General features: G+C 66.9%; 51 protein-coding genes and 3 pseudogenes (1 of these 54 only partly in view). 26 read left to right on the top strand and 28 right to left on the bottom strand.

What is annotated here, in order from left to right; translation table 11 throughout:
* Nucleotides 1–228, bottom strand: a 228-nt coding sequence (locus ACNQQL_RS16325) for a LysR family transcriptional regulator (RefSeq protein WP_347064730.1), incomplete at its 3' end; no start/stop codon positions are given.
* A gap of 99 nt (nucleotides 229–327) precedes the next feature.
* Between ACNQQL_RS16325 and ACNQQL_RS16330 the strand changes: the two genes are divergently transcribed.
* Nucleotides 328–1308, top strand: coding sequence for an NAD-dependent epimerase/dehydratase family protein (locus tag ACNQQL_RS16330; protein WP_347064731.1), 981 nt, complete (start codon nucleotides 328–330; stop codon nucleotides 1306–1308).
* A 97-nt stretch (nucleotides 1309–1405) separates the two neighbouring features.
* Here the strand turns inward: ACNQQL_RS16330 and ACNQQL_RS16335 are convergent, their stop codons facing one another.
* The 5 genes from ACNQQL_RS16335 to ACNQQL_RS16355 all read right to left on the bottom strand — a co-directional run bounded on the left by ACNQQL_RS16335 (nucleotide 1406) and on the right by ACNQQL_RS16355 (nucleotide 6335).
* Entirely contained in the window at nucleotides 1406–2107 is a 702-nt protein-coding gene (locus tag ACNQQL_RS16335) for a DUF2848 domain-containing protein (protein WP_347064732.1), read from the bottom strand.
* Between the two features lie 49 nt (nucleotides 2108–2156).
* Entirely contained in the window at nucleotides 2157–3464 is a 1308-nt protein-coding gene (locus tag ACNQQL_RS16340) for an MFS transporter (protein WP_072442408.1), read from the bottom strand.
* Nucleotides 3465–3553: 89 nt separating this feature from the next.
* Entirely contained in the window at nucleotides 3554–4246 is a 693-nt protein-coding gene (locus ACNQQL_RS16345; RefSeq protein ID WP_347064733.1) for a hypothetical protein, read from the bottom strand.
* A 101-nt stretch (nucleotides 4247–4347) separates the two neighbouring features.
* Complete coding sequence (locus tag ACNQQL_RS16350) at nucleotides 4348–5358, bottom strand: LysR family transcriptional regulator (protein ID WP_347064734.1); 1011 nt, start codon at nucleotides 5356–5358, stop codon at nucleotides 4348–4350.
* Nucleotides 5359–5543: 185 nt separating this feature from the next.
* Complete coding sequence (locus ACNQQL_RS16355; protein WP_347064735.1) at nucleotides 5544–6335, bottom strand: SDR family oxidoreductase; 792 nt, start codon at nucleotides 6333–6335, stop codon at nucleotides 5544–5546.
* Between the two features lie 403 nt (nucleotides 6336–6738).
* On the opposite strand from ACNQQL_RS16355, the gene ACNQQL_RS16360 reads away from it, so the two are divergent.
* The 11 genes and pseudogenes from ACNQQL_RS16360 (at nucleotide 6739) to ACNQQL_RS16410 (ending at nucleotide 19412) form a co-directional block, all read left to right on the top strand.
* Nucleotides 6739–7620, top strand: coding sequence for a neutral zinc metallopeptidase (locus tag ACNQQL_RS16360; protein ID WP_034180453.1), 882 nt, complete (start codon nucleotides 6739–6741; stop codon nucleotides 7618–7620).
* 141 nt (nucleotides 7621–7761) lie between these two features.
* On the top strand, nucleotides 7762–8502 hold the full coding sequence (locus ACNQQL_RS16365) for a helix-turn-helix transcriptional regulator (RefSeq protein ID WP_347064736.1): 741 nt from the start codon (nucleotides 7762–7764) through the stop codon (nucleotides 8500–8502).
* A gap of 162 nt (nucleotides 8503–8664) precedes the next feature.
* Entirely contained in the window at nucleotides 8665–10167 is a 1503-nt protein-coding gene (locus ACNQQL_RS16370) for an aldehyde dehydrogenase family protein (protein ID WP_347064737.1), read from the top strand.
* A 63-nt stretch (nucleotides 10168–10230) separates the two neighbouring features.
* Nucleotides 10231–11571 (top strand): aspartate aminotransferase family protein, encoded by a 1341-nt coding sequence (locus ACNQQL_RS16375; protein WP_347064738.1) that lies wholly within the window; start codon nucleotides 10231–10233, stop codon nucleotides 11569–11571.
* 186 nt (nucleotides 11572–11757) lie between these two features.
* Nucleotides 11758–13260 carry an APC family permease gene (locus ACNQQL_RS16380; RefSeq protein ID WP_347064739.1) on the top strand — a complete coding sequence of 501 codons (1503 nt, stop codon included), beginning with the start codon at nucleotides 11758–11760 and terminating at the stop codon, nucleotides 13258–13260.
* Complete coding sequence (locus tag ACNQQL_RS16385) at nucleotides 13257–13844, top strand: DUF3156 family protein (protein WP_347064740.1); 588 nt, start codon at nucleotides 13257–13259, stop codon at nucleotides 13842–13844. Before ACNQQL_RS16380 ends, ACNQQL_RS16385 begins: the two co-directional genes overlap by 4 nt.
* Before the next feature lie 68 nt (nucleotides 13845–13912).
* Nucleotides 13913–14851: a helix-turn-helix domain-containing protein gene (locus tag ACNQQL_RS16390; protein WP_347064741.1), complete on the top strand. Its 939-nt coding sequence runs from the start codon at nucleotides 13913–13915 to the stop codon at nucleotides 14849–14851.
* 166 nt (nucleotides 14852–15017) lie between these two features.
* Nucleotides 15018–16226: a porin gene (locus ACNQQL_RS16395; RefSeq protein ID WP_347064742.1), complete on the top strand. Its 1209-nt coding sequence runs from the start codon at nucleotides 15018–15020 to the stop codon at nucleotides 16224–16226.
* Between the two features lie 187 nt (nucleotides 16227–16413).
* A pseudogene (locus tag ACNQQL_RS16400) lies at nucleotides 16414–17651 on the top strand (ABC transporter substrate-binding protein).
* Between the two features lie 34 nt (nucleotides 17652–17685).
* Complete coding sequence (locus ACNQQL_RS16405; RefSeq protein WP_152865218.1) at nucleotides 17686–18555, top strand: carbohydrate ABC transporter permease; 870 nt, start codon at nucleotides 17686–17688, stop codon at nucleotides 18553–18555.
* A complete protein-coding gene (locus ACNQQL_RS16410; RefSeq protein WP_347064743.1) occupies nucleotides 18552–19412 on the top strand; it encodes a carbohydrate ABC transporter permease in 861 nt (286 codons plus the stop codon). The genes ACNQQL_RS16405 and ACNQQL_RS16410 overlap by 4 nt, the downstream gene beginning before the upstream one ends.
* Nucleotides 19413–19444: 32 nt before the next feature.
* On the opposite strand, the gene ACNQQL_RS16415 is transcribed toward ACNQQL_RS16410, so the two are convergent.
* Entirely contained in the window at nucleotides 19445–20467 is a 1023-nt protein-coding gene (locus ACNQQL_RS16415; RefSeq protein ID WP_347064744.1) for a LacI family DNA-binding transcriptional regulator, read from the bottom strand.
* Nucleotides 20468–20473: 6 nt separating this feature from the next.
* Between ACNQQL_RS16415 and ACNQQL_RS16420 the strand changes: the two genes are divergently transcribed.
* Entirely contained in the window at nucleotides 20474–21394 is a 921-nt protein-coding gene (locus tag ACNQQL_RS16420; RefSeq protein ID WP_347064745.1) for a phosphatidylinositol-specific phospholipase C, read from the top strand.
* Here ACNQQL_RS16420 and ACNQQL_RS16425 read toward each other — a convergent pair.
* Nucleotides 21391–21927, bottom strand: a pseudogene (locus tag ACNQQL_RS16425) (alpha/beta hydrolase family protein); the annotation flags it as partial. The gene ACNQQL_RS16420 and the pseudogene ACNQQL_RS16425 overlap by 4 nt on opposite strands.
* Nucleotides 21928–22277: 350 nt before the next feature.
* Between ACNQQL_RS16425 and ACNQQL_RS16430 the strand changes: the two are divergent.
* A complete protein-coding gene (locus tag ACNQQL_RS16430) occupies nucleotides 22278–22721 on the top strand; it encodes a hypothetical protein (protein ID WP_072442521.1) in 444 nt (147 codons plus the stop codon).
* Nucleotides 22722–22928: 207 nt separating this feature from the next.
* Here ACNQQL_RS16430 and ACNQQL_RS16435 read toward each other — a convergent pair whose 3' ends face one another.
* Nucleotides 22929–23540, bottom strand: coding sequence for a LysE family translocator (locus tag ACNQQL_RS16435; RefSeq protein WP_347064746.1), 612 nt, complete (start codon nucleotides 23538–23540; stop codon nucleotides 22929–22931).
* 87 nt (nucleotides 23541–23627) lie between these two features.
* On the opposite strand from ACNQQL_RS16435, the gene ACNQQL_RS16440 reads away from it, so the two are divergent.
* Nucleotides 23628–24155: a GNAT family N-acetyltransferase gene (locus ACNQQL_RS16440; protein ID WP_347064747.1), complete on the top strand. Its 528-nt coding sequence runs from the start codon at nucleotides 23628–23630 to the stop codon at nucleotides 24153–24155.
* An 18-nt stretch (nucleotides 24156–24173) separates the two neighbouring features.
* Here ACNQQL_RS16440 and ACNQQL_RS16445 read toward each other — a convergent pair whose 3' ends face one another.
* The 6 genes from ACNQQL_RS16445 to ACNQQL_RS16470 all read right to left on the bottom strand — a co-directional run bounded on the left by ACNQQL_RS16445 (nucleotide 24174) and on the right by ACNQQL_RS16470 (nucleotide 29715).
* A complete protein-coding gene (locus tag ACNQQL_RS16445) occupies nucleotides 24174–25235 on the bottom strand; it encodes an alkene reductase (protein ID WP_347064748.1) in 1062 nt (353 codons plus the stop codon).
* Nucleotides 25236–25317: 82 nt separating this feature from the next.
* The gene (locus tag ACNQQL_RS16450) at nucleotides 25318–25626 is read right to left on the bottom strand and encodes an ArsR/SmtB family transcription factor (protein WP_034180436.1); all 309 of its coding nucleotides are present in this window, start codon (nucleotides 25624–25626) and stop codon (nucleotides 25318–25320) included.
* A gap of 204 nt (nucleotides 25627–25830) precedes the next feature.
* Nucleotides 25831–27072 (bottom strand): citrate/2-methylcitrate synthase, encoded by a 1242-nt coding sequence (locus ACNQQL_RS16455; RefSeq protein ID WP_347064749.1) that lies wholly within the window; start codon nucleotides 27070–27072, stop codon nucleotides 25831–25833.
* A 64-nt stretch (nucleotides 27073–27136) separates the two neighbouring features.
* Nucleotides 27137–27529 carry a VOC family protein gene (locus ACNQQL_RS16460; RefSeq protein WP_347064750.1) on the bottom strand — a complete coding sequence of 131 codons (393 nt, stop codon included), beginning with the start codon at nucleotides 27527–27529 and terminating at the stop codon, nucleotides 27137–27139.
* Nucleotides 27530–27580: 51 nt separating this feature from the next.
* Complete coding sequence (locus tag ACNQQL_RS16465; protein WP_347064815.1) at nucleotides 27581–28867, bottom strand: MFS transporter; 1287 nt, start codon at nucleotides 28865–28867, stop codon at nucleotides 27581–27583.
* A gap of 89 nt (nucleotides 28868–28956) precedes the next feature.
* Nucleotides 28957–29715 carry an SDR family oxidoreductase gene (locus ACNQQL_RS16470; RefSeq protein ID WP_347064816.1) on the bottom strand — a complete coding sequence of 253 codons (759 nt, stop codon included), beginning with the start codon at nucleotides 29713–29715 and terminating at the stop codon, nucleotides 28957–28959.
* Nucleotides 29716–30028: 313 nt separating this feature from the next.
* Between ACNQQL_RS16470 and ACNQQL_RS16475 the strand changes: the two genes are divergently transcribed.
* Complete coding sequence (locus tag ACNQQL_RS16475; protein ID WP_347064751.1) at nucleotides 30029–30991, top strand: D-glycerate dehydrogenase; 963 nt, start codon at nucleotides 30029–30031, stop codon at nucleotides 30989–30991.
* A gap of 225 nt (nucleotides 30992–31216) precedes the next feature.
* On the opposite strand, the gene ACNQQL_RS16480 is transcribed toward ACNQQL_RS16475, so the two are convergent.
* The 5 genes from ACNQQL_RS16480 to ACNQQL_RS16500 form a co-directional block, all read right to left on the bottom strand.
* On the bottom strand, nucleotides 31217–31675 hold the full coding sequence (locus ACNQQL_RS16480) for an MEKHLA domain-containing protein (protein WP_347064752.1): 459 nt from the start codon (nucleotides 31673–31675) through the stop codon (nucleotides 31217–31219).
* Nucleotides 31676–31934: 259 nt separating this feature from the next.
* The gene (locus tag ACNQQL_RS16485; RefSeq protein WP_347064753.1) at nucleotides 31935–33449 is read right to left on the bottom strand and encodes an NAD(P)/FAD-dependent oxidoreductase; all 1515 of its coding nucleotides are present in this window, start codon (nucleotides 33447–33449) and stop codon (nucleotides 31935–31937) included.
* A 143-nt stretch (nucleotides 33450–33592) separates the two neighbouring features.
* Complete coding sequence (locus tag ACNQQL_RS16490; RefSeq protein ID WP_347064754.1) at nucleotides 33593–34102, bottom strand: pyridoxamine 5'-phosphate oxidase family protein; 510 nt, start codon at nucleotides 34100–34102, stop codon at nucleotides 33593–33595.
* Complete coding sequence (locus tag ACNQQL_RS16495) at nucleotides 34099–34482, bottom strand: hypothetical protein (RefSeq protein ID WP_347064755.1); 384 nt, start codon at nucleotides 34480–34482, stop codon at nucleotides 34099–34101. The genes ACNQQL_RS16490 and ACNQQL_RS16495 overlap by 4 nt, the downstream gene beginning before the upstream one ends.
* A 240-nt stretch (nucleotides 34483–34722) precedes the next feature.
* Nucleotides 34723–35100, bottom strand: coding sequence for a hypothetical protein (locus tag ACNQQL_RS16500; RefSeq protein WP_347064756.1), 378 nt, complete (start codon nucleotides 35098–35100; stop codon nucleotides 34723–34725).
* Between ACNQQL_RS16500 and ACNQQL_RS16505 the strand changes: the two genes are divergently transcribed.
* Both ACNQQL_RS16505 and ACNQQL_RS16510 read left to right on the top strand, forming a co-directional pair.
* Nucleotides 35099–36262 (top strand): alpha/beta fold hydrolase, encoded by a 1164-nt coding sequence (locus ACNQQL_RS16505; protein WP_347064757.1) that lies wholly within the window; start codon nucleotides 35099–35101, stop codon nucleotides 36260–36262. The two genes, ACNQQL_RS16500 and ACNQQL_RS16505, sit on opposite strands and share 2 nt — an antisense overlap.
* Nucleotides 36263–36384: 122 nt before the next feature.
* On the top strand, nucleotides 36385–36750 hold the full coding sequence (locus tag ACNQQL_RS16510; RefSeq protein ID WP_347064758.1) for a 3-phosphoglycerate dehydrogenase: 366 nt from the start codon (nucleotides 36385–36387) through the stop codon (nucleotides 36748–36750).
* 40 nt (nucleotides 36751–36790) lie between these two features.
* On the opposite strand, the gene ACNQQL_RS16515 is transcribed toward ACNQQL_RS16510, so the two are convergent.
* From ACNQQL_RS16515 to ACNQQL_RS16530, 4 genes are all read right to left on the bottom strand, one after another.
* Nucleotides 36791–37930 (bottom strand): patatin-like phospholipase family protein, encoded by a 1140-nt coding sequence (locus tag ACNQQL_RS16515; protein WP_072442446.1) that lies wholly within the window; start codon nucleotides 37928–37930, stop codon nucleotides 36791–36793.
* A gap of 124 nt (nucleotides 37931–38054) precedes the next feature.
* A complete protein-coding gene (locus ACNQQL_RS16520; RefSeq protein ID WP_347064759.1) occupies nucleotides 38055–38516 on the bottom strand; it encodes a cupin domain-containing protein in 462 nt (153 codons plus the stop codon).
* Between the two features lie 94 nt (nucleotides 38517–38610).
* Nucleotides 38611–38952 (bottom strand): cupredoxin family copper-binding protein, encoded by a 342-nt coding sequence (locus tag ACNQQL_RS16525; protein WP_347064760.1) that lies wholly within the window; start codon nucleotides 38950–38952, stop codon nucleotides 38611–38613.
* A 19-nt stretch (nucleotides 38953–38971) separates the two neighbouring features.
* Nucleotides 38972–39916 (bottom strand): metallophosphoesterase family protein, encoded by a 945-nt coding sequence (locus ACNQQL_RS16530; protein WP_175959490.1) that lies wholly within the window; start codon nucleotides 39914–39916, stop codon nucleotides 38972–38974.
* A 432-nt stretch (nucleotides 39917–40348) separates the two neighbouring features.
* On the opposite strand from ACNQQL_RS16530, the pseudogene ACNQQL_RS16535 reads away from it, so the two are divergent.
* The 3 genes and pseudogenes from ACNQQL_RS16535 to ACNQQL_RS16545 all read left to right on the top strand — a co-directional run.
* Nucleotides 40349–40615 (top strand): annotated as a pseudogene (locus ACNQQL_RS16535) (inorganic phosphate transporter); the annotation flags it as partial.
* Nucleotides 40616–40696: 81 nt separating this feature from the next.
* A complete protein-coding gene (locus ACNQQL_RS16540; protein ID WP_347064761.1) occupies nucleotides 40697–42448 on the top strand; it encodes an ABC transporter permease subunit in 1752 nt (583 codons plus the stop codon).
* 11 nt (nucleotides 42449–42459) lie between these two features.
* Nucleotides 42460–43806 (top strand): nitrate/sulfonate/bicarbonate ABC transporter ATP-binding protein, encoded by a 1347-nt coding sequence (locus ACNQQL_RS16545; protein ID WP_310133067.1) that lies wholly within the window; start codon nucleotides 42460–42462, stop codon nucleotides 43804–43806.
* Nucleotides 43807–43833: 27 nt separating this feature from the next.
* Here the strand turns inward: ACNQQL_RS16545 and ACNQQL_RS16550 are convergent, their stop codons facing one another.
* Nucleotides 43834–44712, bottom strand: coding sequence for a MurR/RpiR family transcriptional regulator (locus ACNQQL_RS16550; protein ID WP_347064762.1), 879 nt, complete (start codon nucleotides 44710–44712; stop codon nucleotides 43834–43836).
* 358 nt (nucleotides 44713–45070) lie between these two features.
* Between ACNQQL_RS16550 and ggt the strand changes: the two genes are divergently transcribed.
* On the top strand, nucleotides 45071–46822 hold the full coding sequence (gene ggt / locus ACNQQL_RS16555) for a gamma-glutamyltransferase (RefSeq protein ID WP_347064763.1): 1752 nt from the start codon (nucleotides 45071–45073) through the stop codon (nucleotides 46820–46822).
* A 215-nt stretch (nucleotides 46823–47037) separates the two neighbouring features.
* Complete coding sequence (locus ACNQQL_RS16560) at nucleotides 47038–48366, top strand: dicarboxylate/amino acid:cation symporter (protein ID WP_204421434.1); 1329 nt, start codon at nucleotides 47038–47040, stop codon at nucleotides 48364–48366.
* On the opposite strand, the gene ACNQQL_RS16565 is transcribed toward ACNQQL_RS16560, so the two are convergent.
* Both ACNQQL_RS16565 and ACNQQL_RS16570 read right to left on the bottom strand, forming a co-directional pair.
* Nucleotides 48348–48758, bottom strand: coding sequence for a DUF3331 domain-containing protein (locus ACNQQL_RS16565; RefSeq protein WP_347064764.1), 411 nt, complete (start codon nucleotides 48756–48758; stop codon nucleotides 48348–48350). The genes ACNQQL_RS16560 and ACNQQL_RS16565 overlap by 19 nt on opposite strands.
* Before the next feature lie 44 nt (nucleotides 48759–48802).
* A complete protein-coding gene (locus ACNQQL_RS16570) occupies nucleotides 48803–50095 on the bottom strand; it encodes an NAD(P)/FAD-dependent oxidoreductase (RefSeq protein WP_347064765.1) in 1293 nt (430 codons plus the stop codon).
* A gap of 147 nt (nucleotides 50096–50242) precedes the next feature.
* Here ACNQQL_RS16570 and ACNQQL_RS16575 point away from each other — a divergent pair, with 147 nt between their 5' ends.
* Nucleotides 50243–50896: a helix-turn-helix domain-containing protein gene (locus tag ACNQQL_RS16575; protein ID WP_347064766.1), complete on the top strand. Its 654-nt coding sequence runs from the start codon at nucleotides 50243–50245 to the stop codon at nucleotides 50894–50896.
* A gap of 98 nt (nucleotides 50897–50994) precedes the next feature.
* Here ACNQQL_RS16575 and soxR read toward each other — a convergent pair whose 3' ends face one another.
* Nucleotides 50995–51474: a redox-sensitive transcriptional activator SoxR gene (gene soxR, locus ACNQQL_RS16580; protein WP_034180419.1), complete on the bottom strand. Its 480-nt coding sequence runs from the start codon at nucleotides 51472–51474 to the stop codon at nucleotides 50995–50997.
* 80 nt (nucleotides 51475–51554) lie between these two features.
* Here soxR and ACNQQL_RS16585 point away from each other — a divergent pair, with 80 nt between their 5' ends.
* Both ACNQQL_RS16585 and ACNQQL_RS16590 read left to right on the top strand, forming a co-directional pair.
* Nucleotides 51555–52775 (top strand): efflux RND transporter periplasmic adaptor subunit, encoded by a 1221-nt coding sequence (locus ACNQQL_RS16585; RefSeq protein WP_347064767.1) that lies wholly within the window; start codon nucleotides 51555–51557, stop codon nucleotides 52773–52775.
* A gap of 13 nt (nucleotides 52776–52788) precedes the next feature.
* Nucleotides 52789–55701, top strand: partial view of a multidrug efflux RND transporter permease subunit gene (locus tag ACNQQL_RS16590; RefSeq protein WP_347064768.1) — the 5' portion only. The gene runs 261 nt beyond the window's last position; the window shows 2913 of its 3174 coding nt (coding positions 1–2913); the start codon lies at nucleotides 52789–52791; its stop codon lies off the right edge, out of view.

Consider the following 55701-nt stretch of genomic DNA (forward strand, 5'->3'; position numbering starts at 1 on the left):
GCGCAGCGCCTCCGCATGGCCGCGCAGCGCGAGCGCTGCCTCGGTCGGCAGCAGGCCCGACGGCGAGCGCGTGAACAGTGTCTGGCCGAAGGCGGCCTCGAGCGCCGCGACGTGGCGGCCGGCCGTCGGCTGCGTGATGCCGAGCGCGCGTGCCGCGCCGGACAGCGAGCCTTCCGTCAGCACCGCGAGGAAGGTGCGGTAGCGTTCCCAGTTCAGATCGGTGGTCATACATAAATGTATAGCTGATATCCGATACTAGGCAATTCCTTATTAGCCTTCCGCCCGCCAGAATGCATCTCACGACGGTTTCATTCAAGGAGAACGGCAATGACGACGAACGCAGGTGCGACGCAACGACAGGCACTCGTACTCGGCGCGAGCGGCGGGATCGGCGGGGAAGTCGCGCGGCAGTTGCGCGATGCCGGCTGGCAGGTGCGCGCGCTCAAGCGCGGGCTCGACGCCGATGTCGTGGAGCGCGACGGCATCACATGGATGAGCGGCGACGCGCTGGATCGCGAGGCGGTGGTGCGGGCCGCGCGCGGCTGCAGCGTGATCGTGCACGCGGTGAACCCGCCCGGATACCGGAACTGGCCGACGCAGGTGCTGCCGATGATCGACAACACGATCGCGGCGGCGACGGTGGCGCAGGCGACCGTCGTGCTGCCCGGCACGGTCTACAACTACGGCGCCGACGCGTTTCCGGTGCTGCGCGAAGACGCACCGCAGCATCCGACGACCCGCAAGGGCGCGATCCGCGTCGAACTCGAGCGGCGGCTGCAGGAAGCGACCGCGCAGGGCGTCCGCACGATCGTCGTGCGCGCGGGCGATTTCTTCGGGGCGCGTGCCGGCAACAACTGGTTTGCGCAGGGGCTGATCAAGCCGGGGCGACCTGTCTCGACCATCAGCGTGCCGGGGCGACCTGGCGTTGGCCATCAGTGGGCGTATCTGCCGGACGTCGCGCGCACGATGGTCGAGCTGATCGAGCGGCGCGACACGCTGGAGCCGTTTGCGCGCTTCCATCTCGGCGGGCATTGGGACGCGGACGGCACGCAGATGGCCGAGGCCATCAGTCGCGTGGCGCAGCGGCACGGAATGCGGCCTGCCGTGCGGCGCTTTCCGTGGTGGCTCGTGTGGGCCGCGGCGCCGTTCGTCACGACGCTGCGCGAGATGCTGGAGATGCGCTATCTGTGGCGCGAGCCGCTCAGGATGGACAACGCGCGGGTGACGGCGGTGCTCGGCCGCGAGCCGTTGACGCCGCTCGATACGGCGGTGGAGGCGACGCTGGCGGGGTTGGGGTGCTTGCGGTGAACGGCGGCGCGAGAGGCTGAGGCGAACGAAACGTGCGGGCATGAAAGCATGCGTGCACGCCTTTCACTTCGGCATCCGTCAGGCCCGCTGTTCCCCGTCACGCCACGACCGGCAACACCTCGACCGCATACCGGTGCCGAAGGCTGCGCCCGAGCACCGGGTCGTGCAGTTCCATCTCGAACGCGTCGCCGTCGCCCATCGCCGCGATCGAGCCATGCACGGCGACTGTGCCGCCATACATCGCGCAGCGCGCGGGCATCGTGCGGCGGTCGTCGAAGCGTTGCCACAGCGCGTCCGGCGCGAGCAGGCCGCTAACCGTGCCGTGCTGATATGCAATCCGCTCGCCGTCACGCGCGACCAACCACGAGCGCATCTCGATCGCATCCCAGTGATCGGCGACATCCGCGTAAAGCCACGCATCGCACCCGAGCGGCTTCGCGCACACCTGCTTCGACACCGCGACGCCATACGCCTCGACTTCGCGATCCGTATGATCGGAGCCGACCGTGACCAGCGTGCCGGCTGGACTGTCGAGCAGCACGCATTCGATCTCGCCGCCCGAGCGTGCGCCGAGTACGCCGATCGACGGCGCCTGCGTAAGCAGCGCGGACGACACGCGATAGAAGCACGGCGTGGTCGAAGGCGGCGCGACGCCGAGCGCCGCGAGTTCGTCGATGTGCGCGCGGATCGCCGCCGGATCGCGGCCGGCCCAGCCGGCAATCACGACGCGCTCGATCTCGACGTCGACGGCGGCAGGCGCGCGTTGCCGGGAAATCACGTTGAACGACAGGGCTTGCATGCGGATATCCGTTTGAAGTGCGAAGGAATGAATCGGCTTGCGGCGGCGCTCATTCCGCGAGCGGCCGGTGCGCGGTTTCGCGCGCGGCGAGGAGTGCGATCGACGTGACGACGAGCGCTGCGGTGACGTACAGCGACACGGCCGTCGTCGTACCCGTCTGCCGGAACAGCGTGGCGATCACGAGCGGCGCGAAGCCGCCGCCGACGATGCCGGCGAGCGTGTACGCGAGCGACGAGCCCGCATAGCGCACGCGCGTCGGGAACTGTTCGGTCACGAACGCACCCTGCGGGCCGTACATCACCGCATGGATCACGAGGCCGATCGCGACGGCCGCGACGATCGCACCGGGGCGCGCCGAATCGAGCATCACGAAGAATACGAACGCCCACACGACACCGGCGATCGCGCCGGCGAGATACACGGGCCGGCGGCCGAAGCGGTCCGACAGCGCGCCGAAGAACGGCACCGCGAGCGCGTTGCAGGCCGTGCCGACCATCACGGCCGTCAGCGCGACGGGGCGCGACAGGTGCAGCACGGTCGTCACGTAGGTCAGCGTGAACACGACGATCAGCGCATACAGCACGTCCGAGCCGATCCGCGCGCCGCCCGCGATCAGCAGGCGCCGCCAGTGGTACTTCAGCACGTCGGCGACGGGCACCTCGGCGGTCGCATGCGATTCGGCGAGCTGCTCGAACTGCGGCGTTTCGTCGACGCCGCGCCGCAGCCAGAAACCGAACACGACGAGCAGCGCGCTGGCCGCGAACGGTACGCGCCAGCCCCACGACAGGAAGTTCGCGGACGTGGTCGACAGCGTCACGAGCGCGATGCAGCCGGTGCCGAGCAGCGTGCCGAACGACGGGCCCATCTGCGTCCATGACGCGGACAGCCCGCGCCGGTTCTGGTCGCCATGCTCGACCGACAGCAGCACCGCGCCGGCCCATTCGCCGCCGAGCGCGACGCCCTGCACGAAGCGCAGCGCGACGAGCAGGATCGGGCTCAGGATGCCGGCCTGCGCATAGGTCGGCAGCGCACCCATCAGCGCGGTCGTCACGCCCATCAGCACGAGCGTGAGCATCAGCACCGCGCGACGGCCGATGCGGTCGCCGAGATTGCCGAACACGAAGCCGCCGAGCGGGCGCGACACGTAGCCGACCGCATAGGTCGAGAACGCGAGGATCGTGCCGGCCAGCGGATCGACCGACGGGAAGAACAGGTGGTTGAAGACGAGTGCGGCGAGCGTGTTGTAGATCGTGAAGTCGTACCACTCGAGCGACGTGCCGATCATGCTCGCGGTCGCGAGTCGGCTGTTGCGGACGCGGCGGGGCGCGTGGGCGGCGGGCTGGGCGAGAGTGCTCATGGGTTCGGGCCTGTCGTGACGGAGAACGGGATCAAGCGCGGGGCCGACGCGTCGGCCGCGTGCGGAAGCGGCGCGGCCGGCGTCGGCGTTCAGGCAGGCAGCGCGGCGGCGGCCGGTTCCGCTTCGGCTTCCGCGTCGCGGCGCGCAACCGGCAGCGGCGCGGCGGCGCGCCACAGCAGGTCGAAGGTGCGTACGTCGTCGTGCCCGGCGAGTGCGGCGGCCACGCGGCGTGTCGCGGCCGCGTCGCTGCCTTCGATCAGCACGAGCGCGTCGGCGGCCGGGCGGGCGGCCGCATCGGCGCCGATCGGCGCGGACAGCTCGGGCGCGGTGCGGAAGAGCCGCGCCGCGTGAATGCCTGGTTCCTGCAGCGCGGCGTCGAAGCGCTCGCGCAGTTGCAGCACGTCGATGCGTTCCGGCGGCAGCACGAACAGCGCGAGATGCGCGCCTTCGCCGTCGCCGGCCTCGATCGTCAGTTCGCCGACGCGCCGTTGCGTGCCCGTCATCCGTTCGAAGTTCGCGAGCGACCACGCGGTCTGCTGCGTGAATGCGCGCCGGTACGCGTCGCTACGGAACACGTCGAGCGTGTCCGTCACGTACAGCGCGAGATACTGGCGCGGGCCGCCGTCGGTCGCGCGAAAGCGCCGTGCGTGCGTGAAGCCGGGAATCGCGACACGTTCCTGCATGTGCTCGCGGTCGTACCACGCGTTGAAATCGGCTTCGTGCGCGGGGTCGATATCCGTCCAGACGCAAAGCTGGCCGTGCGGAAGGGAAAGGCGGGTCATCGCGGGGTTCCTCGTGACGGGGGTGTGTCAGGAACCGCAGTTTCCCGAAGACGGGCCGCGCCCGTCCAACAAGAAAACAAATTCGCGGTGAACAGGTTTTCTTATGAGCGGCGCGGGCGGCGTTTGGCCGGCGTAGCCGCGGGGGGCGCGGATTTCGCCGGCCGCTTCGCTGTTGTCTTTATTTTGTTCGCCGTACGGGCGGCCGATGCTTCGACTGTTTCGGGGCTGGCCGGTGCGGCCGGCTTCGCGCGCGCGATCTCGCTCGCCAGTTCCGCGATGCGTGCGGCGACCGGCAGGCCCTGGCTGCGGTATGTCGCGACGAGCGGCAGCGCGGGGAATTCGGGTTCGACGTCGAGCAGTTCGAGCGCGCCTTCGTGCAGCTCGCGCCCGATGATCGCGGGCGGCAGCGCAGCCACGCCGAGGCCGTCGGCGACGAGGCGGATCATCGCGGCGACCGACGTGATGCAGTTGATGCTGGCCGGCCGCTCGACGGCAGCGAACAGCCGCTCGATCGTCGCGTGCGGCCCCGAGTGGCGCGAGAAGCTGATGATCGGAAATTCCGCGAGGCGTGCGACGTCGAGCGGCTGGCCGCCGAGCCCGAGGCGCGGGCTTGCCGCCCAGCGCACGGGGAATTCGCACAGCGGCAGGTTCGTGAAATCGGGGCCCGGCACCGGATCGGTCTGCAGGATCAGGTCGACGCCGTCGGTGCTGAGCAGGCGGATCAGGTGCAGTGTCGTGTCGCTCGTGATCTCGACGTCGAGCCGCGGATAGCGCTCGCGCAGTTGCGCCATCAGCGCTGGAAACCAGCTGTGCACGATCGACTCGATCACGCCGATCCGGATCAGGCCGGCATCGCTCGCTGCGTCGATGTCGCGCCGCATTTCGCCGTCGAGCCGCACGATTCGCTCGGCATAGGCCAGCATGCGCCGGCCCGCGGGCGTGAGCGTGGCCGAGCGCGTGTTGCGGTCGAACAGGCGCACGTCGAACGCCTCTTCGAGCGATGCGATGCGGCTCGACACGGCGGCTTGCGTCGTGTGCAGTTTTTCGGCGGTCAGCCGGAAGTTTTCCAGCTTCGCGAGCCAGACGAAGGTTTCAAGAAACCGGATGTTCATCGAAGTCCGAGCGGTGAGGCGGCGCCGGGCGGGGCGGCGGGATCGGTCGATGGTAGCGGATTTTTGGAGCGGGAAACGAGTGGGCGGCGCGGTGAGCGTGCCGTAGCGGGCGTCGGAGTGCCGGAGGACGTCGCACGGAACGCCGTCCGCAGCGACGCATCACGCGGGCGGCGTGCCCTCGCGCATCAAAGCTTGTCGAACGCGAGCGTCGGCACGTCGACGACCGTCGCACCGCCGTCCGCGACGAGCGTCGCGCCGGTCACGAACGATGCATCGGGCGACGCGAGAAACGCGCACACGGCCGCGATTTCGTCCGGATCGGCTGCGCGCCGCAGCGGCACGTCGGCGCTGACGCGTGCATACGCATCGTCGAGCGTGTCGCCGTGCGCGGCCATCAGCGGTTCCATTTCCGCGTCGGCCATCGGCGTGCGGACCCAGCCCGGGCACACGGCGTTCGCACGCACGCCGTGCGGGCCGTAGTCGCGGGCGAGCGACCGCGCGAGCCCGAGCAGCGCGTGCTTGCCGACCGTATAGCCGCACACACCGGGCCCGGCCGCGAGCGCCGCGATCGACGCGACCAGCACGATGCTGCCGCGCTGCGCGATCAGGTCCGGCAGGCACGCACGCGCGCTGACGAACGCGGTATCGAGGTTCGCGTGCATCGCGTCGCGCCACTGCGCGTCGCCGGTTGCGTCCGCGCGGCCGACGCCGTGGCCGCCTGCGCACGCGATGAGCGCGTCGACGCGGCCGAAGCGTTCGGCGATCCGCGGCAGGAAGCCGGCCCAGTCGGCGGTGCTCGCGGCGTCGCCGGCTAGCGCGAGGCCGCCCGTTTCGGCGGCCAGCGCGTCGAGCGGCGCCTGACGCCGCCCGATCAGCACGACGCGGTCGCCGCGGCCGGCGAAGCGGCGCGCGCATGCTGCGCCGATGCCGGTGCCCGCACCGGTGATCGCGATCGTGCGGGGTTGCTGGTGCGTCATGTCGTTCTCCGGAAGGGGGGCGTTGCCGGTCACTTTAGGCGGCGCGGGCGAGCGCCGGTATCAGCCGAAAGGATGAATGCGGACGGCGTCCGGCCCGCCGCTACGGCCGTGGTCCATTTTGCAAAAGCTGACGATGTCCGGCGCCGAATCGCTCTATCCTCCACATTTTTGGGATAAGTCACGAAAGCCCGGCAAAATAGCGCGGGCGAGCGCGCGCATCGACGCGCGGCGCGTCGGCCGGCCGATTCCGTCGTGCGTGCGGAGCGGCAGGCCGGCGGGATCGGCGCGAGCATGCGCCCGATGCGCAGGCATCGCGTCTGCCGATGGATCGTGTCACCACGGGGTATCGCCCGGTTGCGCGCTGGCGCGGCCGGACCATCGACAAGGAAGGGAGGGGCCGGCAATGAGGCTGGATGACGAAAGAGAAAGCATGAACGTCGAGGACCGCCGCGGCGCCGGCGGTTTCGGCGGCGGGCGCGGCGCGACGATCGGCATCGGCACGATCGTGGTTGCGCTGGCCGCGTCGTATTTCTTCGGGATCGACCCGCGCGTGGTGCTCGAAGGCGCATCGGCGCTGCAGGGCCGCCAGCAGCAGGCGCAGCCCGCACCGGCACAGCGCCAGGGCGCGCCGGCGAACGATCCGGGCTCGGTGTTTACGCGCAAGGTGCTCGGCAATATCGAGCGCACGTGGACGGGCGTGTTCAACACCCAGCTGCATGGGCAGTACGAGCCGCCGAAGCTCGTGATGTTCACGAACTCGACGCCGACCGCATGCGGCACGGGCCAGACGGCGATGGGGCCGTTCTACTGTCCGGCCGACCGCAAGGTCTATATCGATCTCGGTTTCTACGACGAACTGCGCAAGCGTTTCGGCGCGGGCGGCGATTTCGCGCAGGCTTACGTGATCGCGCACGAAGTCGGCCATCACGTGCAGAACCTGCTCGGCATTTCCGACAAGGTCGACGCCGCGCGCAGGCGTTCGAGCCAGGCGCGCGCGAACGCGCTGTCGGTGCGGATGGAGCTGCAGGCCGATTGCTTCGCCGGCGTGTGGGCGAACAACGCACAGCGTGCGAACCAGCGGCTGATGGAACCCGGCGATTTCGAGCAGGGGCTGAAGGCGGCCGCCGCGATCGGCGACGATCGGCTGCAGCAGCAAGGGCAGGGTTATGTCGTGCCGGAAAGCTTCACGCACGGCAGCAGCGACCAGCGCGTGTACTGGCTGCGACGCGGGATGGAGGCGGGCGAGGTGAGCGCCTGCGACACGTTCGCCGCGAACGCGCGCTGACAGAAGGCGCCCGCATCGTCCCGGCCACACCGGCCGAATCCGCCAGACCGGGACGATTTGCCGATTTGTGCTCACCGGCGCTTTTCGGCGCCGGTAGGCTGGCCCGAACTTCGACGCCTTCGCCCGCCAGCCGATTCCTCCGTGCCGACCCCATCCGTTCCCGCCGATCAGGACGCCGCCGACTGGCAACGTGCGCTGCGCGCGTGCGTGGACGCGTTCGACGCGTTCGCGAGCCCGTCCGCGATCGTGTTCTACCGGCTCGACCAGAGCGGCGAACCGGCCGATTTCGAGCTGTTCGGGATGCCGGAGTCGATGCATCGCACCTATGTCGCGCGCTACCGGATGCTCGATCCGCTGCATCCATCGCGTTGCGCGGCGGGTGAGCGCGCGGTCGTCACGCTCGCTTCCCAATTGCCTGACGAAAGACGCGAGGCGTCCGCGTACTGGACCCGCTTCCTGCGGCGGCACGACGTGGCCGACGTCATTGAAATCTGGCTGCGCGATGCCAGCCGCACGGTCGGCGCGTTCTCGTTGCTGCGCTTCGGAATGGGTGAAGCGGGCGGAGGTGCGGCAGGGAACAGCACGGCGGGCCGGTTCGCGCCGGGCGAGATCGATGCGCTCGTGCGGCTGCAGCCTGTCGCCGAAGTCGCGTTGAGCCCGCTGCTGCGCACGCGGCGCGGGATTCACCGGATCGGTTGCGAGGAACGGTTGACCTACCGCGAGGAACAGATCGCGCGCCTCGTGCGCGACGGCCGTTCGAACAAGGAGATCGCGCGCGATCTCGCGCTCGGCCAGCCGACCGTCAAGACGCACCTGATGCGCATGTATCGCAAGCTCGGCGTGTCGAACCGCACCGAGCTGGTCGGGGCGCTGTTCCTGTAACGCCTTTCGTTGCCGATTACGCGGTCCGTTGTTTGCAACTGCAAGCGCACCCCACGCGCTGCCAATTTGCGCTCACCGAGCGCGATCCGTCGTCGATACAGTGGTCCGACGCCCGCGTGCCCACGCGCACGCGGTCCAGCCACGACAATCATCGAGACGCCTATGAGCACCACGAACTTCGTCGCCGTCAGCGACACCGTGCGCACCTTCGTTGCGCGCGATTTCGGCCTCTTCATCGACGGTGAAATGCAGCCCGCGCACGCGGCAGCGCGGCTCGACGTGTACGACCCCGCGACGGGCGAGCGGCTCGCAACGGTCGCTGATGCGGACGAGCACGACGTCGACCGCGCGGTCGCCAGCGCGAAGTACGCGTTCGACACGCGCGTGTGGAGCGGGCTGCGTCCGGCCGACCGCGAACGCATCCTGCTGAAGCTCGCCGACCTGATCGAACGCGACGCCGAAACGCTCGCGCAGCTCGAAACGCTGAACCAGGGCAAGTCGATCCACGTGTCGCGCGCGATCGAGGTCGGCGCGAGCGTCGAATACGTGCGCTACATGGCCGGCTGGGCGACCAAGATCACCGGCCAGACGCTCGACGTGTCGATCCCGTTCCCGCCCGGCACGCGCTATACGGCCTATACGCGCAAGGAGCCCGTCGGCGTGGTCGCCGCGATCGTGCCGTGGAATTTCCCGCTGATGATCGCGGTGTGGAAGCTGATTCCCGCGCTCGCGGCCGGCTGCACGATCGTGCTGAAGCCGTCGCCGGAAACGCCGCTCACCGCGCTGCGCCTGGCCGAACTCGCACGCGAGGCCGGCGTGCCGCCCGGCGTGTTCAACGTGGTCACCGGCGGCCGCACGTGCGGTGCCGCGCTCGCGAGCCATCCGTCGATCGCAAAGATCTCGTTCACGGGCTCGACCGCGACCGGCAAGCTGGTCGGCGCGGCGGCCGTGCAGAACATGACGCGCTTCTCGCTCGAACTCGGCGGCAAGAACCCGATCGTGATGCTCGACGACATCGACGTCGCGCAGGCGCTCGACGGCGTCGCCGCCGGCGCGTTCTTCAACCAGGGGCAGGTGTGCGCGGCCGCGTCGCGCATCTATGTGCATCGCAGCAAGTTCGCGCAGCTCGCGGACGGCCTCGCGGGCGTCGCGCAGTCGATGAAGCTCGGCGCGGGCCTCGACACGACCGCGCAGATCAACCCGCTCGTCTCCGCGCACCATCGCGACAAGGTCGTCCAGCACATCGAAGGCGCGCGCCGCGCCGGCCTCACGTTCCTTGCGGGCGGCACGCCGGCCGACGACCTGCCCGGCTATTTCGTGAAGCCGGCCGTGATCGCCGATCCGCATCCGGACAGCGCGATCGTGCGCGACGAGGTGTTCGGCCCGGTGATCGTCGTCGTGCCGTTCGACGACGCGGCCGACGCCGTGCGCCTCGCGAACGCGTCGCCGTACGGCCTCGCCGCGAGCATCTGGAGCAACGACCTGAAGCGCGTGATGAATCTCGTGCCGCAGATCGAGGCCGGCACCGTGTGGGTGAACTGTCATATCCCGCTCGACCCGTCGATGCCGTTCGGCGGCTACAAGCAATCGGGCATCGGCCGCGAGTTCGGCCAGTACGCGATCGAAGGCTTCACCGAAACCAAATCCGTCTGCATCGCGCACTGACGCGCGGCGCGAATCTTGACCCCGAATAACCCAGGTTCAAACGATCCGACAGTGGAGACTGCAATGAGCTACAACGAAGCAAAATTCTGGCATCCGATGGTGCACCCGAACGAAATGAAGCAGCGCAAGCCGATCCGCATCGTGCGCGGCGACGGCTGCTACGTATTCGACGAACAGGGCCGGCAGCTCGTCGACGGCGTCGCGGGCCTGTGGAACGTGAACGTCGGCCACAACCGCAAGGAAGTGAAGGACGCGATCGTGCGCCAGCTCGACGAGCTCGAATACTTCCAGCTGTTCGACGGGATCTCGCATCCGCGTGCGGAAGAGCTGTCGAAGAAGGTGATCGACATGCTCGAACCGGAAGGGATGCGCCGCGTGCTGTACAGCTCGGGCGGCTCCGACGCGATCGAGACCGCGCTGAAGATCGCGCGCCAGTACTGGAAGGTGCGCGGCCAGGCCGATCGCACGAAGTTCATCTCGCTGAAGCAGGGCTATCACGGCACGCACTTCGGCGGCGCATCGGTGAACGGCAACACGGTGTTCCGCCGCAACTACGAGCCGAACCTGCCCGGCTGCTTCCACGTCGAGACGCCGTGGCTGTACCGCAACCCGTTCACGCAGGATCCGGAGGAACTCGGCCGGATCTGCGCGGAAATGCTCGAGCGCGAGATCCAGTTCCAGAGCCCCGACACGGTCGCCGCGTTCATCGCGGAGCCGATCCAGGGCGCGGGCGGCGTGATCGTGCCGCCGGCCAACTACTGGCCGCTCGTGCGCGAGGTGTGCGATCGCTACGGCGTGCTGCTGATCGCCGACGAGGTCGTGACGGGCTTCGGCCGCAGCGGCAGCATGTTCGGCAGCCGCGGCTGGGGCGTGCGCCCGGACATCATGTGTCTCGCGAAGGGCATCTCGTCGGGCTATGTGCCGCTCGGCGCGACGGTCGTGAACGCGCGGATCGAGGACGCGTTCGCCGCGAATGCGGACTTCGGCGGCGCGATCATGCACGGCTACACGTATGCGGGCCACCCGGTCGCGTGCGCGGCCGCGATCGCGAGCCTCGACATCGTCGTCAAGGAAGACCTGCCGGCAAATGCGGCGAAGCAGGGCGCGTATCTGCTCGAAGCGCTGCAGCCGTTCGCGGAACGCTTCGCGGCGGTCGGCGAGGTGCGCGGCAAGGGGCTGATGCTCGCGCTCGACCTCGTCGCGAACAAAGAGACGCGCGAGCCGATCGACCCGCTGTCCGGCTATGCGAACGCGGTCGCGGAAGTCGCGCGCGAGAACGGCGTGCTGGTGCGACCGGTCGGCACGAAGATCATCCTGTCGCCGCCGCTCGTGATCCAGCGCGAACAGCTCGACCGGATCGTCGACGCGCTCGCGGCGGGCTTCGAGGCCGTGCCGTTCGCGTGACGGATGACGGCATGATTGCGTGACCGCGAACCGGCGTCGGGCAGCCTTGCCGCCGCCGGTTTGCCGATTTGCGCTATGACCGGTTTATTTTGCCTGCGTATTTTTTCGACATCGGATCGAGGTGTGATCGACAGGGGGCCCGGGTGCCGAAGCTCGGGTTCAGGTCAACAAGGGAAGGAGACAACGATGTCGGGATGGTCAGAAGTTACCGGCGCCGCGGGCGATACGTCCGCCGGCACGCCGGCCGAGGGCGGCGGCGGCACCGCACTGAAGGCGGGCGCGGTCGGCTTTCCGACCGCGCTGGCGAGCGCCGTCGGCCTCATCATGGCAAGCCCGGTGATTCTCACCGCGACGTCGGGCTTCGGGATGGGCGGCTGGGCGTTCGCGGTCGCGATGATCATCGCGTTCGTGATGATGCAGGCGCAGGCGACCACGTTCTCCGAAGCCGCCGCGATGCTGCCGACGGCCGGCTCGGCTTACGATTACCTGTCGTGCGGGCTGGGCCGCTTCTGGGCGATCACCGGCACGATTTCCGCGTATTTCCTCGTGCACGTGTTCGCCGGCACGGCGGAGACGATCCTGAGCGGCATCATGGCGCTCGTCAATTTCGAATCGCTGAACGCCGCGTTCGAGAAGCACAACAGCTCCTGGCTCGTCGGCGTCGGCCTCGTGGTCACGTTCGCGATCACCAACATTATCGGCATCAAGGTGTTCAGCAAGCTCGAGATCGTGCTGACGGCCGGCATGTGGCTGTCGCTGATGATCTTCGGGATCCTCGGGCTCGCGGCCGCGCCGGCCGTGCATCTCGACGGCTGGTTCGGCGGCTCGGAAGTTGGCACGTCGGTACCGGCCGTGCTGTCGCTGGTCGGGATGGCGATGTTCATGTTCGTCGGCTGCGAGTTCGTCACGCCGCTCGCGCCGGAAATGAAGGCGCCGGGCCGCACGATTCCGCACGCGATGACGATCGGCCTCGTCGGCGTCGCGATCTGCATGTTTCTGTACGGCGCGGCGATCCGCCGCCAGGTCGCGAACGTGCCCGTGAGCCCCGACGGCCTCACGCACCTGCTCGACACGCCGGGCGCGATTCCCGCGTTCGCGCTGCAGGTGCTCGGCCCGTTCGGCCGCATCTGGTTCGGCATCGCATTCCTGTTCGCGGGCGCCGCGACGATCAACACGCTGATGGCCGGGCTGCCGCGGATCCTGTACGGGATGGCGATCGACGGCGCGTTGCCGCGCTGCTTCGCGTACCTGCATCCGCGCTTCAAGACGCCGGTGGTCGGCATCGTCGTGGCGGCGGTCGTGCCGATCTTCCATGCATGGCTGATCAACGGCAATCTCGACAGCATCCTGCATCTCGTGCTTGCCGCGACCTGCGCGTGGGGCACCGCGTACCTGCTCGTCACCGCGTCGGTCGTGATGCTGCGCATCCGCCGCCCGGACCTGCCGCGCCCGTACCGTTCGCCGCTGTTCCCGCTGCCGCAGATCGTGTCGAGCGTCGGCATCGTGCTCGCGATCTGGTACATCACGCCGCCCGGCATGAACGCGCGCGACATCTACGTGCCGTTCGGCGCGATGCTCGGGCTCACCGCGCTGTACGCGCTGTTCTGGACGCTCGTCGTGCAGCGCCGGCATCCGTTCAAGCCGGTGCCGGTCGAGGAAGTGCTGCGCAACGAGCACGTCGCGTCGTGAAGGCCGCGCTCGCCTGGTGGCGTGCGGCGCCCGATGCGCCGCCGCCCGGCCATCGGCCCGGCGCGATCGCCGCGCGCGTGCTCGCCGATTTGCATGCCGTGCGCGATGCCGACGGTGTGGGCAGTCGGACGGCAAGGCTACCGAACGGCGTGTGCGTGAACGTCGAAGAGCGCGTCGAGCGCCAGTTCCTGATGCATACGGTCAGCGTGAAGGTGACGGTGACCGTACACGGCCCGGCTGTGCAGGGCAGCGCCCGCGTGCGGCAGACCGGCTGGCTGCGCCGCACGGGTGTCGATGCGGCGCCCGCGCCGGGATGCGACTTCGGATTCGTCGACACGGTGGCCGCACTGGTCGCCGAGCCGTTGCTGGCCGATGCGCTGCGGCCGCTGCACCTGACCGACTGCGCGATCGACGCGCGCGACGGCCGCTGGACGCTCGCGATCGTGCCGTTCGGCGGCAGCGAGGTCGTGAACCGGATGCCGTCGTTTCGCCGCTACGTTCGGCTGACCGGCGAGCAGGCTGTTGCGCTGTCGGCGGCCTGTCTTGCGTTCGAAACGGCACTGCGCAGGTTTTTGCGCGGGTAAGCTGTGGCGTTGCGGCGGGGCGAACGCCTCGGTCGCATCCAGGAATCAGGGTTTTACCGGAGGCGCCGATGTTGTTCCAGTCACGCTCGCACGAAGACGTGCACGACCACGGGCTCGCGATCGCGGGCTGGCATCAGGTCTACCGCCAGATGACGCCGGGCCGCTTCAGGGGCACGGTCACGCAGGTGCTGTACGACGATTTCCACTTCTTCCGCGAAACGACCAACCGGCGCGTCGCGCAAACCGGGCTCGCGCCGGCCGGACGCACGTCGCTCGCGGTGCCGCTGTCCGTGCCGCTCGCGGGCACGTTCCAGGGCCAGCCGGTCGACGGTTATGCGCTGCTCGCGCTGCGCGCCGGCGAGGATTTCGAATTCCATACGCCGGAAGGGATGGGGCTCGTCGGGATCAGCGCGGCGTCCGACATGGTCGACGAGCTGTGCGAGGCCGAATTCGGCGCGGCAGGCGCGCGCAAGCTGCGGCACGTGACGCGGCTGTCCGATGAGCAGGGCGTCGCGCTCGGCGTGCGTCTGTCGTCGTTGATCGACGATGCGCAGCGCAACCCGGGCCACCTCGAATACGCAGCCACCCGCAGGATGTTCCGCGACGCGATGCTCGGCATGTTCCTCGATGCGCTCGAACAGGGCATCGGCGTCGAGCGCCGCGACATCACGCACGCCACCTACAGCGACATCGTGAGCCGCTGCGAGAAGCATCTGCGCGATCGGCCCGAAGAACCCGTCACCGTGCTCGAACTGTGCCGCGCGCTGCGCTGCAGCCGCCGCACGCTGCAAACCAGCTTCCAGCGCGTTGCCGACGTCACGCCGGTCGGCTATCTGCGCACGATCCGGCTGAACGCGGTGCGGCGCATGCTGCGCACGACGCCGGTACAGCAGCTCGGCGTCGGCGAGGCCGCCGCGAGCTGGGGTTTCACGCATCTCGGCTATTTCGCGCGCGAGTATCGCGACCTGTTCGGCGAGCTGCCTTCACAGACGGCGCGTCCCGACTGACGCACGCGCCCCGCGACGGCGTCGTCGGACATCGTCGCGGGCAGCGCGATCCATCGTTTGCCGATTTGCGATAGAGGTCCTGAATTTTCGCTGGATAGAGTCCCGTCACCCCTATCGCCAACACGATCGGTTTGCACTGCGAATCGACGACATCAGAGGACGGGACATGAAGATCGGACGACGACTGGCCGCGGCCGCGGCTACGCTGGGTTGCATGCACGCGCATGCGCAGGCCTCCGGCAGCGTGACGCTGTACGGCACCGTGGACACCGGTGTCATCTACTCGACGAACCAGCAGTTCACGCGCGCCGACGGCAGCACGGGCGGCGGCCATGCGTGGCAGATGGGCGGCGGCAACCTCGTGCCGTCCCGCTTCGGCTTCCAGGGCGCCGAGCCGCTCGGCGGCGGGCTCGACGCGGTGTTCACGCTCGAACAGCAGTTCCTGTCCGCGAACGGGCAGGCGCTGCAGGGCGGCACCGCATTCAGCCGGCAGGCGTGGGTCGGGCTGCGCCAGGACGGGATCGGCACGCTCGGCCTCGGCCGGCAATACGACTCGTACACCGACATGCTCGGCGCCTATGTGTCGAGCAACAACTGGGCGACGCCGTACGGTTCGCATCTCGGCGACGTCGATAACCTGAACGCCGCGTTCAATTTCAACAACGCGGTGAAGTTCACCAGCGCCGATTTCAGCGGCCTCACGTTCGGCGGCACGTTCAGCTTCGGCGGGCAGGCCGGCGACTTTTCCGCGAAACGCGGTTATGCGGTGGCCGCGACGTACACGCGCGAGCCGGTGGCGTTCTCGGTCGGTTACCTCGACCTGCACCAGCCGCTCGATGCGGCGCTCGGCGGCGCGAGCGGCTATATCGGCGATTTCGCGTGCAGCAATCCGGGCGCGATGTATTGCCTGCTGCAGGACGCCGGCTCGATGCGCGCGTTCGGCGCGGGCGGCTCGGTGACGTTCGGCGCGGCGACGGTCGCACTCACGTACACGCATACGCGCCTCGGCGACAGCCGCTATTTCTCGACTGCCGCACAGCCGCGCACGCAGGCGTTCACGTTCGACATCGGCGAGCTGAACGTCACGTACATGTTCACGCCCGCGCTGCAGGGCGGCGTCGCGTACATCTTCAACGCCGCGCATACCGACGGGCGCGGCACGACGCGTTTCCACCAGCTGAACGTCGGCACGAACTACAGCCTGTCGAAGCGCACGGCGCTGTACGCGGTCGCGATCGGCCAGATCGCGAGCGGAACGGGGCTCGGCACCGACGCGAACGGCAACGCGGTGAACTACGCGCAGATTCCGGTGCTCGCCAACAGCAACTCGAGCCGGCAACTGGCGGTGATGGCCGGAATCCGCGTGAACTTCTGACGGCGCCGCGGCGATCGGGCGGGCGGGGTGGCCGGGCCCGGCGGCTGCCTCTTCCGCCGCGTGCCATAAATTCTTAACGATCGGCGTGAACAATGGCGTTCGCTTCAGGCAGCCGGAAGCGTCGCCCGCGTTGCACACGTGTGCAACGCCCGGCTGTCCCGCCACCACGCCGAACGAGAGAGACCCCATGACCTTGCTGAGCCGCCTGCGCGCGCTGTCCGCCGCCCTTGCGCTGTCCTTCGCCGCCACGCACGCGTTGCCGCGGATCTCGTCATCGCAGGCCGCGACGACATCTACGGCAAGGGGCTGGCCGACGCCGTCGCCGGTTTCAACAAACTGCACCCGGGCACCGAGATCGAGCTGCTCAAGCTGCCGAACGCGAACCTGTACCAGAAGCTCAAGCTTTCGATGCGCGAAGGCACCGGTGCGTACGACCTCGTGATGATGGACGACACGTGGGCGCCCGAATTCATCGGCAACGGCTGGCTGAAGCCGCTGCCCGCATCGCTCGCGGACGCCGATCTCGTGCCGTCCGCCGTCGCGCTCGGCCGCAACGCGGCCGGCGCGCTGTATGCGTTGCCGATCGTCGGCAACGTCGAGATGTTCGCGTACCGCAAGGACCTGCTCGCGAAATACAAGCTGCAGCCGCCGCGCAACTGGGACGACGTGCTGAAGATCGCGCAGACCGTCGGCGGCGCGGACAAGAGTGTGTCGGGCGTCGTGTTTCGCGGCACGAAGGGCAACCCGGTCGTGACCGGCTTCCTGCCGATCCTGTGGGCCTACGGCGGCGACGTGTTCGACCATGCCGGCAACGTGACGATCGATTCGCGCGAAGCGCAGGCCGCGCTGAAGACGTTCCTCGCGCTGAAGGCGTCCGCGCCGAAGGACGTCGACGTATACGGCGCGGCGGAAGTGCGCGATGCGCTGCAGCGCGGCACGGCCGCGCAGTCGATCGAGGTGTGGCCTGCATGGGTGCCGGCGCTCGACGATCCGAAGCAGTCGCGCGTGGTCGGGCAGATCGCGCTGCAGCCGCCGCCCGGGCAGACCGCCGGCCCGGCGCCGATGCTCGGCATCTGGCAGATGGGCATTCCGAAGGACGCGCCGCACGCGAAGCTCGCGCAGGACTTCCTGGCTTACCTGACCGCCCGCGACACGCAGACGCGCCTCGCCGGAATCGGCATTCCGCCGACCCGCCGCAGCGTGTTCGCCGATCCGGCGCTGGTGCGCCAGTACCGCTGGTATCCCGATCAACTGAAGGCGCTCGAGGCCGGTCGTGCGCGGCCGCGCGTGAAGGACTGGCAGCAGGTCGAGAGCATTCTCGGCGACCAGCTCCAGCTCGCGCTGACCGGGCAGACCACGCCCGACGCCGCGCTGCGCCAGGCGCAGCAGAAGATCGCGCAGGCGATGGCCGCGGCCGGCAAGTGACGGCCCGCCTCGATACGTCGCCCGGAACCCGCGCATGAAAGCCTTCGGCCGCAGCCTGCCGTTCGTTGCGCTGCTCGGTCCCGCACTGCTGGTGCTCGCCGCGCTCGCGCTGTATCCGGTCGCGCAGGTGCTGATCGACTCGTTCTGCCGGGTCGACTACGCGGCCGGCCGCCGCGCGTTCGCGGGGCTCGCGAACTATCGCGCGGTGCTAGGCGACGACGCGTTCACGGCCGGCTTCGGCAATACGCTGCGTTTCACGATCGTGGCGTCGCTCGCCGAGGTCGCACTCGGCTTCGGCCTCGCGCTGCTGTTCGTGCGCGCGTTTCCGGGGCGCCGCATCGCGCTGCCGCTCGCGATCCTGCCGATGATGCTGTCCACGCTCGTGTGCTCCGCGATCTGGCGCAACTGGCTCAACTTCGACGGATTCCTGAACAAGTTGCTCGCGGCATTCGGCATCGAAGGCGTGCGCTGGCTGTCCGATCCGCATCTCGCGCTGTGGTCGCTCGCGCTCGTTGACGTATGGCAGTGGACGCCGATGGCGTTCCTGATCGTGCTGGCCGGGCTGCAGTCGATTCCCGGCGAACTGTACGAAGCCGCGCGCACCGACGGCGCGAGCGAGTGGCAGTGCCTGCGCGACATCACGCTGCCGCTCGCGGCGCCGCAGATCGGCCTCGCGCTGCTGCTGCGCTCGATCGACACGTTCAAGCTGTTCGACAAGGTCTATGCGCTGACGGGCGGCGGCCCCGGCAACGCCACGCAGACGCTGTCGACCTATATCTACGACACGGGCTTCCGCTTCTTCAACGTCGGGCCAGCGAGTGCCGCGTCGGTGCTGATGCTCGCGGCGTCCGCGCTGCTGGTCTCGGGGTATGTATGGCAGACGGTTCGCAAGCGGCGCGCATGACGGCGCAACCCTCGGGCATCTCACGCACGCGAACGGGCGCCGCATTCGATCGCGCGGTGCCGTGGGCGCTGCGTATTGCCGCGCTCGCGCTGTTGCTGTTGCCGTGCCTGTGGATGGCCGGCGCGGCCTTCATGCCGACGCTCGAGCGCCTCGATCATCCGTTGCGGATCTGGCCGGCCGCGCCGACCTTCGAGCATTTCGCGTCGGTGTGGTCCAACGGCATCGGCGCGCCGCTCTTCAATTCGCTGCTGGTCGGATTCGGCACGACGCTGCTCGCGCTGGCGCTCGCGTTTCCGGCCGCGTATGCGCTCGTGCGGCTGCGGTTTCCGGCACGGCTCGACCTGCTGTTCCTGGTGCTGGTACTCGCGTTGAAGCTGATGCCGCCGATCACGATCGCGGTGCCGCTGTTCGCGCTCGCGAAGCGGCTGCACCTGCTCGATTCGACGCTCGGCCTGATGCTCGCGTATCAAATCTACGCGTTGCCGATGGCGATCTGGATGCTGCTCGCGTTCGTGCGCGACGTACCGGTCGAATACGAGGAAGCGGCCTGCATCGACGGCGCGGGGCTCGCGCGGCGGCTTGTGCAGATCGTGCTGCCGCTGTGCGCGCCGGGGCTGATCGCGACCGCGATCTTCGTGTTCATCGCCGCGTGGAACGAGTTCCTGATCGCGCTGCTGTTCGTGTCGACGCCGAGCCGCTTCACGCTGCCGCTCGCGATCGCCGGCTATGTGACGGAGAACGGCATCGACTGGGGCGACCTGATGAGCGCGGGCTTGATGGCGTCGCTGCCCACGCTGGCCGTGGCCGGCTATGTGCAGCGCTACCTGTTGCGCGGGTTCGCGGGCGGGTTGAAGTGACGTGCGGCAACGCCGCGCCCGATTTCACCGTGTCATGCGCAGCTATGCCGCACCACCTGCGTGACCGGCACGACACGCGTGCGCGACGGGCCGTCGAACGTCTGCATCCGGTCGGCGAGCAGGTCGACCGCGGCGTGCGCGAGGCCGCGCGTGTCCTGCCGGAACGTCGTCAGCCGATAGGCGTCGTATTCAGCGGCCGGGATGTCGTCGAAGCCGACCACGCGCAGGTCGTCCGGCACGCGCAACCCGAATTCGCTGCGCGCGGCGTCGATCACGCCAAGTGCGAGCAGGTCGGACGAACAGAACACGCCGTCGGGCAGTTCGCCGGACGCGAACAGTTGCCGTGCGGCGTCGATCCCGCATGCATGCGTGTCGGACGGCGTGTCGAGCACGCGCGTGAGCGTCGCGTCGAATGCGTCACCGCGCCCGATCGCATGCTCGAACGCCGCGGCGCGCGACTGCGCGCTGTAGCTCGCGCCGCGCGGCCCGACGAACGCGAGCCGGCGCGCGCCGGCCCGCACGAGCCGCTGCGCCGCATGAGCGGCGCCTGCCGCGTTGTCGCTGACGACGACATCCGCGCCCGGCAGGTTCGCGTCGCGGTTGATCATCACGACGGGGATCCGGTGTTCGAGATACTGCTGCGCCACCGACAGCGGCGGCGACGCGGACGTCATCACGAGGCCCGCGATCCGGTAGCTGAGCAGTTGCTCGAGCGATTGCCGGACCTGGCGCGGATCTTCCGCGTTGGTCACGAGCGGCGTGAGTGCGCGCTGCCCGAGCGCGGCCATCAGGTCCGTCAGCAGCCGCGCGCGAAACGGATTCTGGAAGCCGGCCGTCACGACGCCGATCATGCTGCTGCGCTGCGTGATCATGTCGCGCGCGATCAGGTTGACCTGATAGCCGAGCGCGCGCGCGGCGACCATTACGCGCTCGCGCGTTTGCGGCGCGATGCTCGCCGTCGGCGAAAACGCGCGCGACACCGCGGAGCGCGATACACCGGCCCGCGCCGCGACGTCCGACGCCGTTACCCACGGTTTTCTTTCCTTGTCATTCATTGAGTCATGATCCGTTCGAGCCACGATACGTGCCCGCCGCCCGCCGACTGGATGTCGGCGCTCGACGATGCGCGGCTGCTGCATACGCTGACCCTACCGGGTAGCCATGACACCTGTGCGTATACGGTCGACGATCGGCTCGTTCGCACGCAGCGCGCGCCGCTCGATGCGCAGCTCGCGCACGGCGTGCGGCTGCTCGACATCCGCTGCCGGCACGTGCGCGATGCGTTCGACATCCATCACGGCGGCGTTGCGCTCGGCATGACGTTCGACGACGTGCTGGCAACCTGCTCGCGCTTTCTCGATGCGCATCCGCGCGAATGCGTCGTGATGTCGGTGAAGGACGAATGGCCGGCGCATGCGTGCACGCGCGGCTTCGATGCGACGTTCGACGCGCATCGCGCGCGCCACCCGCGGCTGCGCTGGCATGCCGGCGGCACGCTGCCCGCGCTCGGCGACGTGCGCGGCGCGGTCGTGCTGCTGCGGCGCTTTCGCAGCGGCCGGCCGCTCGGCATCGACCTGACCGCGTGGCCCGACAACGCGACGTTCACGATCGATCATCCCGACGGCGCGTTCGTGATCCAGGACGAATATCGCGTGCCGGTGGCTGCGTCGATCGGCTGGAAGTGGCGTGCGATCGACGCGCTGCTCACGCACCTGCCGACACCGGAAAGCGGCCGCTGGGCGATCAACTTCTGCAGCGGGACGGGGATGGGCGCGAATCCGTCGACGGTCGCGCATGGCGATGGCAGGGTGCAGGGCATTCATGCGCGGCTGGCCGAACGATTGCACGAGCAGCGCGGCCCGTGTGGCGCGATGCTGCTCGATTTCTGCGATGACGACGATTGGGCGTTGGTGCGCGCGCTGATCGAGTGCAACGACCATGCGCGGGCGCCGGCCGTCTGGCGCAAGGCGTTTCGCTGTTAATGGAGCTTCGCGGTGAAGAACGCGAGCGCCTTTGCGTCGAGCGTTCGGTGAAAAGCGGCGCGATCGAATCCGTTTGCGTCGATGCAAATCCGCGGCGCAATTTGTTTCAATGCGTCGGAACACGGCGCGACAAACGCGAAATGCGCGGTGTTCGGAACGACGTGGAATTCTGGCCGCTGCGGCAGCAAGCCAGCCAGCGCGGGGATCGTTTCCGGCTCCACGCCGTCGCCGCCCGATTCGGATGCCCATAGCTGGATCGGCGCATGTATATCTTTCAGCGTGTCGGCGCTCGGGAATTCGTCGAGCGGGTCGGCGAGCACGTAGGCCTTGATGCGCGGATCGTGCGTCAGCGGCTGGCGTGGCAGGTCATGATCGCGGATTTGCTTGCAGATCAGCCAGGTCGGGTCCGGGCAGGCCACCCGCGCGTGCACGAAATCCGGATTGGCACCGGCCAGCACGAGGCCCGTATAGCCGCCGCGCGAAAAACCGAAGAAGCCGATCCGGGCGGGATCGATTCGAGCGGCGTCGGGCGCGCGGCGGGCCGCCGAGCCGGCGTGCGTCGGCCGGATCCATGCCGCCGAACGTGTCGCGCCGACGATGGAGCGTCTGTTCTTCATCGAGTGCTTGTTGCCTCCAGGGCAAAAGAGCACTCATTCTTCAAACGGTGGAAGAAACGTCCCTAGTCCGGAGCACGTGGATCGCAATTGATCATGCCCTGGTTCATTTCCTGTCGACGCGAATACGTGACTCGTGCATTCTTATGAGTATTCATCCGGCCGGCTTCCCAAAGCTTGAGGGTCGCGAGACTTTTAGTCATCCAGACTTTGACCGAATGAACGATAGTTTCAGCCTATTGAAGCTTCATCACTCGTGGAGGTCAATCATGGTTTTGAAACTTTACCCGGAGCATAAGAAACTTGCGCTGAACAGGGACATTGTTCACCGGGGTGCCGGTACCAAGGGCGTCATGCAATACGGCGTTGTGGTCTTTCACTTGCAACAGGTGTTGAGTCATTTCGCCAGACAAAAAAAATACGACATGTTCTATATCGGCGTCACCAGCAATAAGGAAGCCCGGCTGAAGGATCACCAAGTCAACAAGCCCGATTACACATGGATGGTTCCGGTATACGAGGAAGATGCCATCAATGTGAGTAACGCTTTCGATCTCATGGAACAAGAGGCCATCGATTTTTTCAGGACCGGCTTCACAGACACCAACAGTGGTCAGAAATTGGCATGCGGGAACGGTCCGAGGGGGGCTTCACCGAAGATGTGTCTCTATGTATTGGTCCGCGAAAAGCCAGGATTGAACGGAAAGACCTGAGCGCCCGGTACTACCAGGTTGAGCGACGGCCGTTCTGAACGAACCAGCCCGATCGCCGCGGCTGTCGTCGTGCTGGTGGCATGGCTCGCCGACAATCGACGCTTGAGGAAGCGCCTGCGTGACCGGGGGGAAGATCCGCGCTCACGGAGGTCGTGTTCCCCGTACATCAGGCATGGCCGGATTCCACGGCAACGCCGCGATACCGTATCACCGCGTCGCGATCGCCACCGCCGCACCCGCCATCGCGGCCGCGCTCGTGCGATTCGCGATCCGCTTCGCGCGCGCCGACGTCAGGAAGGCCCGCGCACGCACCGCGAGCAGCGACCAGAAGCAGTCGGCGAGGATCAGCACCGCGAGCATCGTGCCGACGAGTTCGGCCCACGCGAGAACGCCCACGTGCGTCAGATCGACGATGGTCGGCAGCAGCGCAAGATAGAACAGCATGATCTTCGGATTGCCGAGCGTGACCAGCATGCCCGCGACGAACATGCGCCACGGCGACTGGCCGCGCGGCAGGTCGTCCGCGCCCGTCCCGGTCGGTGCGGTCCACATCTTCCACGCGAGGAACAGCAGGTATGCGACGCCGAGCAGCTTCAGCACGATCAGGCCCGTCTCGAACGTGCGTGCGAACGCGGACAGCCCGGCGACCGCGAGCGTGAGCCACAGCGCTTCGCCGAACCACATCGCCGCGAGGAACGGCAACACGTCTCGCACGCCGTTCGTCAGCACGCGCGCGACGAGCGCGGCGACGCTCGGGCCGGGCGTGCCGGCGGTGACGAGCAGGGCGAAGGCGAAGACGGCAAGCGCGGACAACGTCATGACGGACCTCGTGGGCGGGGCATTCGAAACGTATGAAGTTTCGATTATAGTGACGGCCGTTCCAGACTGCCTGCCTGAATTGCCGTCATGACTGCATCGATCCTGATCCGTCCCGCCACGCGGGAAGACGCGGCCGCGATGGCCGCCGTGGAAGTCGCCGCCGCGCAGCGGTTTCGCGAGATCGGCATGACCGACATCGCCGATGGCGAGCCGACCGATACGGCCGACGTGCTCGCACGCATCGACGGCGGCCGCGCGATTGTCGCGGTCGATGCGCAGGGCGCGTGCGTCGGGTTTGCGTTCTACCGGCTGCTCGATGCGCAGCGGCTGTATCTGGAGGAACTGGATGTCGCGCCGTCGCATGCCGGACAGCGGATCGGCGCGCGCCTGATCGAACAGGTGACGGCGCGCGCGGTGCAGCAGGGTATCGCGCAGGTCGTGCTGTCGACGTTCCGCGATGCACCGTGGAATGCGCCGTACTACACGCGCCTCGGTTTCCTGATCATCGACGACGCGTCGCTCGACGATACGCTGCGCGCGGTCCGCGCGCATCACGTCGCGCGCGGGCTCGACGAGACGCAGCGCGTGTTCATGCGCGCGGACGTGCGCGCCTGAACACGTGCTGCCCGGCCGTCAGGCCGCGTCGCTCAGCGCCGGGTAGTCGGTATAGCCCGTTTCGCCTTCCGCGTAGAACGTCTCCGGCACCGGCTTGTTCAGCGATGCGCCGAGTTCGAGGCGGCGCGGCAGGTCGGGGTTCGCGATGAACAGCTTGCCCCATGCGATCGCGTCGGCGCTGCCGCTCGCGAGTGCGGCCTGCGCGGTGTCGGGCGTGAACTGCTCGTTCGCGATCAGCGGGCCGCCGAACGCTTCCTTCAGGCGCGGGCTCAAGTGGTCGCCCGAATACGATTCGCGCGTGAAGATGAACGCGATCTTGCGGCGGCCGAGTTCGCGCGCGACATAGCCGAACGTTGCCGCCGGATCGGAATCGCCCATCGTGTGCGCGTCGCCGCGCGGCGCGAGGTGCACGCCGACACGGCCGGCGCCCCACACGTCGACCGCCGCGTCGACCACTTCGAGCAGCAGGCGCGCGCGGTTCTCGATCGGGCCGCCGTAGGCATCGGTGCGGCGATTGGTGCTGTCCTGCAGGAACTGGTCGAGCAGGTAGCCGTTCGCGCCGTGGATCTCGACGCCGTCGAAGCCGGCCGCCTTCGCGTTTTCGGCACCCTTTCGGTACGCGGCGACGATGCCCGGAATTTCGTCGAGTTCGAGTGCGCGCGGCGTCACGTACGGACGCTGCGGGCGCACGAGGCTCACGTGCCCGCCCGCGGCGATCGCGCTCGGCGCGACCGGCAGGTCGCCGTTCAGGAACACCGGATCGGAGATCCGGCCGACGTGCCAGAGTTGCAGCACGATGCGCCCGCCGGCCGCGTGTACGGCCTGCGTCACCTGCTTCCAGCCTTCGACCTGCTCATCGGACCAGATACCGGGCGTGTCCGCGTAGCCGACGCCCTGCGGCGTGACCGAGGTCGCCTCGGTAATGATCAGGCCGGCCGACGCGCGTTCGGCGTAATAGCGGGCCATCAGTGCGTTCGGCACGCGCGTCGCGCCCGCACGGGAGCGGGTGAGCGGCGCCATCACGATGCGGTTCGGCAGAGTCAGTTCACCGAGGGTAACGGGATCGAACAGCGTGGGCATGGCAAATAACCTCTTCACGAAAGGCGGGCGCGCCGTCGCGTCATGCGCAACGCGGGCCCGCGTGGCCGATACGGCCGGTTGGCTAGAGATCGCGGCGCAAAGCGTCGTGAAATGCGTCGATGACGGCCTCGTTGCGCCGGAAGAACGCCCACTGGCCGATCCGCGTCGACGTCACGAGCCCCGCGCGCTGCAGCGTCGCGAGGTGCGCGGAGACGGTCGACTGCGACAGCCCGCAGCGCGCGTCGATCTGTCCCGCGCAGACGCCGTGATCGTACGGCAGCGTCTGCGCCGGAAAATGCTCGCCCGGCGTTTTCAGCCAGTTGAGAATTTCACGGCGCACAGGGTTGGACAGCGCTTTAAGGATCGCGTCGATGTCGATTTCGGTCGGCATGGATGGAGCAGGTGTTTTCGGTCGGGCAGACGGGTATCGTCGATGGGCGAATCATATATCGTAATTTGACGATATGTTTGAAAACATTGCTAGCTATGGGGTTGATAGCGGTAGGCGTGCAAAAAGATCGTATTCGGGAGGAGCAGGCCGAAATGTAAGACTATGGTGGGCGCTGCCAGCGCCGATTGCGAACGCGTCCGGCAGTCAATCCACGGCCTTGAAAATCCGATTCTTCTCGATCACGACGGCCTTCGCCAGCTTGCCGTTTTCGTCGGCATCAGCGCGCAGGTGCCGTTCGTCGAGCGCGGGGCCCGTATAGCGGCTGCGCGGCCGGATCACCTTGCTCACCCGCAACTGTTCGATGCAGTGAGCCAGCAGCCCGACGCTGCGCGCGATCGAGAACAGCCCGAAGGCTGCGTCGCGCGGCAGTTGAAGTTGCACCGACAGAATCGCAAGCGCGACATCGATGGTCGGCCGCTGGCCGGTGAGTGTCGTCACCGTGCCGATGAAGCGGGCCAGTTCAGGCGGCGGATCGAGTCGCGCGAGCAACGCGGCTGCGCGCGGATCGCCGTCGGGGTAAAGATGATGGCCGAAGCCGGGAATCGGTATGGCGGACTTCAGATGATGATCGACCACGCGTTCGGCGCCGAGCCGCTCCACGTCGTCGAACACCGCACGCACGCGCCCCGATGCATCGCCGTGCAACGGGCCCGACAGCGTCGCGAGCCCCGTCAACAGGCAGCCCGCGAGCGACGCGCCGGTCGATGCGGTGATGCGCGCGGCGAACGCCGAACTCGTGATCTCGTGATCGGCCACCAGTACCATCGCGCGGCGCAGCAGGTCCGCGCCGTGATTGTCCTGGCCCCAGCCCGCCGCGAGCCGCCGATGGGTCCATTGCAGGCCGGCATCGTCGTGCGCACCGAACGCGCGCGACACGATCGCGACGAGCCGGCCCGCTTCGATGTGCAGCGCGCTATCGAGCCGGCCGAGCGTCGAATGGCCGTGGGCCGCCACCGTCGCGAGCATCGTGAACGCGCACTGGCGATCGCGCACGCCGGGCGGCAATGCAATGTCCGGCGCGTCGAACGATACGGGCACGGTCGCATTCCAGAGCAGCGCGGCCGTTTCCTCGAGCGTCGCGCTCTCCGATAGCTGAATGCTGTCACGGCCGCGGTACCACGGGCGGCCCCTGGAAAACGTCGTGATGCCGCTATAAATGCACGGTTCGGCACCGAATATCGTGCTTGCCGCGAGCGCCGAGCGCTTGCGGCCCACCTGCTTCTTGCGGCACAGCGCGATCACGTCCTCGACACGATACAGGCTCTTGCGCGGATCGTCGGGATCCTGTCTGACCGCAATACTGCCGCGGCTCGCATACGCGTAGACGGTCTGCGCCCGCACACCGAGCCGTCGCGCCGCTTCCGTCAGGGTGATCCAGTTCTGCATGGAGATATCGCGGTCGTGATGAGGCGGCCGACGTTCGACCGCTTCGGCCGACTATAGACCGGCTTCAGTTGAATGTCATCTCGACCGGGCGCCGCTCGAGCACCTCGACGAGAATCTCGCCCGGCGCCCGTACAAAACAGCCGCGCACGCCGGCGCGGATTTGCGCGACGGGCTGGACGATCTCCGCTCCGTTGTCGACCAGGTGTGCATATGCGGCATCGAGATCCTCGACCAGCAGGCCGAAGTGATCGATCCCCTGCATGCGGGCGCCGTCGGGTACCGCGGCCGTTCGCGCGTCGGGCAGTGCGGTGATGAACAGGTCGATCGTGCCAATGCGCAGGTCGACACGGCCGGGACGTCGCACGATCTCGGCGTTCAGGCAGCGCGCAAACCACGCAGCGGTGGCCTCGGCGTCGGCCGAACAGAGTTGCAGGTGATCCCATTTGAATTCGATCATGGTCGGGGCTGAGCAAGTAGTAGGAGGGGGCGCGAAGATGGTTGAACTGGGTCAGAGCTCAATGCGCGACAGCTTGCCGAGCAGCAACGAATACGACAGCGTGCCGACGAGACAGATCGCGCCCATCAGGTTCAGCGCCCAGAAGAAGTTGCCGGTGTGCTGCGTCACGTAGCCGATCATCAGTGGCGTGGTGACTGCTGCTATGTTGGCCGCGAGACTCGTGATGCTGCTGGTGAGCCCGACATAGCGTTTCGGTGCGATCTCGCACACGGCGGCCCACGACATCGAGCCAATTCCCTGGGCGAAGAACGCGACAGTCAGGATCGCGATCACCAGCACGTTCGAATGCACGAAGTTGACGAGCACGATCGATGCACCAAGGAAGGTGCCGATCACGAGTGGGGCCTTGCGGGACGACGACATCGACACGCCGCGCCGGATGCAGAGGTCGGACAGGTAGCCGGCGATCAGGATCCCGAGCGTCGCACCGATGAACGGCATCGCCTGGAAGAAGCCGACCTTGATCATCGACATGTGCCGTTCCTCGACCAGGTAGGTCATGAACCAGGTCGTGAAGAACACCAGCAGCGTGTTGTTGCAGAACTTGCCGAGACAGATCGCGAGGATCTGCCGGTAGCCGAGCAGGCGCAGCGCCATGCGCCAATCGAAACGCTCACGCGAGGTCGCGGCGGGGGCCCCTTCGTTGATGTAATGCAGCTCGGCCGCGTTGACGCTGTGATGCCGCGACGGATCGCGATAGAGCCGGTACCAGACGATGCTGAACAGGATGCCGAAGCCGCCGGTTGCAAAGAACACGGCGCGCCAGCCGAACGCCGACGAGATCCAGAGCAGCAACCCGGTGAAGAGGGGCGTGCCGACGTATTGGCCCATCACGTAGACGCTGGTCGCGAAGCCGCGCTCCTGAACCGGGAACCACATCGTCACCGCGCGCGCGTTCGACGGAAAGGCGGGCGCCTCCAGCGCGCCCATTGCAAGGCGCGAGCCGAGCAGCATGTGGTAGCCGTGCGCGAGCCCCTGGGTCAGCGTTGCGAGCGACCAGCCGACCAGCGACAGCGCATACGCAACACGCGAGCCGAGCATGTCGGCGAGCGCGCCTGCGGGCAGCAGCGCGATCGAATACGCGAGGCCGAACACGGCGAACAGTTCGCCCATCTGGACACGCGTGAGTGCGAGATCCTTCGACAGTGCCGGTGCGACGATGCCGAGCGCCGAGCGGTCGACGTAGTTGAGGATGGTCGCCACCAGCAGCATCGACAGCACGCCGTAGCGCACCCTCGATCTTCTTGCGACACTCGCGTGCGAGTCGAGCTCGCGCATGATCGAAACCTGTTCCTCTGCGGCTTTCAATGTCGTCTCCTGATTTGTGGGCCGGCGCATGATTGTTGTGCGCGCCGGCGATCGTCCGGTCAGCCGCGCCCGACAAAGGGCATCGCGCTCGCCATGATCGTCATGTTCAGAATGTTGGCTTCGAGCGGGAGGCTCGCCATCTGCACGATCGCATTCGCAACGTGCGCCACGTCGACGCGCGGCTCTGGCACGACGCGTCCGTCGGCCTGCAGCACGCCGCTGTTCATGCGCTCGGTCAGCGACGTGGCGGCGTTGCCGATGTCGATCTGGCCGCACGCGATGTTGAACGGCCGGCCATCGAGCGCGAGCGAGCGGGTGATGCCGAGGACGGCATGCTTGGTGGCCGTGTAGGCGATCGTGTTCGGGCGCGGAGTGTGCGCCGAGATCGAACCGTTGTTGATGATGCGCCCGCCTTGCGGGGTCTGGCGCTTCATCTGGCGCCACGCGGCGCGTGCGCAGAGGAATACGCCTGTCAGGTTGGTCGCGACCACGTCGTTCCAGAATTCGAGCGAGTAGTCGTCGAGCGGCACGGCGCCCGCGTTGCGGCCGGCGTTGTTGAACAGCACATCGAGGCGGCCGAACTCGCGCTCGATCCGCTCGAAGCTCGCGTCGACCGACGCCTCGTCGGCCACGTCGGTCGGGATCGCCGAGGCCACCCCGCCGGCCTGCTCGATGATTTCCTTCGTCGCCAGCAGCGGCTCGATGCGCCTGCCGAGCAACGCCACGCCGAATCCGGATCGCGCCAGTGCGACGGCCGCTGCCTGGCCGATTCCGGTGCCGGCGCCCGTCACTGCCGCGAATTTTTTCTCTGCCTGCATTTTCACGACCTCGTCTTCAGTCCGTTAAACGTGCAAAAAGCATTGCGCGGCGGTGATTTCCCGGCAATCTTGATTCTTTGAATCAATATCAAGCCGCCCGTCGCGGCGGGGCGCCGTCAGGGTTTTCCTGAGTCGGCGATGACACCGTTCGCGGGGCCGGCACGCGGTTGCGAGTACATGGCGGCGCGAGCGGGCCACTCCCCTAAGCGCCGGCAGCCGACGCCGCACACACGTTGATTGATTCAATCAATATTGACCGGCGGCGAGCGCGCTTCGTAGGCTGTGCTCCGTTTTCCGACCCAAGGACGAGACCATGCCTGACAACAATCGAACCCGCCTGCTGGTTGCGCGACGCGTTCCCGCCGCCGTGGCCGCGCGCGCCGAATCCGAATTCCATGCCTATGTGACGGACGCCGACATGGATGCGCCGTCGGTCGTCGAGTTCTGCAACCGCTACGGGACGCCCGCGGTGCTGATCGGCAAAAAATCGGGGCTGCAGGCCGAGCACATCGCGGCATTGCCGTCGAACGTGAAGATCATCGCGAATGCGAGCGCCGGCTACGACCACATGGATGTGGCCGCCGCACGCGCACGCGGGATCGTGGTCAGCAATGCGCCCGACGCGCTGACCGACTGCACGGCCGATTTCACGATGCTGCTCATTCTTGCCGCATGCCGGCGTGCGTCGGAGTACGAGCGCATCATGCGCGCGGGGTGGGGCAAGTCGTTCGGCATGACCGACATGCTCGGCACGCGGGTGAACGGCAAGACGCTGGGGATCGTCGGCTTCGGGAGGATCGGCCGCGCAGTTGCGCGGCGCGCACATGGCTTCGGGATGCGGATCATCTATACGGACAGGCGGCAGGCGCCGCCGGAAGTCGAAGCGGGTGCGCGCTATTGTGCAGATCTCGACACGCTGCTGCCGCAGTGCGACATTCTCACGCTGCATGTGCCGGGCGGCGGCACGCCATTCATGACGTACCGCGAGTTCGGCTTGTTGCGCGAGGGGGCAGTGTTCGTCAACGCGGCGCGCGGCAGCCTCGTCGACGAGGACGCGCTCTACGATGCGTTGACTTCGCGTCGACTGTTCGGCGCCGGGCTCGACGTCTATCGGAACGAACCCGATATCGATCCGCGCTTCGCCGCGCTCGACAATGTGTTTCTGTCGCCGCACATGGCCAGCGCGACGATCGAGACGCGCGACCAGATGGGCTTCACCGCTCTTGACAACATCGCGGCGGTGCTCGACGGGGGGACGGCGCCCAACGCGCTGTGAAGGGCGTGGTGGTGCAACTTATCCATGCCGGGGCTTCCGATGATCGGCGGCCTCGGCTTCCGTCGCCACGGTGGTCCCCACTACTTTTGGGTGGGGACTACTCTGGCAACTTCCTGTCACATCGTCGAGACGGTGCCGGGGACACGCTTACGGTGCTTCTTCTCCGGTTGGTGGACGTAATCAATCCCGGCTTGCGCTGTCTCGCGCGGACCGCGGGTAACGCAATCAGATGTCACGTGTACGGGGGATGACGACTGCCTGGCCGTGTAATCTGCCGTCCGTGTCGAGAAGTTGCCACAGCGTTGCTTCTTCAATCATGAAGCGCCGGCCAGATTTTGTGATGCGAACCCCTTTGTATCCGGTCTCGTAACCAAGCCGCTGTACGCGTGCGAGGAATTGCTGCCGTTCCTCGCGATTCGGCGCTTCGGCAGAGAGCCGGGACGGGAGTCGGGTGATTTCATCCCAGCCATATTCGAATCGGCATTGTGCGGCCTTGTTGGCATAAGTAAAGACTGGATCGGGGGCGGTGTTGTGTGCAAGCACTGCGAACGGGGCGCACTCATAGAGCCACTCGGTTGCGTCATTCTCGGGAATGGTTGCCGGCACGAGCGGGCGACCGATCAGTCGAGCGTGGCTGTCGGCAAGCAACTGATAGAAGGCTGGATTGCGAAAGAGCGGAATCATCTGGCACATCACACCCGGAAATATCGGAAGCCGTTACGATACAGCAGCTTCATGCGACGCTGCGCATCGTGCCGGATCACGCGGGTACGCCATTCCGAACATGGCAGCCGGGAGCGACGCGCTGAACCTGAGTGCGAGAGGCAGCGCGCCGATGCGATACAGGTATTCGGTGCTCGCAAGCATGAGTGTGCGGGCCGTCACCGAATCTCCCGGATCATTTGAAAACGCCCGGATGAAGATACTGCCCAAGCTTTCCGTTTCACTGAATCGACCTGCCTGAGGTGATGCAAGGCGCAACCCGCACATGCTCGCGTATGTCTTGCACGGCCGCTTCTGCGGCCTGGACGCCGGAGAAAATTGCCGTGGGTACGCCATACCCCGGGAACGTCGTTTGTCCTCCGAGATAGAGGCCGCGCAGCCCTGTCCGATGCGGAAAGAACTTGTCAGGCGTGGTGCCTGGCGCGATGCCGTAGAGCGCTCCCTCGTATAGGTGCCGTCCGCGCGCGAAATCCCGCGGATCCGATACGCGGACGTCTTCCAGGCAAAGGCCGGGGAGATGGGCCTGTATCGCGTCGAGATAGTTGCCGACCACGGCCTGCGTCATCGCGCTCGTCCAATTCGATGCGGAATGGATTCCCGTTGCTGGCGCATACAGTTCCAATACTGCCTTGCCGTTTGGCGCAAGCCCTGACAGCACCTGTGACGGACAGGTGTAGGCGAGCCAGCGAGGAACCCCGGGCGTCGATACATGCATGGCCGCCTGTTGCGGCATCGGGGGAACATGATTGGTAACGAAGGCGCGTGGCAGCACGGCACCGGAGCAGCCGATCTGGATTGAAATCGCGCGATGCGAGAGCGGTGCCGCTCGAGCCTTGTGCGCTAGCCGCCGAGGTAAGGCGTGGGCGGGCAACAGGTGGCGGACCACTTCGAAACCCGAACACGTCGCCACGACGCAATCGGTCGGGATGCGTTCGCCGTCGGCAAGGGCGATGCCCCGAGCGGCTCCGTTCTCCACGAGGATTTCGCGTACATGGGCACCGAACCTGATCGGCACCGACCGTCTGGACAGTTCGCGCGCCATGACGGAGCTGATGGCGCCCATGCCTGCGCGAGGCAAATGGAAGCCTTCCTCCAGCATGGCCAGCAAGCCAATGATCTGCGTTGCCGGAAGGCGATCGGGTGGTTGCCCGGTGTAGAGCAGTGTCGATGCGACAGCCGCCTGCAGGTCCGCATCGGCGAAGTGCGACGCGATCAGGCGGCTGACATGCCCATTCATGCGGGGCAGGTAACGCCACAGTTTGCTTAACGTCCGTAGAAGCGACGGCTCCTGCGGCAGAACTTCATCAACCAGCGTGCGGTAGATGGGGCTCCATTGCTGTTGGAGCCTGCCAAGGCCGTCACGCAGTTGCCGTGTCCGTGAATCCTCCCTGTCGCCTTCCACATACGACGTGCCGGCACTGGATAGATGAACGGCCGTTCCATTCTCCAAATGCGTAACGTGAGGCCGTTCGATGGCCACCATCGGAACCTCGCGATCGAAGTCGAGACCAAGGCGCCGGAACGACGCGCGAATGAGCGAGGGCACCGCTACATACATCGCGCCGTTATTGAATGTGAAACCGTTTACCGTCGTGGTGGAGCAGCAGCCGCCGACCTCGTCCGAGGACTCCAGTACGACGACGGGTCTGTCATTGCGTGCCAGCGTCAGCGCGGCGGCCAGGCCGGCCAGGCCCGCGCCGATCACGACGACGGGTTGCTCGCCATTGCTCGTCATACTATCCTCCATGATTTGCACGATGAGCAATATTGCGTGTCGTGCATGAAAGGTGAAATCGCGGCAAGCATCGAACGCCGTCGAACGAGACTTGCCGCCACAGGGCGGAGATCGACGCTTGGCTCGCCGCGTCGAGAGGGCGGTCAAGGATGCAATGGTTCGCCATCGGTCGGGAACGTATGCCGGGCGTGCCAGCCGCCATCCTTCCGAATCAGCCGGACCGAGTTGAGGCCCAGTGGATCAGGCGCAACCCCCCGCATGCGCGACCACAGTTCAACCCAGGCGGGCTCACAGGTAACGGTCGCCACATAAGGATCGTCCGGCCCGTTGGGGAACCAGGTGCGCAGTGATTCTTTCCAGATGCGTTGCTTCAGCGCAGTCTCCGCGGAAACTGTCGGGACGGTCCCGATCGTGACGTATCCCCGGTCAGCCATGCTGAGAAAGGACAGACTGATCGTCTTCCCCTGGCGAATCTCCGACGCTTTGCGCGTTCTCGAGTCGGTCATGAAACGAATCGTGAGGTCCTTCCCGATCTCCAGAACCTCGACGACTCTGGAGTTGATCTGACCGGACGCGTCGTTCGAAGATACAAAACAGAAGGCGCAATGACTGACGATTTCAGTTGCTTGTTGAAAGAGTTGGCTTGCATTCATGATGATGTGCGACAGCGTTTCAGGGAGCCCCCGAAAACCGGGAAACTCGGCGGAAAAAGGTCAGGTGGCGCATGTTCATGCACCTCGATTTCGACACGTCGCCAGTTCTCGACGTCGCTTTCACGACAGCGATCTACCGGCGACAGTATCCCGATGCCCGCCTCCATGGCGGTAAGGTACGTTGCGACGTGCAGGCCTGTGCCAAGAGCGAACACTGCAACCATGATCCAGCTCGAACGCGTTCCGGCAAACAGGACGGGTTGCGCGACCGTCCTCAGCAACCAGAATCCGCTTCCCGCCAGCGCAAGCGGCCCCAGGATCTGCGCTGCAACCAAGCCGAGCGACACTTCATAGACGAAGAGCACGTAACTCAACATCACGTTGAGTGTCTGGGTAATGCTCTGATTGAGCCTCCCGCAGTTCCCGAGTGACTGTGGCCACTTGAGCCAACGCCAGAAGGTCAAATGGAACAATACGAAGCCGAGGTCGTATATGACACTGAGTGAGGTCGATAGCGCTGGATGCACTGAAGTGGCTCCAATGGTGAGCCCTGGACATTGAATGTTCCGCATGAAGTCAGGCCTGCCGTAGATTTCGACTCGCCCGGCAGGTAACGCGATTTAATGCACTACATGCAACTGTATACGTCGTGCATTATTTTGACAACATGCATCGAAGGTGCCCGCTTGATGTTCCGTGCACGCTGCAATCCGGGGTTGCGAATCGCGCCGCTGCTTCTTCATTGCCCGAGCTGCGCGCAGCTTGTCGAGCGCTTTCGGGTCGTCGCGCGGCGGGCCGCTCGTTCCGACGGCTGCCGCCCGGTAGCGGCTGCGCCGGCATCGGTGCGGTGATCGCCGGTGTGCGTTCGGCACGGCGTTCGCAGTAGCGGCCGCGCTGAACCGGCCGACTGAACCGCTTTCCCCAACGGATCGGCAGCGCGCGACGGATTCTGCGACCATCGCCGTTAAAGTCATATCCGCAATCAGGTCCGTCACCATGTCACTCATTTCCGTCGCCTTTGCAAGAATCCGGCTCTCTCGCGTGCTGCCGGCCGCCCGAACCCTGTCGTGCGCGATTCCGCTCGCGGCAGCCGGTGCCGCAATCGGCGTGCTGGGCGGCGCGTGTCCGGCCGATGCCGCCACGCAGCGCGAACGTCTCGAGGCCCCGGTCAAGGCCGTGGCCGACCAGCGCGTGGCCGTCGATACGCCGCTGGGCAGCGCGGTGCTGCCCGTCTATGCCGATCATCCGCTCGACACGGCCGCGCCCGACGTCACGCGCGTCTTCATCGTGATTCACGGCACGCTGCGCAATGCCGACGCGTACTATGCGTCGGGGCTCAAGGTCGTCGAGAAGGCCGGCGCGGCCGGGCAGGGCACAATGGTCGTCGCCCCGCAGTTCCTGACGCGCGCCGATACGCGCGCGTTCTCGCTGCCCGCGCAGACGCTGGCCTGGACCCAGGAAGGATGGAAGGGCGGCGAACCGGCGCGCCAGCCGGGCCCGGTCAGTTCGTTCGCCGCGCTCGATGCGTTGCTCGCGCATTTCGCCGATCGCAGCCTGTACCCCGCGCTGTCGACCGTGGTCGTGATCGGTCATTCGGCCGGCGCGCAATTGCTGCAGCGCTACGCGGTGACCGGGCACGAAGGCGATGCGCTGGTGCAGGCCGGCATCGCCGTGCGCTATGTGGTCGCGAACCCGTCGAGCTACCTGTATTTCGACGACGAACGACCGGACGCCCAGGCAATCGCGGGCGGCGCCTGCCCGCGCGCGACGCAATGGAAATACGGGCTGAAGTCGGCGCCGCCTTACGTCGCGTCGCAGGACGTGCGCGAACTCGAAACGCGCTACGTCGCGCGCCATGTCGTGTACCTGCTCGGGCAGGCCGACACGAACCCGTATACGCATTTCATCGACCGCTCGTGCGCGGCGATGGCGCAAGGCCCCTACCGGCTCGCGCGCGGGCTCGCGTATTTCGATTACCTGAAGAAGCGACACCCGGACGATCTCGCGCAGCAGGTCGTCGAAGTGCCGGGCGTCGGGCACGACAATCTCGGCATGTTCACGTCCGCTTGCGGGCTGGCCGTGCTGTTCGGCCAGGCGTTGCCGCAATCGTGTCCGGTCGTCGCCGGCACGGCGCCGGTCGTGCGCGCGGCGGGGCAGTGAGCGCGCGTGCGATAGGCGCGGCGACAATGGATCGATCAGGAAAATGCAGGAATCGACAAGATAAATTCATTTCCCAAGCTGGGGCTCACGGTTCAGGATGACGGCGTTGCCAGGAGCGCTCCATGAACATCACGATCCTCGACGATTACTTCGACACGCTCCGCACGCTGCAGAGCTTTCGCAAGTTGGACTGTCACGCGGTCACGATCTGGAACGGTCACGAGCCGGGCGTCGACGCGCTGGCTGAACGCCTGCGCGAAACGGCGACGATCGAGCCGTTGATCCTCGACCTGCTCGAATGGATCGGGCCACGTGCGCGGCCTTATGACGAGGTGATCGACGCATGGCGCACGTCGTGCCCGCGCCTGCCGGTGTGGGAGGAAGCCTGCGCGCGCGGCTATGTGGTCCGGCACCATGGACCCGGTGGCATCGCGGAGGTCAACGTGAGCGATGCCGGCCGCGCCCACCTCCGGGCCGCGCGCACCTGATCGCGCCGAGGCGATCGACATGCGGTTGCGACGCCGCACGTCATGCCGTTTTTTCCCCAACCGGCGGCGCGTCCGGATCGAATACCGTCAATCCTTCCGTCGGGTCCATCGGCAGGTCCCATGGACGGGCGGCGATGGCCCGTCTCGCAGCGTCGTAGCCGGCCTGCCGGCGCGCCGCGATGCCGGCCGGCGTGAAATCGATGTCCTTCAACTGATTGTCGCCGTCGAGTCGCGGTGCCGCGAGCTTGATCAGGTGCATCGTGGTTTCGCACCCCCACGCGGCGAGCCGGCGCACGGCCGGCGACGCGCGTTCGGCTTCCGGCACGTGCCGGACCAGTTCGCGGATCACGTGGCGCAGCCGGTGGATCTGCTGCTGGCGCGCGATGTGGCTGTCGGTGCGGCTCGCGTACTGGATGTCCTTCTGCCGTTCCGACACCTGCCAGATGCTCTCGGGCTCGGGGCCGGCCGGATTCCACATCTGCACCGAGAAGATGATCGAGCTCCGGCGCGGATTGTCGTCGAGCACGACCTCGACCGGCGTATTCGAATACACGCCGCCGTCCCAGTACGGCTCGCCGTCGATCCGTATCGCCGGGAACGCGGGCGGCAGCGCGCCCGAGCTCATGATGTGGTCGATTCCCAGGTGCGTGTCGCGCGAATCGAAATAGCGCATCGTGCCCGTGCACGCATTGACCGCGCTGACGGTCAGGCGCGGGCGGCCCGCGTTCAGCAGGCCGGGATCGATCAGCGACGCGAGCGTGTCGCGCAGCGGCGCGATCCGGTAGTACGACGCGCGATCGACGCCGAGGCGGACCATCGGGCCGAGCCACGATGCCGGATTGGGCTGGAAGAATCCCGCGATGCCACCGCCGATGATCGTCAGCTCGGCCAGCATCTTGTCCCAGCCGGGCAGCAGCGCGGGCACGTCGAAGCGGGTCCGTTCGGTCACGCGCTGCCAGAACGTCAGCATCTTCTCGTAGCGCCGCTCCGGCGGATTCCCGGCGATCAGCGCGGCGTTGATCGCGCCGATCGACGTGCCGACCACCCAGTCGGGCCGGATGCCGGCTTCGTCCATCGCCTGGAAGACGCCGAGCTGGTACGCACCCAGTGCGCCGCCGCCCTGAAGCACGAGCACGACTTGCCCGGGGAGATCCATTCGTGCCGGCTGGCTCGCGGTCATGGCTTGCCTCGCTGCGTGTGACGGTGGGTCGGATCCGAACAGTTCGATTCAGTGTAGGCGATCGGCGGCGGGGGATCGACATTGCCACGCGCATCGGCAGGCATGCGCCGCCGTACGGAGGGCGTCACGCGTCCGGGTACGGTGTGCCGTCCTTGTGCAGGAACCGGCCGTCGCTGCTCGGGCTCATCATGTCGATGTCGGGGCAGGTGATCACGTCGTCCGGCGAGCGCGAGCCCACCTCGAGATAGACGGCGACCGCGTTCGACCGGTTGACGAGGTGATGGCCGTTGCCGGAGCCTTTCGGAAACGCCGCGCAGTCGCCCGCGCGCAGCACGGTCTCGCCGCCGTCCTCGATCATCACGAGTTCGCCTTCGAGTACGTACACGAATTCGTCTTCGTCGGAATGCCAGTGGCGCTGGCTCGACCAGCCGCCCGGCGGCACGCGCATCAGGTTGACGCCGAAATCGCGCAACCCGCCTGCGTCGCCGAGGCGCTGGCGGATGCGCTGCGCGCACGGCGCGTCGAACGGCCGCGGATAGCCGCTGCCGCGGCGTTCGGGCACGGTGCGGAGGTCGATCCTGGGCATGGGCGGCTCCGTTTGCCACGCGGGCGAATGGGACGGTGACCATTGTAGGCGGCCGCCGCCCGCAGTTCGTCCGCGTGTTTCGTGGCGGACCGCTTCATTCGACGGTGATCGTCTCCTTCATGTATGGATGAATCCCGCAGAACACCTTGTAGACGCCCGGCTTGTCGAAGCGGAACGAGTACGTCTCGTCCTGGTCGAGCGCTTTCGAATGAAAGATGCCGGCGTCGTTGACGACGGTGTGCGGCTCCGCATCGAGGTTCTTCCACGTGATCGTCGTGCCGGCCTTGATCGTGGTCGACATCGGCGAAAACATGAAGTTGCGGATCGTGACCAGCGGGCCGTCCGGGCCCTGCGCGAACGCGGCGAGCGGCATGCCGGCGGCGGCCGCGCACAGGATCAGCGCCGCGATGATTTTTGGTTGCTTGAAGCGGGTCATGTCGGTCTCCTTATGTCTATCAGGCCAACGTCGCGTCGTGCAGCGCCGACGCGGCCGGGTGGCCGGCGAACTCCACAGTCGTCACGCCGAGCATCTTCGGCAACTGGTCGCGCGGCACCGTGAGCGGCACGGGGCCCGGGCCGTTGCCGGCCGTCGGCTGCGGGAACGCGGTGGAACGCGCCGTGTGGAACGTCACGTTGCCCTCGACCTTCGACACGATCTGGTGGATGTGCCCGTTCAGCACGGTGACCGAGCCGAAGCGGCGCAGTAGCGCCATCGTCTGCGGCGCATCGCCGGTGCCCCAGCCCCACGGCTCGTAGATGGTCCACATCGGCATGTGCGAGAACACGACGATCGGCGTGCTCGACGAGCGGCCCTTCAGATCCTGCGCGAGCCACGCGAGCTGGTCGTCGCCGAAGCTGCCGAGCCCGTTCGGCTTGAAATGCATCACGTTGACGAGGCCGATGAAGTGCACGCCCGCATGATCGAAGCTGTAATAGCCGCGGTTGTCCGACGCCTTGCCGAACCGGCCGAAATATTCGGCGCCCGAACCGTCGGTGACGTCGTGCTCGCCGGGCACCGTATGCAGTTCCGACACGCGCAGCGCGGACAGCAGTTGCGACGCGTGGTCGAATTCCTCCGGCTTGGACAGGTGCGTGATGTCGCCGGTATGGATGGTCAGCGCGGGCATCGCCGGCATCCCGTTGACGAGTTCGATCGTCTGCCGCAGCGTGGCCGACACGTCGGGGTTGGCATCCTTGTTGAAGCCGATGTGCGTGTCGCTGATCTGCACGAACAGCGGCCGGCCCGCGTCGGCCGGGCGTGCGTCGCCGGTTTGCGCGAGCGCGAGGTCGAACGGCGTCAGGATGCCGCCCGACAGCGTAAACAGCGTGCCGAGGCCGCCGAAGGCCATGCATTGCAGGGCCTTGCGGCGCGACGGGCGGGTGGGATTCGATGAAGACATGGGAGCCTCGCAATCGTATGACGAAACGGGACGGCCGGATCGTCCTGGAATAAACCGGCGCCTTCGTGTGCCATACCGGCGCAGCGACGGCTTTATTCCCGCGATGCGTGAATTCGGTCACCGGTGCCGTCGGACGCGCAAGGCGGCCGTCGGGATGCCGAACGATGACTTGTTAATGTCCTGTAATCGATACGTCACATTTGCGTCATGGCCGCCCGATAGCCTGCGACACCGAGTCACCTCTCCGGAGCCCCCTTCATGCCGAATCTCGCGGCAACGGAAACCAGCGGCGCGGCCAGCCAGCGCACCCGTACCCTCAGCTTCGCGCTGTTTTTTCTGATCATTGCCTGCGGCATCGTCTATATCGCGATTCACCCGAGCGCCGACCTCGGCCCGGTCAGGGAAAGTTCGGTCCTGCCGTTCGTGCTGCCGATCGCGCTCGGCCTCGGCACGATGGTCGGCTGGAAGCGGATCGTCGTGACGGTCGGTGAGAAGGTCGGCAAGTCGCACCTCACGTACGGGCTGCCGGTATCGACGACGCACGTGCTCGCGTCGGGCGTGGCCGGCACGATGACGGCGAGCGGCGCGGGCCTGCGCCCGGGCACGATGCGCAACCTCGTGCTCGCGCGGGTGCTGACGCTGCCCGCGTCGATCGCGCTGTCGGCAGTCCTGTACCGGGCGCTGCACGGGCTGTTCTGACCGGCGTTGGCCGACGCAACCTCCGGCCGCGCGGCACGCGGCCGGTCCCATCGAATTTCAATCCGACACAAGACGCTACCGATGGATATCAGTTTCGATCCGAACCGCACCGCGCACGCCTCGGCGTGGCGCGTGCTCCCCAACCGCTGGGATGCCGTCGCGTTTCCGCTGATCATCTGCCTGCTGGCGATGGCGATCGTCGGCTTCCATCAGACGATGGCGCCGATCGGCGTGCTGCAGACGCAGAAGATCTCGCTCGATCCGTCGAACCTGCCCGAATACGCGCTGCGCACCACGCTGCGGATGCTTGCCGCGATGGTCGCGTCGCTCGTGTTCACGCTCGTCTACGGCACGCTCGCCGCGAAAAGCCGCCGTGCGGGCATGGTGCTGATCCCGATCCTCGACATCCTGCAGTCGGTGCCGGTGCTCGGCTATATCTCGTTCACGGTCACGTTCTTCCTCGCGCTGTTCCCGGGCCGCGTGCTCGGCGCCGAACTCGCGGCGATCTTCGCGATCTTCACGAGCCAGGCATGGAACATGACGTTCAGCTTCTACCAGTCGCTGCGCACGGTGCCGCGCGACCTGAGCGAAGTGTCGCGCGGCTTTCACCTGACGCCGTGGCAGCGCTTCTGGAAGCTCGAGGTGCCGTTCTCGATGCCGGGCCTGATCTGGAACATGATGATGTCGATGTCGGGCGGCTGGTTCTTCGTCGTCGCGTCGGAGGCGATCACCGTCGGCAACCAGACGATCACGCTGCCGGGGATCGGCGCGTATCTCGCGCAGGCGATCTCGGCGAAGAATATCGGCGCGGTCGGCTGGGTGATCGTCGCGATGTCGGTCGTGATCCTGGCGTACGACCAGTTCCTGTTCCGCCCGCTCGTCGCGTGGGCCGACAAGTTCCGCATGGAGAACACCGCGTCGGGCGATGCGCCGCAATCGTGGCTGCTCGACATGATGCGCCGCACGCACCTGATTCATCAGTTGCTCGTGCCGGCTGGCTGGCTGCTGTCGCAGGCCGCGCGGATTCCGCTGCGCGTGCCGTCGCTGAAGGGTACGCGCACGCGCGGCGCGTCGGCGCGCGGCTCGTCGCGCATCGGCGACATCGTGTGGGGCGTGTTCGTGGTCGTGCTGACGCTGTACGTCGCGTGGCGCGTCGTCAGCTTCGTCGCGACCGGTGTGACGATGGGTGAGGTCGGGCACGTGCTCGTGCTCGGGCTCATCACGCTGCTGCGCGTGATGGTGCTGATCGCGATCGCGTCGGTGATCTGGGTGCCGCTCGGCGTGCTGATCGGGCTGCGCCCCGCGCTGGCCGAGAAGATCCAGCCGCTCGCGCAGTTCCTTGCCGCGTTCCCGGCGAACCTGCTGTTCCCGGTGTTCGTGATCTTGATTGTCCACTTCCACCTGAATGCCGACATCTGGCTGTCGCCTCTGATCGTGCTCGGCACGCAGTGGTACATCCTGTTCAACGTGATCGCCGGCGCGATGTCCTATCCGAACGACTACAAGGAAGCGACGAAGAATTTCCGCATCCGCGGCTGGCAGTGGTGGCGGCAGGCGGTCCTGCCCGGCATCTTTCCGTACTACGTGACCGGCGCGATCACCGCGTCGGGCGGCGCGTGGAACGCGAGCATCGTGTCCGAGTTCGTGCAGTGGGGCGACACGAAGGTCGTCGCGCACGGCCTCGGCGCATACATCGCGCAGATGACTGCCGCCGGCGATTTCCCGAAGATCATCCTGGGCATCGCGGTGATGTCCCTGTTCGTTACCTTGTTCAACCGTCTGCTGTGGCGTCCGATGTACGCCTATGCGGAATCCCGGCTCCGTCTCGATTGAGAGTAAGCGCGATGCAAAATTCGACCGTTATCAACGCCCCTGTCAAGACATCCCAGCCGCTGCAGCCGCCGCGCCTCGGCGAAGAAATCCTGCGCGTCGAGCATGTGAACCGCGGCTTCAACAAGTCGCAAGGCGAACTGCTCGTGCTCGACGACGCGAACCTGTCGCTGCGCGAAGGCGAGATCGTCGGGCTGCTTGGCCGCTCCGGCTCGGGCAAGTCGACGCTGCTGCGAATCATCGCCGGGCTGATCGAGCCGACCGGCGGTGAAGTGACCTACCTCGGCCAGCCGCTGCGCGGTCCGGCCGAAGGCGTCGCGATGGTGTTCCAGACCTTCGCGCTGTTCCCGTGGCTCACCGTGCTGCAGAACGTGGAGGCCGGTCTCGAGGCGCTCGGCGTCGGCGCGCGCGAGCGGCGCGAGCGCGCGCTGGCCGCGATCGACCTGATCGGTCTCGACGGTTTCGAGAACGCGTACCCGCGTGAGCTGTCGGGCGGCATGCGCCAGCGCGTGGGCTTTGCGCGCGCGCTCGTCGTCGATCCGACGATCCTGCTGATGGACGAGCCGTTCTCCGCGCTCGACGTGCTGACGGCCGAGACGCTGCGTACCGATCTGCTCGACCTGTGGACGCAGGGCCGGATGCCGATCAAGTCGGTGCTGATCGTCACGCACAACATCGAGGAAGCCGTGTTCATGTGCGACCGGATCCTCGTGCTGTCGTCGAATCCGGGCCGCGTGATCGCCGAGATCAAGGTGCCGTTCAAGCACCCGCGCAACCGGCTCGACACCGATTTCCGCAAGCTCGTCGACGACATCTACGCGAAGATGACGGCCCGTCAGACCGGCGAGGCGACGAAGAAGGGGCTCGAGCTCGGCAGCTGGCTGCCGCAGGTGTCGACCAACCTGATGGCCGGCCTGATCGAAACGCTCGCGATGGCGCCGTACCACGGCCGCGCGGACATGCCGGAAATCGCGCGCACGCTGCATCTGGAAGTCGACGAACTGTTTCCGATCGCCGAAGTGCTGCAGTACCTCGGTTTCGCGGACGTGCGGGAAGGCGACGTATTTCTGACGCCGCCCGCGCGCGTGTTCGCGGAATTCGGCACGCAGGAGCGCAAGCTGATGTTCGCGGATCACCTGCTGAAGCACGTGCCGCTCGCCGCACGGATCAGAAAGGTGCTGAACGAGCGTCCGGGCCATCGGGCGCCGCGTGTGCGCTTCGAGCAGGAGTTGGAGGATTTCCTGTCGGACGAAGCGGCCGAGGAAACGCTCGACGCGGTGATCGACTGGGGGCGTTACGGCGAAGTCTTTTCGTATAACGACAAGACCGAGGTGTTCAGTCTCGAGGATGTCGAGAGCTGACGCCCGCACCCGAATGGCGAGCGATCGTCATTCGGGCAAATCGCGCTGGTTGGCGTCCAGATCGATCCCCCCGGTATTGAGATGCTCGATCTTTTCCATCCGCTGCCGCGCCAGCTCCGGCAGCCGGTTCGTCACGCCGATCACGAGCGCTTCCGCGAGCGCCAGCGCCGGCACATTGGTCTGCAGCATCGCGAACGGGCGCCCGTGGATCCGCAGCACGATCTCCGCGAACTTGCCGATCGGCGACATCCCTTCGTCGGTGATCAGCAGGATCCGCGTGCCGAGCCGGTGCGCGGCCTGCGCGAAGCGGATGCTGTCCTTCTGGTAGCGGCGAAAGTCGAAGATGACGAGCACGTCGTTGCGCCCCATGTCGGTCAGTGCGACCGATGCGAGATTCACGTTCGGTTCGACGTACTGCACGTGCGGGCGCGCATAGGCCAGCGTGAACGAAAACAGCGACGCGAGCGGCGCCGTGTAGCGCCCGCCGCCGCAGAAAATGCGGACGTCCGGATCGGCCAGCAACGCCACGGCTGCGTCGAACGCGGCCGCGTCGAGCCCTTCGATCGTGGCCGCGAGCGATTCTGACAGCCGCTGGAAAATCGCCGAATGGCTGTCGCGCAGGCCCGTTTCCGAATGGAACGCATCCATTCGCGCGAGCGGCGAATTCATCGCCGTGTCGATCTCGTCGTACAGCGCCTGCTGGAACGACGAGTAATTCGGAAAGCCGATCCGGCCGACAAAGCGGAACACGGTCGGATCGCTGACTTCAGCCTGCTTCGCGAAGCTCGCGATCGGCCCGAGGCCGAGGCTCGGATAGCGATCCAGCAACGCGTGCGCAACCTTTTGTTCCGACGGCGTGAAGCTATCCATCTGGGATAACAGCAACGCCCTGATGCTCGTCCCCATCGGGCACTCCAGCTCTCTTATCTGAATGACAAACGGCAGACGTGCGTCTGCCGGGACTCCACGCATGTTAGCCGATCGACGTGCGGCGGGACGCGCGCGGGCCGAAATTAGAGGGACGTATCACTCGGCCAGGCGGTCCGTTCATCGATGTAATGAAATGAACATTTCCCCGGAAGCGTTTTCGCTCGCATTCGCTACAAAATTCAGTAGTAACCCTAGGTTTTGGCGAAAAAAAGCGAGTGCTATGATCGCGGCCTCGCCGGAATGTACCGTTCATTACATGCCGGATCGGCAGCGTTGGCACGTGATGGCGCGGCGGCGCATCCCGGCATGGGCCGGTTATTTGTCTGGAGGATTCATGAGGCGGCTCGTCGTACTCACCCTGTTGTCGGCTTTGAGCGTGTGCGCGTTCGCCGCTTCGGACCCCGCGGTTGAAGCGAAGAACGGCATGGTCGTGTCGTCGCAGCACTTCGCATCGCAGATCGGCGTCGACATCCTGAAGCATGGCGGCAACGCGGTGGACGCGGCGGTGGCGGTCGGTTATGCGCAGGCGGTGACCAATCCGTGCTGCGGCAACATCGGCGGCGGCGGCTTCATGACCGTGCACCTGGCCGACGGCCGCGATCGCTTCATCAATTTCCGCGAGACCGCGCCGGCCGCGGCCACGGCGAACATGTATCTCGACGCGTCGGGCAACGTGCGCCAGGGCGAAAGCCTGTACGGCTATCGCGCCGTCGGCGTGCCGGGCACGGTCGCCGGCCTCGATCTCGCGCAGCGCAAATACGGCAAGCTGACGCGCAAGCAGGTGATGGCACCCGCGATCCGACTCGCGCGCGACGGCTTCATCCTGACGCGCGGCGATACGGACATCCTCGACACGACGATCGACCGCTTCAAGAAGGACCCGGATGCGGCGCGCATCTTCCTGCGGCCCGACGGCACGCCGCTGCAGCCGGGCGACCGCCTGGTGCAGAAGGATCTGGCCCGTACGCTGGAGCGGATCGCGGCGCAGGGGCCCGACGCGTTCTATCACGGCGAGATTCCGAAGATCGTCGAGGCGGCGTCGAAGCAGGCGGGCGGCCTGATCACGGCGGCCGATTTCGCGTCCTACCGGGCCGACGACATGGCCCCGCTGAAGTGCACGTACCGCGGCTACGAGTTCGTGTCGGCGCCGCCGCCGAGTTCGGGCGGCGTGACGATGTGCGAGACGCTGAACATCCTCGAAGGGTATGACCTGCGCAAGCTGGGCTATCACTCCGCGGCGTCGGTCCACTACATGACCGAAGCGATGCGGCACGCGTACGAGGATCGCAACACGCTGCTTGGCGATCCGAACTTCATCGACAATCCGGTCGCGAAGCTGACGAGCAAGGAATACGCGGCGCAAATCCGCAAGAGCATCCATGCCGACACGGCGACGCCGTCGGTCGACGTGCAGCCCGGCGTCGGCGTGCACGAGAAGCCGGAGACGACGCATTACTCGATCGTCGACCACGACGGCAATGCGGTATCGACGACCTATACGGTCAACGGCCGCTTCGGCGCCGTGGTCATCGCGCCGGGTACGGGCTTCTTCCTGAACGACGAGATGGACGACTTCACCACGAAGGTCGGCGCGCAGAACCTGTTCGGCCTCGTGCAGGGCACGCGCAACTCGATCGCGCCGGGCAAGCGCCCGCTGTCGTCGATGGCGCCGACCATCGTGACGAAGGACGGCAAGGTGTTCATGGTGGTCGGCTCGCCGGGCGGGTCGCGCATCATCACGATCACGCTGCAGACCGTGCTGAACGTGATTGACTACGGGATGACGCCGCAGGACGCGGTCGCCGCGCCGCGCATCCATCATCAGTGGCTGCCCGACGAGGTCTATTACGAAACCTACGGCCTGTCGCCCGACACGCTCGCGATCCTGCGCAACATGGGCTACAAGATGGTCGAGCAGACGCCGTGGGGCGCGGCCGAGCTGATCATGGTCGGCCTGCCGGGCACCGAAGCGGCGAGCCGCCAGAGTTCCGGGAACGATTCGTCCGTGTCCGGCAACGTGCGTGTCGGCTTCATCTACGGCTACAACGATCCGCGTCGTCCGGCCGGATCGGCGATCGGCTACTGACCCGATCGCATCATGCTGAACCGCCGCCGCCGCCCGCATTCGCGTTTCCGCGAAGGCCGCGAAGGCCGCGACGGCGGCAGCGCGTCCGTTCGCGGACATCCGCAAGCACGATCGGCGCCTGTGCGTGGCATTGCGCGTACGACCGGCTTGCCACACACGTGCCCTGACACGCACCTTTCATCCGTCAACCCCTTCACCGTGCGACGAATCCCGTTATGAACAAACGAATGTCTGCGGCAGGCTGGATCCTGCTCGCGATGGCGGCCGGCATCTTCATCGGCTACCTGATCTTCACGCAGCTTCCCGACAAGCAGTCGGCCGCGGAAATCGCCGGCTACATCTCGCTCGTGTCCGATGTGTTCCTGCGGCTGATCAAGATGGTGATCGGCCCGCTGGTGTTCTCGACGCTCGTCGTCGGCATTGCGCACATGGGCGATGCGTCGTCCGTCGGGCGCGTGTTCGTGAAGGCGCTCGGCTGGTTCGTCACCGCGTCGCTGATCTCGCTGCTGCTCGGGCTGCTGATGGCGAACCTGCTGCGGCCCGGCGAGAACCTCGGCCTGCCGCTGCCGGACATCGGCGCGTCCGCGCATCTCGCGACGTCCAAGTTCACGCTGAAGGATTTCGTCGGCCACATGGTGCCGAAGTCGTTCGCCGAGGCGATGGCGAACAACGAGATCCTGCAGATCGTCGTGTTCTCGCTGTTCTTCGGCGTTGCGCTGGCGGCGCTCGGCGAGCGCGGCAAGATCCTCGTCGCCGCGATCGACCAGTTGTCGCACGTGATGCTCAAGATCACCGGCTACGTGATGAAGCTCGCGCCGCTCGCGGTGATGGCGGCGATGGCGTCGACCGTCGCGATCAACGGGCTGTCGATCCTGCTGAAGTTCGCAGTGTTCATGGGCGACTTCTACGTGAGCCTCGTGCTGCTGTGGGCCACGCTCGTCGCCGCCGGGCTGTTGTTCCTCGGCCGCCGCGTGTTCAAGCTGCTCCTGCTGATCAAGGAAGCGTTCATGCTGTCGTTCGCGACCGCGAGCTCCGAGGCCGCGTATCCGAAGATCCTCGACGCGCTCGACCGTTTCGGCGTGCGGCGCAAGATCGCGAGCTTCGTGATGCCGATGGGCTATTCGTTCAACCTCGACGGCTCGATGATGTACTGCACGTTCGCGTCGCTGTTCATCGCGCAGGCCTACAACATCCATCTGTCGCTCGGCACGCAGGTCACGATGCTGCTGATCCTGATGCTGACGTCGAAGGGGATGGCCGGCGTGCCGCGCGCATCGCTCGTCGTGATCGCGGCGACGCTGCACCAGTTCAACATCCCGGAAGCCGGGCTGCTGCTGATTCTCGGCGTCGACACGTTCCTCGACATGGGCCGCTCGGCCACGAATGCGGTGGGCAACTCGATCGCCAGCGCGGTGGTCGCGAAGTGGGAAGGCGAGCTGATGTCGGAAGCAGAGGCGGAGGTGCATGCCGCGCATCTCGATGCCGAACTGGAACGGCAGAACAACGATCCGGCCTACGGCGCCGGTCAGGCTGCGTCGAGCTGACCTCGAGCGGTGCAGGCTTCGTCGATGCACGCCGCCAGCACCATCGCGGCGGCGTTGCCCGGCGTCGAGCCGAGCAATTGCGGCGCATAGACGCTGTCGCCGATCTCGATCGACCGCCCCGACAGCGCGCAGGTGCCGCGCTTGCGCGTCGTGAACAGCCGCCACTTCTGGTAGCCGTAGTGCCCGGTGCACGCATCGCACCACGAAATCATCGCGGTGTCGGCCGTGGGCCGCTCGAGCACTCTGATGGTCGGCCGGCTCGTCGCGTCCCACGACGGCAGCCGGTCGCGCGTGACGCTGCGCCGCCGCGGCATGCCCCACGATAAGGACGGCACGTCGAAGCTGCCGATCGCGGCGACGGTCATGAGCCAGGGCGCTGCACGGTCGTTCATGTCTGTTGTCCTCGAAACGTTACGCGATGCCGCGACACGCGGCATCACGACAGGCGGATGCTCGGCTGCACGCAGCCGTTGATCCGTTCGGCGATCCACAGCAGGGTTGCCTTGGAGAAACCGTGCAGCGCCTGCTGGTGCCGCCGGTAGAGCATCAGGTGGCTGAACTGCGCGAAACGCCCCTGGATGAAGCCGCCGCGGAAGAACCCGAACTGCCCGAGCGTGCCGAACGCGTCGTAGTCGCTGATCGACACCAGCGCGCCGAAATCGTGGAACGCGAACGGCGGCATCGGCTTGCCGTCGAGCCACGCGGGCAGGTGCTTCGCGAGATGCTCGGCCTGCTGCGTCGCGACCTGCGCGGTCGGCGGCAGCGGCCGTTCGTGACCGTCGGGCAGCAGGCTCGCGCAATCGCCGATCGCGAACACGTGCTCGTCGCCCGTGGCCTGCAGCGTGGGCCCGACGACGATCTGGTTCGCGCGGTTCGTGTCGAGCCCGCCCAGCGCCTGCATGAAATCGGGCGCCTTCACGCCGGCCGCCCAGACCATCAGGTCTGCTTCGGCGTACGAACCGTCACCGTAGTGGAAACCGTTCGCGTCGGCCGACGTGACGCGCGTCGACGTCAGCACGTGAAAACCGATCTGTTCGAGCCGCCGCTGCGCCGACGCGGAAATCCTCGGCGGAAACGCGGCGAGGATGCGCGGGCCGCTTTCGAGCAGCGTCAGCCGCAGCCGTTCGCGCACCGTCGCGTCGCCATACGCCTGCGCCACTTCCAGCAACCGGCTCAGCTCCGCCGCGAGTTCCACGCCCGTCGCGCCCGCGCCGACGATCGCGACGCGAAACGGCTCGTCGCGCGCGATGCTGCGGAATACGCGCATCCGCAACGCTTCGTTGAAGGTCTCGGCCTGCTGCTGGCTGTCGATGAAATAGCAGTGCTCGCGTACGCCCGGCACGCCGAAATCGTTGGCCTGGCTGCCGAGCGCGACGATCAGCACGTCGTAGTCGAGTTCGCGGGCCTCGATCACCACGTCGCCGTCCTGCGAGCGGATCTCGCCGAGCTGCACGCGGCGGCGCGCACGATCGAGCCCCTTCAGTTCGCCGGGCTGGTACGTATAGCCGTGGTCGCGTGCATGGGCGAGGAAGATCACCTGTTGCTGCTGGACGTCGCGCGTGCCGGCCGCGATCGTGTGCAGCATCGGCTTCCAGATATGCGTCGGACTGCGGTCGACGACGGTGACCTGCGCGCGCCCGGACCGGCCGAGGCGCTCGCCCAGGCGGGTCGCGAGCTGCAGTCCGGCGATCCCGCCGCCGCCGATGACGATGCGTGTAGGGGTTGTCATGAATAAATCATCGCGTGATGAATAATGTATGATCCTAGCGCTTCCCGGCTTCGCGTGTCAACGGAGCGGGGCAGGCAACCCGGTTCCGGTGACGTGAAACCGGGGCCCGAACACGGGCATTCGAACCATTCAAGGGAGCAGGAAAACGTGGCTGAAGTCACTGAGCACGCGCCGTCGAAGCGGCGTACGCGCGGGCGGCCGCTGGCGGATGCGTCCGTCGGTCCGGACGTGATATTGCGGGCCGCGCGCCGTACGTTCGCGAAGCGCGGCTACGACGCGACGAGCGTGCGTGAGGTCGCGCGCGAGCTGGGCGTCGACGCGGCGCTGATCGCCCATCATTTCGGTACGAAGGAAACGTTGTGGCTGGCCGTCGTCGAGCAGATCGTCGACCTGGCGACGCCGATGTTCGACGCGCTGCGTGCGTTGCGCACGTCGTCACTGCCGCATCGCGACCGCGTGCGGCGCGCGCTCGAGCTGTGCGTCGATCACGAATTCGACGAGCCCGACATCGGCATGTTCTTCTCGACCGCGGCGACCGAGGTGGGAGGGCGGCTCGACCGGCTGCAGGAGCGGCTCGTGCGGCCGTATCACGACGTGATGTTCCCGCTGTTGTCGGACGCCGTGCAGGCCGGCGCGATCCGCGCGGTCGATCCGAACGTGCTGTTTTTCATGATCGCGAGCGCGATCGGCACGACGGTGTCGTACAGCCACATGATGCTGGCGTTCACGTCGCTGCCGACGCAGCGGGACGCGTTCAAGCAGGCCGTGCTCGCCGCCGCGCTCAACATCATCGGCGACTGAGCGCCGCGCGCACGATCCGCGCATTCACGTCGCGGCAACCAGACCCGGTTCGCTCACAGCGTTCCGCGCGCCATTACGCGCCGTGCCCGGCCCACGCATCATTCGACGTCCGTAGGCGGCTTGTCGCCGAGCCAGCGCCTTGCGCCGGGCCCGTTGCGGCCCGCGCGGTCTTCCGGGTTGGTCAGCTTGCAGCGCTTCAGCGACAGGCAGCCGCAGCCGATGCATTCGTCGAGGTTGATGTAGAGCCGCTGCAGCTCCTCGATCCGGCTCGCGACGCGCTGCTTCCAGCCGCGCGACAGCCGCTGCCAGTCCTTGTTGCTCGGCGCGGTGTCCTCGGGGAGGCTGACGAGCTGCTCGGCAATCTCGTCGAGCGAATAACCGATCTTCTGCGCGAACACGATGAACGCGATCAGCCGCAGCACCGCGCGCGAATAGTGACGATGGCTCGATCCGTTCCGGTGCGACTTGATGAGCCCACGCGTCTCGTAGAACCGCAGCGTCGACGCCGGTACGCCGCTGCGCGCGGCCACTTCGCGGATCGACATCAGCGGCCATTTCGGTTCTTCCGGGGTACCCATGGCGTTCTCCGGGAAAAGCTTGACTTGAAGTTAACTTCAACTTTTATGCTACGCGGCAGTTTAACCCGTCGCGAGGCATCATGTTCTCCTTATCCCTACGCAGGACGTCGCCTTTCGGCGCCACTTGCGCATTGCTGCTGGCGTTGTCGGGCTGTCACGACGGCAAAGGTGCAGCGTCAGCCTATCCCCTTCCCGAAGTCGGCGTCGCAACCGTCGCGCCGCGTACGGTCCGCCTCGCTGACGAATTCAACGGTCGCGTCGAAGCGGTCGACGCAGTCGAACTGCGGCCGCGCGTGAGCGGCTATCTGCAGCGCGTTGCCTACAAGGAGGGCGACCTCGTCGCGCAGGGCGCGTTGCTGTTCGAGATCGACCCGCGACCGTACCGGATCGCGCTCGACCGCGCGAACGCGCAGCAGCAGCGGGCCCGCGCGGCCGCGAGCCTCGCGAACGTACAGCTCAAGCGCGTGCAGACGCTGATCGATGCGCATGCGACGTCGCAGGAAGAGCTCGACAACGCGCGCGCCACCGCCGAGCAGGCGCGTGCGGACCTGCAGGCGGCCGACGCGGCCGTCGCCGACGCGAAGCTCAACCTCGGCTTCACCGAAGTGCGCGCGCCGATCGCGGGCCGCGTCGGCCGCGCGGTCGCGACTGCCGGCAACCTCGCGCGCGCGGACGATACGCTGCTGACGACCGTCGTATCGCAGGATCCGGTTTACGTGTATTTCGACTGCGACGAGCAGAGCTACCTGCGCTATAACGCGCGGCGGGCCGATCCGAAGCATCGCGCGATCGGCGCCGATCCGGTGCGCGTGGGTCTTGCGAACGAGACGGCTTTCCCGCACGCGGGCACCGTCGACTTCCTCGACAACCGGCTCGATCCGCAAACCGGCACGATCCGCGCGCGCGTGCGGCTGACCAACGCGGACCACACGTTCACGCCGGGGCTGTATGCGCGTGTGCAGCTCGTCAGCGGCCGCGACCAGGATGCGCTGCTCGTCGACGACAAGGCCGTGCTCACCGACCAGGACCGCAAGTACGTGTACGTGATCGGCCCCGGCGACAAGGCGCTGCGGCGCGACGTGACGATCGGCCGCGAGCTCGAGGGCGAGCGGATCGTCGAGAAGGGGCTGCAGGCGGGCGACCGCGTGGTGGTCGACGGCGTGCAGCGGATCTACTATCCGGGCGCGCAGGTGAAGCCGAAGGCAATGCCCGTGCGCGCCGACGCCGGCGCCGGCAATGGCAGCAGCAGCGGCAGCGGCACGCAGGCCGTGGCCGACGCCGGCGCGCCGGCCGCGCAATGAAGGGAGGCATGTAATGGATTTCTCCCGATTCTTCATCGACCGGCCGATCTTCGCGGTCGTGCTGTCGATCGTCATCTTCGCGATTGGCCTGATCTCGATCCCGATGCTGCCGGCCGGCGAATACCCGGAAGTCGTGCCGCCGAGCGTCGTCGTGCGTGCGACGTACCCGGGCGCGAACCCGAAGGAAATCGCCGAATCGGTCGCCGAACCGCTGGAAGAGGCGATCAACGGCGTCGAAGGCATCATGTACATGAAGTCGGTCGCCGGATCGGACGGCAGCCTGCAGGTCGTCGTCACGTTCCTGCAGGGCGTCGATCCCGACACGGCCGCCGTGCGCGTGCAGAACCGCGTGAGCCAGGCGCTGTCGCGCCTGCCCGACGAGGTGCGCCAGTACGGCGTGACGACGCAGAAGCAGTCGCCGACGCCGCTGATGTACGTGAGCCTCTATTCGCCGGACAACAGCCGCGATTCGCTGTACCTGCGCAACTACCTGACGCTGCACGTGAAGGACGAACTGTCGCGGCTCACCGGCATCGGCGACGTCGGCGTGTACGGCTCGGGCGACTACGCGATGCGGCTCTGGCTCGACCCGAACCGGCTCGCATCGCGCGGGCTGACCGCGAGCGACGTGATCGCGGCCGTGCGCGAGCAGAACGTGCAGGTGTCGGCCGGCCAGCTCGGCGCGGAGCCGTCGCCGAAGGCGAACGACTTCCTCGTGTCGATCAACGTGCGCGGCCGCCTGCGCACGGTGCAGGAATTCAGCGACATCGTGCTGCGCAACGGCGACGACGGCCAGGTCGTGAAGCTGTCCGACGTCGCGCGCATCGAGCTCGGCGCGGGCGACTACACACTGCGCTCGTATTTCAACGACAGGCATTCGGCCGTGGTCGGCATCTTCCTGTCGCCGGGCGCGAACGCGCTCGACGTCGCGAAGGCCGTGTATGCGAAGCTCGACGAACTGTCGAAGCGCTTTCCGCCCGGCGTCGCATATCGCCCCGTGTGGGACCCGACCGTGTTCGTGCGCGAATCGATCCGCGCGGTGCAGCACACGCTGATCGAGGCCGTCGTGCTGGTCGTGCTCGTCGTGATCCTGTTCCTGCAGACCTGGCGCGCGTCGATCATTCCGCTCGTCGCGGTGCCCGTGTCGGTGGTCGGCACGTTCGCGTTTCTCCATCTGCTCGGCTATTCGATCAACACGCTGACGCTGTTCGGGCTCGTGCTCGCGATCGGGATCGTCGTCGACGATGCGATCGTCGTCGTCGAGAACGTCGAGCGCAACATCGCGCAGGGGCTGAGTCCGCGCGATGCCGCACACCAGGCGATGCGCGAGGTGTCGGGGCCGATCGTCGCGATCGCGCTCGTGCTGTGCGCGGTGTTCGTGCCGATGGCGTTCATGTCTGGTGTCACGGGCCAGTTCTACAGGCAGTTCGCGGTGACGATCGCGATCTCGACGGTGATCTCCGCAATCAACTCGCTGACGCTGTCGCCCGCGCTCGCCGCGAAGCTGCTGCGCCCGCACGGCGCGCCGAAGGATGCGCTCACGCGTGCGCTCGACCGCGCATTCGGCTGGCTGTTCCATCCGTTCAACCGCTTCTTCGAGCGCAGTTCCGAGCGCTATCACGGCGTCGTCGCGCATACGCTGAAACGGCGCGGCGTGGTGTTCGCGGTCTACGCGGCACTGCTCGCGGCCACCGCGCTGTTGTTCAACGCGGTGCCGGGCGGCTTCATCCCCGTGCAGGACAAGCTGTACCTGTTCGCGGGTGCGAAGCTGCCGGAAGGCGCGTCGCTCGCGCGCACCAGCGCGGTGACCGAGCAGATGACGAAGATCGCGCTCGGCACCGACGGCGTCGAGATGGTGCCGGCGTTTGCCGGGCTGAATGCGCTGCAGGGCGTGAACACGCCGAACATCACGAACTCGTACGTGATCCTGAAGCCGTTCGACCAGCGTCACCGCAGCGCCGCGCAGATCAACGCGGACCTGAACGCGCGCTTCGCGGCCATCGGCGGCGGCATTACCTATGCGCTGATGCCGCCGCCGATCCAGGGCCTCGGCAACGGCTCCGGCTACTCGCTGTACCTGGAAGATCGCGGCGGGCTCGGCTACGGGGCGCTGCAGAACGCGCTTGCCGCGTTCCAGGCCGCGGTCGCGAAGACGCCGGGGATGAGCTACCCCGTCAGCTCTTACCAGGCGAACATCCCGCAGCTCGAGGTGAAGGTCGACCGGCTGAAGGCGAAGGCGCAGGGCGTCGCGCTGACCGACCTGTTCAACACGCTGCAGGTTTATCTCGGCTCGATGTACGTGAACGACTTCAACGTGTTCGGCCGCGTGTATCGCGTGATGGCGCAGGCCGATGCCGGTCACCGGCAGACGGCCGCCGACATCGCGAACCTGCGCACGCGCAACGCGAAGGGCGAGATGGTGCCGATCGGCTCGATGGTGACGGTGGGGCCCGCGTACGGGCCCGACCCGGTCGTCCGCTACAACGGCTATCCGGCCGCCGACCTGATCGGCGACGCCGATCCGAAGGCGATGTCGTCGTCCCAGGCGATCGCGAAGCTCCAGCAGATCGCGAAGGAGGTGCTGCCGCCCGGCATCACGCTCGAATGGACCGACCTCAGCTACCAGCAGGTCACGCAAAGCAACGCGGCGATCGTCGTGTTCCCGCTCGCGGTGATGCTCGTGTTCCTCGTGCTCGCATCGCTGTATGAGAGCTGGACGCTGCCGCTCGCGGTGATCCTGATCGTGCCCGTGTGCATGTGCGCGGCGCTGTTCGGCGTGTGGTTGTCGGGTGGTGACAACAACGTGTTCGTGCAGGTCGGTCTGGTCGTGCTCATGGGGCTCGCGTGCAAGAACGCGATCCTGATCGTCGAGTTCGCACGCGAGCTCGAAATCCAGGGCAAGGGCGTGATCGAAGCCGCGCTCGAG

The organism is Burkholderia sp. LFS061 (genome assembly GCF_047978125.1).
GTDB lineage: Bacteria > Pseudomonadota > Gammaproteobacteria > Burkholderiales > Burkholderiaceae > Burkholderia > Burkholderia pyrrocinia_C.

Excerpts from the sequence above, each read along its gene's own strand:
- ACNQQL_RS16525 (WP_347064760.1), bottom strand. The coding sequence starts at position 38,952 with ATGACCCGCTTCAAGCAACCAAAAATCATCGCGGCGCTGATCCTGTGC.
- ACNQQL_RS16560 (WP_204421434.1), top strand. The coding sequence starts at position 47,038 with ATGAACAAACGAATGTCTGCGGCAGGCTGGATCCTGCTCGCGATGGCG.
- ACNQQL_RS16330 (WP_347064731.1), top strand. The coding sequence starts at position 328 with ATGACGACGAACGCAGGTGCGACGCAACGACAGGCACTCGTACTCGGC.
- ACNQQL_RS16455 (WP_347064749.1), bottom strand. The coding sequence starts at position 27,072 with ATGCAGAACTGGATCACCCTGACGGAAGCGGCGCGACGGCTCGGTGTG.
- ACNQQL_RS16405 (WP_152865218.1), top strand. The coding sequence starts at position 17,686 with ATGAAAGCCTTCGGCCGCAGCCTGCCGTTCGTTGCGCTGCTCGGTCCC.
- ACNQQL_RS16470 (WP_347064816.1), bottom strand. The coding sequence starts at position 29,715 with ATGCAGGCAGAGAAAAAATTCGCGGCAGTGACGGGCGCCGGCACCGGA.
- ACNQQL_RS16585 (WP_347064767.1), top strand. The coding sequence starts at position 51,555 with ATGTTCTCCTTATCCCTACGCAGGACGTCGCCTTTCGGCGCCACTTGC.
- ACNQQL_RS16465 (WP_347064815.1), bottom strand. The coding sequence starts at position 28,867 with ATGCGCGAGCTCGACTCGCACGCGAGTGTCGCAAGAAGATCGAGGGTG.
- ACNQQL_RS16415 (WP_347064744.1), bottom strand. The coding sequence starts at position 20,467 with ATGAATGACAAGGAAAGAAAACCGTGGGTAACGGCGTCGGACGTCGCG.
- ACNQQL_RS16360 (WP_034180453.1), top strand. The coding sequence starts at position 6,739 with ATGAGGCTGGATGACGAAAGAGAAAGCATGAACGTCGAGGACCGCCGC.
- ACNQQL_RS16395 (WP_347064742.1), top strand. The coding sequence starts at position 15,018 with ATGAAGATCGGACGACGACTGGCCGCGGCCGCGGCTACGCTGGGTTGC.
- ACNQQL_RS16475 (WP_347064751.1), top strand. The coding sequence starts at position 30,029 with ATGCCTGACAACAATCGAACCCGCCTGCTGGTTGCGCGACGCGTTCCC.
- ACNQQL_RS16485 (WP_347064753.1), bottom strand. The coding sequence starts at position 33,449 with ATGACGAGCAATGGCGAGCAACCCGTCGTCGTGATCGGCGCGGGCCTG.
- ACNQQL_RS16375 (WP_347064738.1), top strand. The coding sequence starts at position 10,231 with ATGAGCTACAACGAAGCAAAATTCTGGCATCCGATGGTGCACCCGAAC.
- ACNQQL_RS16350 (WP_347064734.1), bottom strand. The coding sequence starts at position 5,358 with ATGAACATCCGGTTTCTTGAAACCTTCGTCTGGCTCGCGAAGCTGGAA.
- ACNQQL_RS16505 (WP_347064757.1), top strand. The coding sequence starts at position 35,099 with ATGTCACTCATTTCCGTCGCCTTTGCAAGAATCCGGCTCTCTCGCGTG.
- ACNQQL_RS16565 (WP_347064764.1), bottom strand. The coding sequence starts at position 48,758 with ATGAACGACCGTGCAGCGCCCTGGCTCATGACCGTCGCCGCGATCGGC.
- ACNQQL_RS16500 (WP_347064756.1), bottom strand. The coding sequence starts at position 35,100 with ATGGTGACGGACCTGATTGCGGATATGACTTTAACGGCGATGGTCGCA.
- ACNQQL_RS16440 (WP_347064747.1), top strand. The coding sequence starts at position 23,628 with ATGACTGCATCGATCCTGATCCGTCCCGCCACGCGGGAAGACGCGGCC.
- ACNQQL_RS16515 (WP_072442446.1), bottom strand. The coding sequence starts at position 37,930 with ATGACCGCGAGCCAGCCGGCACGAATGGATCTCCCCGGGCAAGTCGTG.
- ACNQQL_RS16480 (WP_347064752.1), bottom strand. The coding sequence starts at position 31,675 with ATGATTCCGCTCTTTCGCAATCCAGCCTTCTATCAGTTGCTTGCCGAC.
- ACNQQL_RS16380 (WP_347064739.1), top strand. The coding sequence starts at position 11,758 with ATGTCGGGATGGTCAGAAGTTACCGGCGCCGCGGGCGATACGTCCGCC.
- ACNQQL_RS16460 (WP_347064750.1), bottom strand. The coding sequence starts at position 27,529 with ATGATCGAATTCAAATGGGATCACCTGCAACTCTGTTCGGCCGACGCC.
- ACNQQL_RS16340 (WP_072442408.1), bottom strand. The coding sequence starts at position 3,464 with ATGAGCACTCTCGCCCAGCCCGCCGCCCACGCGCCCCGCCGCGTCCGC.
- soxR (WP_034180419.1), bottom strand. The coding sequence starts at position 51,474 with ATGGGTACCCCGGAAGAACCGAAATGGCCGCTGATGTCGATCCGCGAA.
- ACNQQL_RS16570 (WP_347064765.1), bottom strand. The coding sequence starts at position 50,095 with ATGACAACCCCTACACGCATCGTCATCGGCGGCGGCGGGATCGCCGGA.
- ACNQQL_RS16335 (WP_347064732.1), bottom strand. The coding sequence starts at position 2,107 with ATGCAAGCCCTGTCGTTCAACGTGATTTCCCGGCAACGCGCGCCTGCC.
- ggt (WP_347064763.1), top strand. The coding sequence starts at position 45,071 with ATGAGGCGGCTCGTCGTACTCACCCTGTTGTCGGCTTTGAGCGTGTGC.
- ACNQQL_RS16445 (WP_347064748.1), bottom strand. The coding sequence starts at position 25,235 with ATGCCCACGCTGTTCGATCCCGTTACCCTCGGTGAACTGACTCTGCCG.
- ACNQQL_RS16410 (WP_347064743.1), top strand. The coding sequence starts at position 18,552 with ATGACGGCGCAACCCTCGGGCATCTCACGCACGCGAACGGGCGCCGCA.
- ACNQQL_RS16450 (WP_034180436.1), bottom strand. The coding sequence starts at position 25,626 with ATGCCGACCGAAATCGACATCGACGCGATCCTTAAAGCGCTGTCCAAC.
- ACNQQL_RS16490 (WP_347064754.1), bottom strand. The coding sequence starts at position 34,102 with ATGAATGCAAGCCAACTCTTTCAACAAGCAACTGAAATCGTCAGTCAT.
- ACNQQL_RS16545 (WP_310133067.1), top strand. The coding sequence starts at position 42,460 with ATGCAAAATTCGACCGTTATCAACGCCCCTGTCAAGACATCCCAGCCG.
- ACNQQL_RS16355 (WP_347064735.1), bottom strand. The coding sequence starts at position 6,335 with ATGACGCACCAGCAACCCCGCACGATCGCGATCACCGGTGCGGGCACC.
- ACNQQL_RS16520 (WP_347064759.1), bottom strand. The coding sequence starts at position 38,516 with ATGCCCAGGATCGACCTCCGCACCGTGCCCGAACGCCGCGGCAGCGGC.
- ACNQQL_RS16435 (WP_347064746.1), bottom strand. The coding sequence starts at position 23,540 with ATGACGTTGTCCGCGCTTGCCGTCTTCGCCTTCGCCCTGCTCGTCACC.
- ACNQQL_RS16345 (WP_347064733.1), bottom strand. The coding sequence starts at position 4,246 with ATGACCCGCCTTTCCCTTCCGCACGGCCAGCTTTGCGTCTGGACGGAT.
- ACNQQL_RS16530 (WP_175959490.1), bottom strand. The coding sequence starts at position 39,916 with ATGTCTTCATCGAATCCCACCCGCCCGTCGCGCCGCAAGGCCCTGCAA.
- ACNQQL_RS16540 (WP_347064761.1), top strand. The coding sequence starts at position 40,697 with ATGGATATCAGTTTCGATCCGAACCGCACCGCGCACGCCTCGGCGTGG.
- ACNQQL_RS16430 (WP_072442521.1), top strand. The coding sequence starts at position 22,278 with ATGGTTTTGAAACTTTACCCGGAGCATAAGAAACTTGCGCTGAACAGG.
- ACNQQL_RS16550 (WP_347064762.1), bottom strand. The coding sequence starts at position 44,712 with ATGGGGACGAGCATCAGGGCGTTGCTGTTATCCCAGATGGATAGCTTC.
- ACNQQL_RS16510 (WP_347064758.1), top strand. The coding sequence starts at position 36,385 with ATGAACATCACGATCCTCGACGATTACTTCGACACGCTCCGCACGCTG.
- ACNQQL_RS16370 (WP_347064737.1), top strand. The coding sequence starts at position 8,665 with ATGAGCACCACGAACTTCGTCGCCGTCAGCGACACCGTGCGCACCTTC.
- ACNQQL_RS16390 (WP_347064741.1), top strand. The coding sequence starts at position 13,913 with ATGTTGTTCCAGTCACGCTCGCACGAAGACGTGCACGACCACGGGCTC.
- ACNQQL_RS16420 (WP_347064745.1), top strand. The coding sequence starts at position 20,474 with ATGATCCGTTCGAGCCACGATACGTGCCCGCCGCCCGCCGACTGGATG.